The sequence below is a fragment of the Nocardioides sp. J9 genome (assembly GCF_007829375.1).
Classification (GTDB): Bacteria; Actinomycetota; Actinomycetes; order Propionibacteriales; family Nocardioidaceae; genus Nocardioides.
In genome coordinates this window covers 1-45,423 of the sequence record NZ_VLJQ01000074.1, presented here as the reverse complement: position 1 = coordinate 45,423, position 45,423 = coordinate 1, and the positions used below count along the sequence as shown (strand labels likewise).

44 protein-coding genes and 4 tRNA genes are annotated in these 45,423 nt (G+C 72.5%); 11 read left to right on the top strand and 37 right to left on the bottom strand.

Annotated features, from left to right (window positions below; all coding sequences use genetic code 11):
- Positions 1-170: 170 nt before the first annotated feature.
- The 25 genes from L615_RS11970 to L615_RS11850 all read right to left on the bottom strand — a co-directional run bounded on the left by L615_RS11970 (position 171) and on the right by L615_RS11850 (position 23,643).
- Complete coding sequence (locus L615_RS11970) at positions 171-914, bottom strand: hypothetical protein (RefSeq protein WP_145725204.1); 744 nt, start codon at positions 912-914, stop codon at positions 171-173.
- A 163-nt stretch (positions 915-1,077) separates the two neighbouring features.
- On the bottom strand, positions 1,078-3,309 hold the full coding sequence (locus tag L615_RS11965) for a bifunctional (p)ppGpp synthetase/guanosine-3',5'-bis(diphosphate) 3'-pyrophosphohydrolase (RefSeq protein WP_028655723.1): 2,232 nt from the start codon (positions 3,307-3,309) through the stop codon (positions 1,078-1,080).
- A gap of 161 nt (positions 3,310-3,470) precedes the next feature.
- Positions 3,471-4,028 carry an adenine phosphoribosyltransferase gene (locus L615_RS11960; RefSeq protein WP_028655722.1) on the bottom strand — a complete coding sequence of 186 codons (558 nt, stop codon included), beginning with the start codon at positions 4,026-4,028 and terminating at the stop codon, positions 3,471-3,473.
- A gap of 2 nt (positions 4,029-4,030) precedes the next feature.
- Positions 4,031-5,296 carry a protein translocase subunit SecF gene (secF, locus tag L615_RS11955; RefSeq protein WP_028655721.1) on the bottom strand — a complete coding sequence of 422 codons (1,266 nt, stop codon included), beginning with the start codon at positions 5,294-5,296 and terminating at the stop codon, positions 4,031-4,033.
- Complete coding sequence (gene secD / locus L615_RS11950) at positions 5,296-7,134, bottom strand: protein translocase subunit SecD (protein ID WP_145725203.1); 1,839 nt, start codon at positions 7,132-7,134, stop codon at positions 5,296-5,298. The genes secF and secD overlap by 1 nt, the downstream gene beginning before the upstream one ends.
- A gap of 1 nt (position 7,135) precedes the next feature.
- Complete coding sequence (gene yajC, locus L615_RS11945; RefSeq protein ID WP_051485791.1) at positions 7,136-7,486, bottom strand: preprotein translocase subunit YajC; 351 nt, start codon at positions 7,484-7,486, stop codon at positions 7,136-7,138.
- 119 nt (positions 7,487-7,605) lie between these two features.
- Positions 7,606-8,682, bottom strand: coding sequence for a Holliday junction branch migration DNA helicase RuvB (gene ruvB, locus L615_RS11940; protein ID WP_028655719.1), 1,077 nt, complete (start codon positions 8,680-8,682; stop codon positions 7,606-7,608).
- A 5-nt stretch (positions 8,683-8,687) separates the two neighbouring features.
- A complete protein-coding gene (gene ruvA, locus L615_RS11935) occupies positions 8,688-9,287 on the bottom strand; it encodes a Holliday junction branch migration protein RuvA (protein ID WP_028655718.1) in 600 nt (199 codons plus the stop codon).
- Complete coding sequence (gene ruvC, locus L615_RS11930) at positions 9,284-9,841, bottom strand: crossover junction endodeoxyribonuclease RuvC (RefSeq protein WP_028655717.1); 558 nt, start codon at positions 9,839-9,841, stop codon at positions 9,284-9,286. Before ruvC ends, ruvA begins: the two co-directional genes overlap by 4 nt.
- Before the next feature lie 92 nt (positions 9,842-9,933).
- On the bottom strand, positions 9,934-10,701 hold the full coding sequence (locus L615_RS11925) for a YebC/PmpR family DNA-binding transcriptional regulator (RefSeq protein ID WP_028655716.1): 768 nt from the start codon (positions 10,699-10,701) through the stop codon (positions 9,934-9,936).
- A gap of 54 nt (positions 10,702-10,755) precedes the next feature.
- Positions 10,756-11,340: a pyridoxal 5'-phosphate synthase glutaminase subunit PdxT gene (pdxT, locus tag L615_RS11920; protein WP_315897788.1), complete on the bottom strand. Its 585-nt coding sequence runs from the start codon at positions 11,338-11,340 to the stop codon at positions 10,756-10,758.
- A gap of 25 nt (positions 11,341-11,365) precedes the next feature.
- Complete coding sequence (locus tag L615_RS11915) at positions 11,366-12,364, bottom strand: signal peptidase I (protein WP_145725200.1); 999 nt, start codon at positions 12,362-12,364, stop codon at positions 11,366-11,368.
- Positions 12,361-12,963, bottom strand: a complete 603-nt coding sequence (locus L615_RS11910) for a hypothetical protein (RefSeq protein ID WP_145725199.1) — start codon at positions 12,961-12,963, stop codon at positions 12,361-12,363. Before L615_RS11910 ends, L615_RS11915 begins: the two co-directional genes overlap by 4 nt.
- Entirely contained in the window at positions 12,960-13,646 is a 687-nt protein-coding gene (locus L615_RS11905) for a hypothetical protein (RefSeq protein ID WP_145725198.1), read from the bottom strand. The genes L615_RS11910 and L615_RS11905 overlap by 4 nt, the downstream gene beginning before the upstream one ends.
- On the bottom strand, positions 13,643-14,371 hold the full coding sequence (locus tag L615_RS11900) for a signal peptidase I (RefSeq protein ID WP_145725197.1): 729 nt from the start codon (positions 14,369-14,371) through the stop codon (positions 13,643-13,645). Before L615_RS11900 ends, L615_RS11905 begins: the two co-directional genes overlap by 4 nt.
- A gap of 22 nt (positions 14,372-14,393) precedes the next feature.
- Entirely contained in the window at positions 14,394-14,945 is a 552-nt protein-coding gene (locus L615_RS11895) for an alternate-type signal peptide domain-containing protein (protein ID WP_186449842.1), read from the bottom strand.
- 226 nt (positions 14,946-15,171) lie between these two features.
- Positions 15,172-16,077, bottom strand: coding sequence for a pyridoxal 5'-phosphate synthase lyase subunit PdxS (pdxS, locus tag L615_RS11890; RefSeq protein WP_145725195.1), 906 nt, complete (start codon positions 16,075-16,077; stop codon positions 15,172-15,174).
- Positions 16,078-16,108: 31 nt separating this feature from the next.
- On the bottom strand, positions 16,109-16,768 hold the full coding sequence (gene pgsA, locus L615_RS11885; RefSeq protein WP_145725194.1) for a phosphatidylinositol phosphate synthase: 660 nt from the start codon (positions 16,766-16,768) through the stop codon (positions 16,109-16,111).
- Positions 16,769-16,782: 14 nt separating this feature from the next.
- Complete coding sequence (locus tag L615_RS11880) at positions 16,783-17,313, bottom strand: HIT domain-containing protein (protein WP_315897787.1); 531 nt, start codon at positions 17,311-17,313, stop codon at positions 16,783-16,785.
- An 8-nt stretch (positions 17,314-17,321) separates the two neighbouring features.
- Positions 17,322-18,047 carry a TetR/AcrR family transcriptional regulator gene (locus tag L615_RS11875; protein ID WP_051485787.1) on the bottom strand — a complete coding sequence of 242 codons (726 nt, stop codon included), beginning with the start codon at positions 18,045-18,047 and terminating at the stop codon, positions 17,322-17,324.
- A 12-nt stretch (positions 18,048-18,059) separates the two neighbouring features.
- Positions 18,060-19,043, bottom strand: a complete 984-nt coding sequence (locus tag L615_RS11870; RefSeq protein WP_036517713.1) for a hypothetical protein — start codon at positions 19,041-19,043, stop codon at positions 18,060-18,062.
- An 8-nt stretch (positions 19,044-19,051) separates the two neighbouring features.
- Complete coding sequence (thrS, locus tag L615_RS11865; RefSeq protein ID WP_028655709.1) at positions 19,052-21,034, bottom strand: threonine--tRNA ligase; 1,983 nt, start codon at positions 21,032-21,034, stop codon at positions 19,052-19,054.
- A gap of 105 nt (positions 21,035-21,139) precedes the next feature.
- The gene (gene yidD / locus L615_RS11860; protein ID WP_261376661.1) at positions 21,140-21,499 is read right to left on the bottom strand and encodes a membrane protein insertion efficiency factor YidD; all 360 of its coding nucleotides are present in this window, start codon (positions 21,497-21,499) and stop codon (positions 21,140-21,142) included.
- 113 nt (positions 21,500-21,612) lie between these two features.
- Positions 21,613-21,684, bottom strand: a tRNA-Val gene (locus L615_RS11855).
- Positions 21,685-21,756: 72 nt separating this feature from the next.
- Positions 21,757-23,643 carry an NAD(P)/FAD-dependent oxidoreductase gene (locus L615_RS11850; RefSeq protein WP_261376659.1) on the bottom strand — a complete coding sequence of 629 codons (1,887 nt, stop codon included), beginning with the start codon at positions 23,641-23,643 and terminating at the stop codon, positions 21,757-21,759.
- A gap of 93 nt (positions 23,644-23,736) precedes the next feature.
- Here L615_RS11850 and L615_RS11845 point away from each other — a divergent pair, with 93 nt between their 5' ends.
- Entirely contained in the window at positions 23,737-24,894 is a 1,158-nt protein-coding gene (locus L615_RS11845) for a GAF domain-containing protein (protein WP_145725192.1), read from the top strand.
- On the opposite strand, the gene L615_RS11840 is transcribed toward L615_RS11845, so the two are convergent.
- The gene (locus L615_RS11840) at positions 24,875-25,702 is read right to left on the bottom strand and encodes an aminotransferase class IV (RefSeq protein WP_145725191.1); all 828 of its coding nucleotides are present in this window, start codon (positions 25,700-25,702) and stop codon (positions 24,875-24,877) included. The genes L615_RS11845 and L615_RS11840 overlap by 20 nt on opposite strands.
- Before the next feature lie 156 nt (positions 25,703-25,858).
- On the opposite strand from L615_RS11840, the gene L615_RS11835 reads away from it, so the two are divergent.
- The 3 genes from L615_RS11835 (at position 25,859) to L615_RS11825 (ending at position 26,146) form a co-directional block, all read left to right on the top strand.
- Positions 25,859-25,931 (top strand) — tRNA-Gly (locus L615_RS11835).
- A 50-nt stretch (positions 25,932-25,981) separates the two neighbouring features.
- Positions 25,982-26,055: transfer RNA gene (locus L615_RS11830), tRNA-Cys, on the top strand.
- 16 nt (positions 26,056-26,071) lie between these two features.
- Positions 26,072-26,146, top strand: a tRNA-Val gene (locus L615_RS11825).
- Positions 26,147-26,302: 156 nt separating this feature from the next.
- Here the strand turns inward: L615_RS11825 and L615_RS11820 are convergent.
- Positions 26,303-27,625, bottom strand: a complete 1,323-nt coding sequence (locus L615_RS11820) for a Fic family protein (protein WP_186449841.1) — start codon at positions 27,623-27,625, stop codon at positions 26,303-26,305.
- An 82-nt stretch (positions 27,626-27,707) separates the two neighbouring features.
- On the opposite strand from L615_RS11820, the gene hrpB reads away from it, so the two are divergent.
- Together hrpB and L615_RS11810 are read left to right on the top strand one after the other, a co-directional pair.
- A complete protein-coding gene (gene hrpB / locus L615_RS11815) occupies positions 27,708-30,314 on the top strand; it encodes an ATP-dependent helicase HrpB (RefSeq protein WP_145725189.1) in 2,607 nt (868 codons plus the stop codon).
- Between the two features lie 57 nt (positions 30,315-30,371).
- Positions 30,372-31,187: a DNA/RNA non-specific endonuclease gene (locus L615_RS11810; RefSeq protein WP_145725188.1), complete on the top strand. Its 816-nt coding sequence runs from the start codon at positions 30,372-30,374 to the stop codon at positions 31,185-31,187.
- 50 nt (positions 31,188-31,237) lie between these two features.
- On the opposite strand, the gene L615_RS11805 is transcribed toward L615_RS11810, so the two are convergent.
- Both L615_RS11805 and L615_RS11800 read right to left on the bottom strand, forming a co-directional pair.
- A complete protein-coding gene (locus L615_RS11805) occupies positions 31,238-31,759 on the bottom strand; it encodes a hypothetical protein (RefSeq protein WP_145725187.1) in 522 nt (173 codons plus the stop codon).
- A 105-nt stretch (positions 31,760-31,864) separates the two neighbouring features.
- Positions 31,865-33,382, bottom strand: a complete 1,518-nt coding sequence (locus tag L615_RS11800) for a hypothetical protein (RefSeq protein ID WP_186449840.1) — start codon at positions 33,380-33,382, stop codon at positions 31,865-31,867.
- 130 nt (positions 33,383-33,512) lie between these two features.
- On the opposite strand from L615_RS11800, the gene L615_RS11795 reads away from it, so the two are divergent.
- Together L615_RS11795 and L615_RS11785 are read left to right on the top strand one after the other, a co-directional pair.
- A complete protein-coding gene (locus tag L615_RS11795) occupies positions 33,513-34,733 on the top strand; it encodes an AAA family ATPase (RefSeq protein WP_145725185.1) in 1,221 nt (406 codons plus the stop codon).
- Positions 34,717-36,336, top strand: a complete 1,620-nt coding sequence (locus tag L615_RS11785) for a LuxR family transcriptional regulator (RefSeq protein WP_186449839.1) — start codon at positions 34,717-34,719, stop codon at positions 36,334-36,336. The genes L615_RS11795 and L615_RS11785 overlap by 17 nt, the downstream gene beginning before the upstream one ends.
- A gap of 290 nt (positions 36,337-36,626) precedes the next feature.
- Here L615_RS11785 and L615_RS11780 read toward each other — a convergent pair whose 3' ends face one another.
- The 5 genes from L615_RS11780 to L615_RS11765 all read right to left on the bottom strand — a co-directional run bounded on the left by L615_RS11780 (position 36,627) and on the right by L615_RS11765 (position 39,876).
- Positions 36,627-36,836, bottom strand: a complete 210-nt coding sequence (locus L615_RS11780; protein WP_145725183.1) for a hypothetical protein — start codon at positions 36,834-36,836, stop codon at positions 36,627-36,629.
- A gap of 61 nt (positions 36,837-36,897) precedes the next feature.
- Positions 36,898-37,314, bottom strand: a complete 417-nt coding sequence (locus L615_RS11775) for a hypothetical protein (protein ID WP_145725182.1) — start codon at positions 37,312-37,314, stop codon at positions 36,898-36,900.
- Between the two features lie 128 nt (positions 37,315-37,442).
- Positions 37,443-37,613 (bottom strand): hypothetical protein, encoded by a 171-nt coding sequence (locus tag L615_RS23310; protein ID WP_186449838.1) that lies wholly within the window; start codon positions 37,611-37,613, stop codon positions 37,443-37,445.
- Between the two features lie 147 nt (positions 37,614-37,760).
- Positions 37,761-38,840: a TrkA family potassium uptake protein gene (locus L615_RS11770; RefSeq protein ID WP_261376657.1), complete on the bottom strand. Its 1,080-nt coding sequence runs from the start codon at positions 38,838-38,840 to the stop codon at positions 37,761-37,763.
- A 49-nt stretch (positions 38,841-38,889) separates the two neighbouring features.
- Entirely contained in the window at positions 38,890-39,876 is a 987-nt protein-coding gene (locus L615_RS11765) for a YihY/virulence factor BrkB family protein (RefSeq protein WP_145725181.1), read from the bottom strand.
- Positions 39,877-39,986: 110 nt separating this feature from the next.
- Here L615_RS11765 and L615_RS11760 point away from each other — a divergent pair, with 110 nt between their 5' ends.
- The gene (locus tag L615_RS11760; RefSeq protein ID WP_145725180.1) at positions 39,987-41,123 is read left to right on the top strand and encodes a phosphotransferase; all 1,137 of its coding nucleotides are present in this window, start codon (positions 39,987-39,989) and stop codon (positions 41,121-41,123) included.
- Here L615_RS11760 and L615_RS24220 read toward each other — a convergent pair.
- Together L615_RS24220 and L615_RS11755 are read right to left on the bottom strand one after the other, a co-directional pair.
- Positions 41,111-41,254, bottom strand: a complete 144-nt coding sequence (locus L615_RS24220) for a hypothetical protein (protein ID WP_261376656.1) — start codon at positions 41,252-41,254, stop codon at positions 41,111-41,113. The two genes, L615_RS11760 and L615_RS24220, sit on opposite strands and share 13 nt — an antisense overlap.
- A complete protein-coding gene (locus L615_RS11755; protein WP_261376655.1) occupies positions 41,232-42,509 on the bottom strand; it encodes a cation:dicarboxylate symporter family transporter in 1,278 nt (425 codons plus the stop codon). Before L615_RS11755 ends, L615_RS24220 begins: the two co-directional genes overlap by 23 nt.
- Before the next feature lie 145 nt (positions 42,510-42,654).
- Here L615_RS11755 and L615_RS11750 point away from each other — a divergent pair, with 145 nt between their 5' ends.
- Positions 42,655-44,262 (top strand): sensor histidine kinase, encoded by a 1,608-nt coding sequence (locus tag L615_RS11750; protein WP_145725179.1) that lies wholly within the window; start codon positions 42,655-42,657, stop codon positions 44,260-44,262.
- A complete protein-coding gene (locus L615_RS11745) occupies positions 44,259-44,951 on the top strand; it encodes a response regulator (protein ID WP_145725178.1) in 693 nt (230 codons plus the stop codon). The genes L615_RS11750 and L615_RS11745 overlap by 4 nt, the downstream gene beginning before the upstream one ends.
- Before the next feature lie 283 nt (positions 44,952-45,234).
- Here L615_RS11745 and L615_RS23805 read toward each other — a convergent pair.
- The coding region (locus tag L615_RS23805; RefSeq protein ID WP_222430531.1) for a hypothetical protein at positions 45,235-45,423 on the bottom strand (189 nt) is incomplete at its 5' end.

Sequence of the window (45,423 nt, the reverse complement as noted above, 5' to 3'; positions counted from 1 at the left end):
GAATCACGGATCAGATCGACGCCATCACCGGCACGGAATGCCTCGAGCAGCTCGGACAGGGCAGACTGGGGCAAGGCCATCGGTGGATCTCCTTCAGTGTGTCTCTTGGTCGTTTCACACCGAAGATCCCGCCGATGGCCGTCTACGTCAGGCAGCCTCGCCGTGGTTCCTCAAAGCCCACCACTCCTGGGGACTCTTACGGCGAAGTCGAGAAAGGCCACGAACCCGTCGTCCGCGACCTCGTACTGCGGCACAGGCTTGGGGAAGCCGTGCCGGTAGAGGAAGTACAGCGTCCGCGACTCCCCCACCGACTCGATCCGCGGGTCGGCGAGCCGGATCACGACGTCCGTCGAGACCGAGTCGGGCCAGTGGACCATCGACTGCTCGTACCGCTCGCGCAGCTCCGCAGCAGTGAAGTCGCCCCGGTGCAGGAAGTGGTTGGCGACGGCCAGCGCAGGCTCGGTCGTGCCCCACATCGACACCTCCAGCGTGGCGCGGATGGCCGACATGATCCGCACACCGTGTACCTCCGCCACGTCACCGTCGTCCACCTCACCACGGTGCCGTTGCACCCCAGCCTCCCGTCGGCCCGAGAGGCCGTCCACGCGGGTGAGGTGGACCTCGGAGAGGTCGAGGCCCCACAACGGCGCGTCGTGGAAGGGCAGCGCCGACGCGTGACTCAGGATCACACCGGCGCGGGCCTGCTGGTACGCCGCGCGGCACCGGACGGCGTACCGCTGATCTCCCGACATCGCCCGCCAGGCTGGCCCTTCGACGTACGCTCCGCGCCGCGGCCTGGCGCGCATGCCCGAACGGAGCGAGGCCGCCAGCGAACGGTCCGTCTCGCCGAGTGCGATCAGTTCGCGGCGCAGCGAGATCGGGGCGAGGCGCGGGTCGTCGGCCGGGATCGTCATGGAGCGACGCTGCCCTGTCCGTTCCCTGCCCGAACCACGACTTCAGTTCCTGTGGACAAACCTCAGCGGGCTGGACTTGATGACGTTCTCCTGCGGTTGTTGGCCGTTGCAACGGCCAACAACCGCAGGAATACCCGGCTGAGCGGGGATTCCTGCAGCGGCGTCAGCTGGTGACGCGGTAGGCGTCGAACACGCCCGGGACGGTCCGGACGGCCTTGAGCACGGTGTCGAGGTGCTTGGCCTCGGCCATCTCGAAGGTGAACCGCGACTTCGCGACGCGGTCGCGGGAGGTGGTGAGGTTCGCCGACAGGATGTTCACGTGGGCGTCGGAGAGCGCCATGGTGATGTCGGAGAGGAGGCGGGAGCGGTCGAGGGCCTCGACCTGGATGTTGACCAGGAAGGTCGACTGGCCGGTGGGGGCCCACTCGACGTCGACGAGCTTCTCCGGCTGGCCGAGCAGGTCCGCGGCGTTGGTGCAGTCCTTGCGGTGGACCGACACTCCCCCGCCCTTGGTGACGAACCCGAGGATCGAGTCCGGCGGGACCGGGGTGCAGCACTTGGCGAGCTTGACCCACACGTCGGGCGAGCCGGTGACGATGACGCCGGAGTCGCCTCCGGAAGGGCGACGCGGGCGGCGACTGCGGCCGGTGATGGTGACGGCCTCGGCGAGGTCCTCCTGGGCCCCCTCGTCGCCGCCGTGCAGCTCGATGACCTTGCGTACGACGGCCTGGGCGCCGATGTTGCCCTCGCCGACCGCGGCGTAGAGGGCGGACACGTCGGCGAGCCGGAAGGCGCTGGCGGCGAGGGTGAGCGAGTCGTGCGACAGCAGGCGCTTGAGGGGCAGGCCCTCCTTGCGCATCAGCCGCGCGATCTCGTCCTTGCCGCGCTCGATGGCCTCCTCACGGCGCTCCTTGGTGAACCACTGGCGGATCTTGGAGCGGGCGCGCTGGGACTTCACGAAGTTCAGCCAGTCGCGCGACGGGCCGGCACCCTCGGCCTTGGAGGTGAAGACCTCGACGACGTCGCCGTTCTCGAGGGTCGACTCGAGCGGGACGAGGCGGCCATTGACGCGGGCACCGATGGTGCGGTTGCCGACCTCGGTGTGGACGGCGTAGGCGAAGTCGACCGGCGTGGAGCCGGCCGGCAGCGCGATCACGTCGCCGCGCGGCGTGAAGACGTAGGTCTCGGTCTGGTTGATCTCGAAGCGCAGGGACTCCAGGAACTCGCCCGGGTCCTCGACCTCGCTCTGCCAGTCGAGGAGCTGGCGCACCCAGCTCATGTCGTCGAGGTCGCCGCGCTTGTCGGTGTCGTTGCCGGCGCGGCCGTCCTCCTTGTACTTCCAGTGCGCCGCGACGCCGTACTCCGCGCGCCGGTGCATCGCGAAGGTGCGGATCTGCATCTCGACGGGCTTGCCCTGCGGGCCGATGACCGTCGTGTGCAGCGACTGGTACATGTTGAACTTCGGCATCGCGACGTAGTCCTTGAACCGGCCCAGGACCGGGTTCCACCGCGAGTGCAGCACGCCGAGGACGCCGTAGCAGTCGCGGTCCTCCTCGACGAGGATGCGGATGCCGACCAGGTCGTAGATGTCGGAGAAGTCGCGGCCCCCGACGATCATCTTCTGGTAGATCGAGTAGTAGTGCTTCGGCCGGCCGGTGACCGTCGCCTTGATCTTGGCCTCGCGCAGGTCCTTCTCGACCTGGGAGATCACCTCGGCGAGGAACTGGTCGCGCGAGGGCGCCCGCTCGGCGACCATCCGCACGATCTCGTCGTAGATCTTCGGGTGCAGGGTCGCGAACGCGAGGTCCTCGAGCTCCCACTTGATGGTGTTCATGCCGAGCCGGTGGGCCAGCGGGGCGTAGATGTCGAGCGTCTCGCGGGCCTTGCGCTCCTGCGTCGACTGCTTCACGAAGCGCAGCGTGCGCATGTTGTGCAGGCGGTCGGCGAGCTTGATGACCAGCACCCGGATGTCGCGCGACATCGCGACGATCATCTTGCGGATGGTCTCGGCGTTGGCGGAGTCGCCGTAGACGACCTTGTCGAGCTTGGTGACGCCGTCGACGAGCCGGGCGACCTCGTCACCGAAGTCGCGGCGACACTCCTCGAGCGTGTACGGCGTGTCCTCGACCGTGTCGTGCAGGAGGGCCGCGACCAGGGTCGGCTCGGTCATGCCGATCCCGGCGAGGATCGTGGTGACCGCCAGGGGGTGGGTGATGTAGGGGTCGCCGCTCTTGCGCTTCTGGTCGGCGTGCAGGCGCTCGGCGGTGAGGTAGGCGCGCTCGAGCAGCTGCAGGTCGGCCTTCGGGTGGTTCGCGCGGACGGCGCGGAACAGCGGCTCGAGGACCGGGTTGGAGGGCTGCCCGCGGCTGCCCATCCGGGCGAGCCGGGCCCGCATGCTGCGTCCGGTGGGCACCTCCGGGGAGACCGGGGTGGGCGCAGGCGCGACCCGCGGGGTGGCCGCGGTGGGGGTGCGCTCCTCGGTCATTCTCCCAGTCTAGTGGCGCGCCCCCGTGCGCCGGCGGCGGAGTCGCGAGGCACCGCTCGACGGGTTTCCGCTCAGACGGTGAGCAGCGAGGTCGCCGGTACGTCGCCGAGCGCCGCGCGCCCGTCGAGGAAGCCGAGCTCCATGAGGAACGCGAAGCTCGCCGTCGTCGCGCCGCAGGCGGTGACCAGGTCGTTCGTGGCCCTGGCGGTGCCGCCGGTGGCGAGCACGTCGTCGACCACCAGGACCCGCTCCCCCGGCGCGACGGCGTCGCGGTGCAGCTCGAGCACCGCCTCGCCGTACTCGAGGGCGTAGGAAACGCTGTGGGTGTGGTGCGGGAGCTTGCCGGACTTGCGGACCGGCACGAACCCGACGCCGAGCGCCAGCGCCACGGGGGCGGCGAGGATGAAGCCCCGCGCCTCCATGCCGAGCACCTTGTCCACCGCCGGCGTCCCGTCCGCGTCACGACCGGCCGCTGCCAGACCGTCGACGACGGCCGCGAAGCCGTCGGCGTCGGCGAGCAGCGGGGTGATGTCCTTGAACATGATCCCCGGCTCGGGGAAGTCGGGCACGTCCCGCACCAGGCGGGTGAGCGCCTCGACCGCCCGGGAGGTCACGGACGACTCCCCCACGCCTACTTCTTCCCGCGCTTGGAGCGGGTCTGGCGCTGGGGCTGCTTGCGACCGGAGCTGCCGCTGTCCGCCACCGGACGGCTCGCGGTCGGGACGTTGCGGCCCTTCCCGACGGCGCCCTGGGCGGGACGGCGGTCGGCCGGCACGTCGGGCTCGAGGTCGTCCTCGTCCTCGTCGAGCTCGTCGACGATCTCGATGTCGTCGATCGCGGCGGCGCCGCGCGGGACGACCGGCTCCTCCTCCTTGAACACCGGGACGGCGGCGTAGCGGTCGGCGAGCGCGCGCTGCTTGGCCCGGGCCCGGCGGGCCTGGATCTGGACCTCGGTCTCCTGCATCTTCAGGTGCACGAGGATGCGCGGGGCGAGCATCACCGACGAGTAGACGCCGACGGCCATGCCGACGAACTGCGCGAGCGCGAGGTCCTGCAGCGAGCTGGCGCCGAGCTGGACGGCGCTGACGTAGAGGATCGCGCCGATCGGGATGAGCGCCACGATCGAGGTGTTGATCGAGCGGACCAGGGTCTGGTTGACGGCCAGGTTGGCGGCGTCGGCGTACGACTGCGTGTTCTTGCGCAGCTGGTTGGTGTTTTCCTTGACCTTGTCGAACACGACGACGGTGTCGTAAAGCGAGAAGCCGAGGATGGCGAGCAGGCCGGTCACCGCCGCAGGGGTGACCTGGAACCCGGACAGCGCGTACACACCGATGGTCAGCACGACGTCGTGGGCCAGCGCGAGGATCGCGGCCACCGACATGCGCCACTCGCGGAAGTAGCCCCAGATGAACAGGACCACGAGGACGAGGAAGATGCCGACGCCGGTGAGGGCGCGCTTGGCGACCTCGGCACCCCAGCTGGGGCCGATGTCCTGGATCGAGATCTCACCCTCGGCCACGTCCGGGAAGACCTCGTGGATGAGTGCGGTCATCTCGGCGCGCTGCTCGGGGTTGAGGTTCTCGACCTGGACGGTCAGGGACGAGCTGCCCTCGGTGGTGACGGTGGGGTTCTCCGCGTTCTCGATGCCGGCGTCGCCGACGGTCTCCCGCAGCTCGTCGGCGTTGTCCTGGGTCGCCTTGCCCTCACCGACGGGCACCGACAGCGTCGTACCACCGGTGAACTCGACGCCCATGTTGAGCGGCTTGACGAACAGGATGCCGATCGCCAGGCCGACGACGACGGCCGAGATGGCGTACCAGAGCCACGGCTTACCGACGAAGTCGACCGACTTCCGGCCCTGGTAGAGGTCGTTGCCGAGTCGGGACATCTTCCCCATCAGCGACCACCTCCCGTGCTCGCGGTGCGCGGCTGGGCCACGTCCATGCCGAGGGTCTCCTTGCTGAGGCCGGACATCTTGTGCCCGGAGTTGAAGAGGCGGAAGTGCGCCAGCCACGACACCATCGGCTTCGTGAACCAGAACAGGACCGCGAGGTCGATGAGCGTGGTGAGGCCCAGCGCGAAGCCGAAGCCCTTCACCGCGCCCGTGGCGAAGATGTAGAGGACCAGCGCGGAGAGGATCTGGACCGTGTTGGCCGCGACGCGGGTGACCCGGGCCCGGGCCCAGCCGGTCTCCACGGCGACCCGCATCGACTTGCCCTCACGCATCTCGTCACGGATGCGCTCGAAGAAGATGACGAACGAGTCCGCGGTGATGCCGACCGCGATGATCAGCCCTGCGATGCCCGGCAGGGTCAGCGTGAAGCCGGCGGTCTCGCTGAGCAGCAGCACCATCGCGTAGGTGATGGCGGCGGCCACGAACAGCGAGCTGACCACCACCAGGCCGAGGCCGCGGTAGTAGAAGAGGCAGTAGAGCATCACCAGGGCGAGGCCGATGCCGCCCGCGGTGAGGCCGGCGCTCAGCTGGTTGCCCGCGAGCGAGGGACCGATCTCCTCGACGGAGGTCTGGTCGTCGTCGAAGGCGATCGGAAGCGCACCGAACTTCAGGCTGTTGGCCAGGTCGAGCGCCTCCTGCTCGTTGAAGTCACCGGTGATGCTGGAGCGGCCGTCGGTGATGACCGCGGTCATCCGCGGCGCGGAGATCACGACGCCGTCGAGGACGATCGCGAACTGCTCCTCGGTCTGGGCGAACGCACGCGAGACGGTCTCGAAGTCGTCGGCCGCACCCGGCGTACCGGCGGGGCGGGACTTCTTCTTGCTGTTGCCCATCTCGATGCGGACCTCCCAGCCGACACCGTTCTGCGGCGTTCCGGCGGAGGCGTCATCGAGCTCCGTGCCCTCGATGACCGATCGGCTCAGCAGGTACTTCTGCGAGGGCTGGTCGTCCTCCGGCGCCGAGCACGCGACGAGCGGCTTGTCCGGATCGTCCGGGACGTCGGCCGGCTCACCCGTCTGGGCGTCCAGGATCTGGCCGTTGGGGTCGCAGGCGTACTTGGCGAACTCCGCGATGGCGGCCGGGTCGGGGCTGCGCGACCACGAGATGGCGTCCTCCGCGGAGAACTCCTCGTCGGCGGCCGGCTCCTCGTCGGGAGCGCCGGACTCACCCTCGGCGGGCGTGCTGCTCGGGTCGGTCGGGCTGGCGGTCTCGGACGCGCCGTCAGCAGCCGTCTTCCCCGACTTCTTCTTGTCAGCCTTCTTGTCGGCCTTGCCGCTGGGGCCGTCGGTCGGCTCCTCGTCGGCCGCGGCCAGGTCCAGGCCGGGACGGCCGAGGCCGCCGCCCATCGAGTCGTCGGCACCCGGCAGGCCGGCGGAGGCGCACGGTCCCGGGCTGTAGTCGGAGCACGCGACCAGGCGGAAGCGGAGCTGCGCCTGGCGCTTGACCGTCTCCTCGAGCTGGTCGCGGTCGGCGCCCTTCTTCTTGCCCGGCACCTCGACGACGATGTTGCGGCCGCCCTGCCTGGTCACGAACGCCTCGGCGACACCGGAGCCGTTGACGCGCTGGTCGATGATCCGGCGAGCCTCCTCGAGGTTCTCCCGCGAGGGCGAGCCGTCGGTGGTCAGCGTGATCCGGGTGCCGCCCTGCAGGTCGAGGCCGAGCGACGGGCGCCACGGCTCCTCCGCGCTGGCCTGTGAGAGGGCCGTGAGCCCGTAGACCACGGCGAGGCCGAGGAAGAAGATGATGAGCTTGCGCCCGGGGCGCGGGCCGTGCGAGGCCATCTCAGCGCTCCTCGTCTGGGTCGGTGGTGGTCTCGGGGCGCTCGGCGGCGGGCTCGACCGCGTCGGTGGCCTCGTCGGCCGGCGTCGCGGCGGCGTCGCGGCTCACCGAGGCGACCGCTCCGCGCACCACGCGGATCACGACGCCGGGCGCGAGCTCGACCTGGAGGTGGTCGTCAGCGGCGCCGACGATCGTGCCGAAGATGCCGGACGTCAGCATGATGTCGTCGCCGACGCCCAGCGCCGCCTGGAGCTCGGCGGCCTGCTTGCGCTGGCGGGAGGCCGGCCTGATGATCAGCAGCCAGAAGATGACTGCGATCGCGACGATCGGCAGCAGGGACAGAGCGTCTTCCACAGACAAACCTCTCCAGCGGGGCAGGGATGAGCGCCGCTCGCAGCAGGGTGCGGGCGGACCGACGGGCAAGTGTAGCCACGGAACCCAGCCACCGCGGGATCGGCGTGGAAGAGTCCGGGTCAGTCCTCGAACAGGGTGGGACTCGCCTCGTCGGGGTACGACGGCGCGGGCATCCCCAGGTGGGCCCACGCCGCGGGCGTGGCGATCCGCCCTCGCGGGGTGCGGGCGAGGAAGCCGTTGCGCACGAGGAAGGGCTCCGCGACCTCCTCGACGGTCTCCCGCTCCTCGCCGACGGCCACGGCGAGCGTGGAGACGCCGACCGGTCCGCCGCCGAAGCGGCGGCAGAGCACGTCGAGCACGGCGCGGTCGAGCCGGTCGAGGCCGAGCTCGTCGACCTCGTACAGGTCGAGTGCCGACTGGGCGACCTCGCGGGTGACGATGCCGTCGGCGCGGACCTGGGCGTAGTCGCGGACCCGGCGCAGCAGCCGGTTGGCGATGCGAGGGGTGCCGCGGGAGCGGCCGGCGATCTCGGCAGAACCCTCGGGCGTCAGCTCGACGCCGAGCAGCCCGGCGGAGCGGCGCACGATGAGGTCGAGCTCGTCGGGCTCGTAGAACTCGAGGTGGGCAGTGAACCCGAAGCGGTCGCGCAGCGGGCCGGGCAGCAGGCCGGCCCGGGTGGTGGCCCCGACGAGGGTGAAGGGCGGGATCTCCAGGGGGATCGCGGTCGCCCCCGGGCCCTTGCCGATGACGACGTCGACGCGGAAGTCCTCCATCGCGAGGTAGAGCATCTCCTCGGCCGGGCGCGACATCCGGTGGATCTCGTCGACGAAGAGGACCTCGCCCTCGTTGAGCCCGGACAGGATCGCGGCGAGGTCGCCGGCGTGGGTGATCGCCGGCCCGCTGGTGAGCCGCAGCGGGGCGTTCATCTCGTGGGAGATGATCATCGCGAGCGTGGTCTTGCCGAGGCCCGGCGGGCCGGAGAGCAGCACGTGGTCGGGGGCCCTCCCCCGCTGCCGGGCGGCCTCGAGGACCAGGCCGAGCTGGTCGCGGACCCGTGACTGCCCCACCACCTCGTCGAGGCTGCGCGGGCGCAGCGCGGCCTCGACCGCCCGCTCGTCGCCCTCCGCCTCGGCAGCGGTCAGCGAGCGGAGGTGGACCTCCTCGGCGGCGGCGAGCTCGTCCTCGTGGAAGGGCACGGCGCTCAGGCCTTGGAGAGGGTGCGGAGGGCGGCACGGAGCAGCGCGCCGACGTCGGGCGCGTTGCCGTCGGCCTGGTCGGCCACGGCGTCCACGGCCTTCTCGGCGTCCTTGGCGTTGTAGCCGAGGCCGACGAGGCCCTGGTGGACCTGGTCGCGCCACGCAGCAGCCGGGGCGGCGGTGCTGGCAGCGACCGATCCGGCCGGGGCGCCGATGCGGTCCTTGAGCTCGAGGATGATCCGCTGGGCGCCCTTCTGCCCGATGCCGGGCACCTTGGTGAGCGTCTTGACGTCGTCGGAGGCGATCGCGGTGCGCACGCCGTCGGGGCTGAGCACGGCGAGGATGGCCTGGGCGAGCTTCGGCCCGACGCCGGAGGCGGTCTGGACCAGCTCGAAGACGGTCTTCTCCTCCTCGTCGGCGAAGCCGTAGAGGGTCAGCGAGTCCTCGCGCACCACCATGCTGGTCGGCAGGGTCGCCTCGTGGCCGGTGCGGAGCTGGGCCAGCGTGCCCGGGGTGCACATCAGCTCGAGGCCGACGCCACCGACCTCGACGACGGCGCTGGAGAGCGACACGGCGGCGACCTGGCCGCGGACGAAGGCGATCATCGGGCTCCTCCAGGGGTGCGGGTGGGGATGCGCGAGCGGGGCGCGCGGGCCGCGGCGAGCGCCGCGTCGATGCGCGCCTGCGTGCCGCCGCGCCAGATGTGGGTGATGGCCAGCGCGAGCGCGTCGGCGGAGTCGGCCGGCTTCGGCACGGCGTCGAGGCGCAGGATGCGGGCGATCATCGCCCCGACCTGCGCCTTGTCGGCGCGCCCGTTGCCGGACACGGCCGCCTTCACCTCGCTGGGGGTGTGCAGCGCGACCGGCAGCCCGCGCCGGGCTGCGCACACCATCGCGATGCCGGCCGCCTGCGCGGTGCCCATGATCGTGCTGACGTCGGAGCGCGCGAAGATCCGCTCGATCGCGACGGCGTCGGGGGCGTGCTCGTCGAGGCGCGCCTCGATGCCCTTCTCGATGTAGACCAGGCGCTCCGGCACCGACCAGTCCGACGGTGTGCGCACGACGCCGACGTCGACGAGGCCGAGGGGTCGGCCGATCGAGCCCTCGACCACACCCAGGCCGCAGCGGGTCAGCCCCGGGTCGATCCCGAGCACGCGCACGTCGTCACCTTCCGTCCGAACATGTGTTCGGGCCCCACCGTAGACGATGGGCGACGACGACCGGCGCGGGACACGCCCGGCGGCGTACCCGCTCAGGCGTCGATCTGGTCGAGGACCTCGTCGGGGATGTCGGCGTTGACGAAGACGTTCTGCACGTCGTCGAGGTCGTCGACGGCGTCGACGAGGCGGAACACCTTGCCGGCCGCCTCCGGGTCGGCGACCGGGATGTCCAGCGAGGCCACGAACTGCACCTCGGCGGAGTCGTAGTCGATGCCGGCCTCCTGCAGCGCGGTGCGCACGGCGACCACGTCGGACGCCTCGGACTGCACCTCGAAGCTCTCGCCGAGGTCCTTGACCTCCTCGGCACCGGCGTCGAGCGTCGCCTCGAGGACGTCGTCCTCGGTGACCGTCTTCTCCTCCTGCGCCTTGGGCACCACGACGACGCCCTTGCGGTTGAAGAGCCGGGACACCGAGCCCGGGTCGGCCATGGTGCCGCCGTTGCGGGTGACCGCAGTGCGGACCTCCATCGCGGCGCGGTTGCGGTTGTCGGTGAGGCACTCCACCAGCAGGGCGACGCCCTGGGGGCCGTAGACCTCGTACATGATCGTCTCGTAGTCGACGCCGCCACCCTCGAGGCCACCGCCGCGCTTGACCGCGGAGTCGATGTTCTTGTTCGGGACGGACTGCTTCTTGGCCTTCTGGATGGCGTCGAAGAGCGTCGGGTTGCCAGCAGGGTCGGGACCACCCAGCTTCGCCGCGATCTCGATGTTCTTGATGAGCTTCGCGAAGAGCTTGCCGCGCTTCGCGTCGATCACGGCCTTCTTGTGCTTGGTGGTTGCCCACTTGGAGTGGCCAGACATCAGTCCCTCTTCTATCTGCCGTCGTCGTCGTGCTGCCGGAACAGCCGGTCGAGTCTATCCCTGCACCATGTCGAGGAAGACCCGGTGCACCCGGCCGTCCCCGTCGACCTCCGGGTGGAAGGAGGTCGCGAGCAGGTGTCCCTGCCGTACGGCGACCGGGTGGCCGTGCGCCTCGGCGAGCACCTCCACGTCCGGCCCGGCCTGCTCCACCCACGGCGCGCGGATGAACACTGCGTGCACCGGCTCCGCCAGCCCGGCGAAGTCGAGGTCGGCCTCGAAGGAGTCGACCTGCCGCCCGAACGCGTTGCGGCGCACGGTCACGTCGAGCCCGCCGATCGTCTCCTGGCCCTCGGCGCCGCCCTCGATCCGGTCGGCGAGCAGGATCATCCCCGCGCAGGTGCCGAACGCCGGCATCCCGCCCGCGACCCGCTCGCGCAGCGGGTCGAGCAGCTCGAAGGTCCGCGCCAGCTTGGCCATCGTCGTCGACTCCCCGCCCGGGAGCACCAGCCCGTCGCAGCGCTCCAGCTCCGCCGGGCGGCGGACCGCGAACGCCTCCGCCCCGAGGGCGGTCAGGGCCTGCAGGTGTTCACGGACGTCGCCCTGCAGGGCGAAGACTCCGATGTTCGGCACGGCGCACAGGCTACGGCTCGCCGTCGGTACGGCGTCAGGTGGCCGTGCAGCTCATCCTGTTGCCACCCGGCTGGATCCGCCATATCGGCCTGAGCACGGGCGAGCTGCGCGTCGCCGGCTGGCCCTCGAGCTGGGCGTAGACGGCGACCTGCCAGGCCCGGTTGCCATTGCCACCGGGGGTGATGGAGACCGACACCGTCCCACCCTGGGGCACCGCGGCACCCACGGTTCCCGACGCAGGCGACGGCTCTCCGACAGTGGGAAGGCCGTTGAGCTCCTGAACCTGCCAGAAGTACTCGTAGCCGGCGTCCACGTTGGTCCAGCTGATGGTGATGTTCGGGTTCGAGGCCGAGCAGCTCACCGCCCCGTTGAACACCACCGCGGGGGCAACGGTGCTCATTGTCGCCGTCGCAGTCGCGGAGTCGGTCCACACGGCAGAAGTCACTGCCCACGGTGCGAGGCCTGATGCGCCCGCAACCCCGCCGAGTGCGACCACCGAGAGGAGCCCGGCAGGGACGAGTGCCCGGCGGCGGGGCGACGGCTCGGGAGGCACGCCCTTGTCCCGACGGAAGCCGAGGAGCAGCGACCCGGTCACGAGCAGGCCCATCATCAGCAAGCCGATCGGGGTGGTCGCGGCGGCGAGGACCCGGCCGGCGTACGGCACGCCGAGCACGAGCCGGTCGGCCGACGTGACGTGGTACGTCTCGGCGTCGGGGACGTTGTTGGTGTCGCCCTGCAGGGTGAGCGCGACGGCGTTGCCTTCCTCCGTCGCCGACACGACCCGGTGGGTCACCCGCTGGCCGTCAGCGTTGACGACGCTCACCACGTCCCCGGCTGCGAGCTCGGTCGCAGGCACCTCCCGCGCGATGCCGAGGGCGCCTGCGTCGTAGGTCGGGCTCATCGAGCCGGTCACGAACACGAGGGGCGTGATGCTGAAGAGCCAGCCGGCGAGGAAGGAGGCCAGGCAGAGCGCGCCCAGCGCGCCGCCGGCCCAGAGCACGGCCTCGCGGGCGAGGCGAGCTGTCCTGTTCACGAGATCACCTGCGTCGCGTCGAAGGCGAAGGTCACGTCGGACGTCTGCCCGCCGCCCGCGCCGGAACCGGTCGGCAGGGTCACCTGCACACAGAGGTCGTGGTGTGCCGCGGCAGAAGTGGCGTCGAGGGTGCCGGGCGAGGCACTGAAGCCGTTGAGCGCTGCGCCGGACGGGCCCACGGCCGTCCCGCCGTTGCACGTCGAGCCGCTCACGCTGCCTCCCCGAAGAACCGTGATCTTCAACGCGCTCCCGAGGGCACCCGTCGCTGTCGCCGAGACCGTGTAGCTGAACGTCAGTCGGCCGGTGCTGTTGTTGCTGACCCGGATCACCCTGGCCGTCGAGCCGCCGGTCACCGGCAGGCTGCTCGAGAGGTCGCTCCAGGTGTACGTCTCGGGCTTCACCTTGTCGTTGGTCGCGAGGTCGATGTGGATCGCGCCGGACTCCACGGTGACACCGTCCACGGTGGACCCAGCGGTCCAGTAGGCCGAGGTGGCGACGGCGCCGACTCCGAGAAGCGCACCCAGCGACAGCAGGGCCCGGGTCCGGCCGCGACCGAACCGTGCCGGGCGCCGATGGTGACGAGGCATGTGCGTGGTCACGGGCGGTCTCCTCCTGCGGGCTGCAGGTGGCGCGAGCGGTCGCGTCCGCGGCGCACGAGCGCCAGGCCGGCACCGACGAGGCCGGCCGCCAGCCAGACGACACCGGCGCCGAGCGCGGACCCCGTGTCCGGGAGGTCGTCGAGGCCCCCGACGCTGCCGTTGTCGGCACCGTCGTCGGATCCCCCGTTGCTGTCGTCGACGCCGGCCACCTCCCCGTCCTCGGAGAGCGTGAGCCGGATGCTGAACGGCACGCTCTCCGCCTCGCGGGTCGACTCCCACGCGACAGTGGCCCGGACGTCGACCCGGGACCGCGCGCCGTCGGGAACCTCGAGCTCGGCGACCACCCGGTTGGAGCCGGGCGCCACCGCGACCCACGGGCCGCCACCGACACGGGCCTCGAGGGTCAGGTCACCGGAAGACAGGAACCCGGTGGGGTCCTCGCTCAGCACGTCCACCGTGAGCACGCCGTCCGACGGCCCGTCGTTGCGGACGCGGAACGAACGGACCTCGGCGTCACCCGGGACGAAGCGGAAGCCCGCGTCGAACAGCGGGTCGACGAGTGCGGTGGTCCACGTGACGCCGTCCCGGCTGAGGCCGAGCTCGTCGTCGGCGTGTGCCGGGGCAGCGCCGACCGCGACCGCCGCGGTGGCGGCGATCGTCGAGGCTCCGATGCGGCGGATCACGTCGTCTGGTCCCCTGTCTGGTGGGTGGGCCTGGTCCGGAGGAGGACCAGGGTGAGGATGAGGAGCACCGCTCCCCCGGACGCCAGCGCCAGGCGGCGCTGACCGTCGGGTGCCGGCTCGGCCGGTGGTGCGGACTGCTCGAGCCGATTCCGCTCGGCGTCGGCAGGCTCCGGCGCGCTCCGCGTGAGCCTCCGACGCGAGAACCGCTCTCGCACGGCCCCGGCGAACATGAACGCTGCGTAGCCGATGAGGAGGGCCGCCACCCCGACCACCGCCCACTGGCGCTGCTGGCCGGTGAGGGCACTGTTCAGGTGGCCGAGGTAGGGCACGGAGTACCAGACCTCTCCCCTGACCTGCTCGGGCTGGACGCGCCGCTCGTCGGGCGACTCGTTCGCGTCGCCCTGCGTGACCAGCACCCGCTGGCCGTCGAACCGCCTGGCTTCACCGACCACCCGGTGCGTCACCACCGCCGCCTTGCCGGAGTCGCGCTGGAACGTGATGACCTGGCCCAGTCCGATGCTGTCGAACTCAACAGGCTTGACCACCGCGAGTGAACCCGGCGGATAGGTCGGTTGCATCGACCCGCTGAGCACCGTGTACGGGGTCGCGCCGGCGAGTCGCGGTACGACGACCGCGACCGCCAGCACGACCACCACACACAGGATGACCAGCCAGGCGACGACCTGGCCGACCCACCCGAGCGCAGCCCGGGCCGAGAGGAACACCGTTGAGCTCTTCGATCAGCGATCAGTCGTGGACCTGCGTCAGACCGATCTCGAACGCGGACAGCGCTCCGGAGAGCGTCTGCGTGGTGTTGTCGGACGAGCCGTTGAAGGTCACCGAAATGGTGACGTCGACGACGTCGCCGTCGTTCGCCTCGGTGATGTCCGTCTCGTCCAGGTCGACACCGTCGACCTGGAACGAGTCGACGAGCGTCAGCGCCGATGCAAGATCCCCGGAGAGCGCCGGGTTGCTCAGCTCGACCTCGGCCCGCAGGTGCTCACCGGTGGCCTGGATCTCGAACGAGCACTCCTTGGTGAGGACGTCGCCGGGGACGATCAGGTCGCCCGCGGTGTAGACCTTGTCGGCCACGTCCTCGCCACCGTCGAAGTTCCAGACGTCGCCGCCGCAGTTGTCGTTGATGATCTTGAGCTCGCCGGCCGTGACCTGGACGCCGTCGACGTCCGCGTCGGCCGACCAGTAAGCGAGGGTGCCCGCGCCACCCATGAGCAGCACGGCCGCCGCGCCGGCGGCGAGTGCGCCCTTCGTCGTCTTCTTCATGATGTCTCCAGTCCCCATGCCCTGTGTTGTCCCCAGGTCTGGCTCTGTTGTTTGTGAGGGATTGACTTCCGGGGCGGGAGCGCCCGGTGGAAGCCAGAACGGAAGAGGACCATGCGCGGCGACGGGCGCGTGGGCGAATCGGGACATTGGCCTGCAAAAAGACGGAACCATGGTCCCGACTCGTCAAGACCATGGTTCCGATGGATCACGCGGGCGGGGGGCCCGCGTAGTCAGGTGTTGCGGGTCACCAGCCGCGGGTCTCCAGGCGGTGGTGCTGCGGGAGCTCGTCGACGTTGATGCCGACCATCGCCTCGCCGAGGCCGCGGGAGACCTTCGCGATGACGTCGGGGTCGTCGTAGAAGGTCGTGGCCTTCACGATCGCCTCGGCCCGCTGGGCGGGGTTGCCGGACTTGAAGATGCCCGAGCCGACGAAGACGCCCTCGGCGCCGAGCTGCATCATCATCGCTGCGTCCGCGGGGGTCGCGATGCCGCCGGCGGTGAACAGCACGACCGGCAGCTTGCCGGTCCGCGCGACCTCCGCGACCAGCTCGTACGGCGCCTGCAGCTCCTTGGCCGCGACGTACAGCTCGTCGTCGGAGAGCACCGTCAGCTTCCGCATTTCGGCGCGGATGGTCCGCATGTGGGTCACCGCGTTGGAGACGTCACCGGTGCCGGCCTCACCCTTGGAGCGGATCATCGCCGCACCCTCGGTGATCCGGCGCAGCGCCTCGCCCAGGTTGGTCGCACCGCACACGAACGGGACCGTGAAGGCCCACTTGTCGATGTGGTTGGCGTAGTCGGCCGGGGTCAGCACCTCCGACTCGTCGATGTAGTCGACGCCCAGGGACTGCAGCACCTGCGCCTCGGCGAAGTGCCCGATCCGTGCCTTGGCCATCACCGGGATCGAGACCGCGGAGATGATCCCGTCGATCATGTCGGGGTCGCTCATCCGCGACACCCCGCCCTGGGCACGGATGTCGGCAGGCACCCGCTCCAGGGCCATCACCGCCACCGCCCCGGCGTCCTCGGCGATCTTCGCCTGCTCGGGCGTGACCACGTCCATGATGACGCCACCCTTGAGCATCTCGGCCATGCCGCGCTTGACCCGGGTGGTGCCCTGCCCAGAAGTGGGCTCTACCTGCTCGCTCATGCCGTCGATCCTACGGCGAGCAGGACGTGACCTACGCCTCAGGCTGACCCGTGGACCCGGCGGCGCCCGCGTCGGCGGCCAGCGCCTGCCGACGGACCTTCAGGACCCGGAAGACGACCGTGTAGGTGCTGGCGACCGCGAGGGCCCAGAGGGTGACGTACATGAGGATCGGCAGGTCGAAGATCGCCGAGAGGCCGGTCATCACGAGGATCGACACGAGCCGGTCGGCGCGCTCGGCGATGCCGCCCTTGGCGTCCATGCCGAGGGACTCGGCCCGGGCACGCGCGTACGACGTGACGGATCCCATCACCAGGCACCACAGGGTGACGCACAGGTAGAGGTAGCTGTCGCCCTGGTCCTCGCCGGTGCCGGCGAAGTAGAGCGCCAGGCCGCCGAAGATGGCACCGTCGCCGATCCGGTCCAGCGTGGAGTCCCAGAAGGCGCCGAACTTCGACACCCGCCCGGTCTCGCGGGCCATCCGCCCGTCGATGAGGTCGCTGAAGACGAACGCCGTGATGAACAGCACGCCGATCAGCAGCTCGCCCTGCGGGAAGAAGACGAGGGCACCCGCGGCCACGCCGAGGGTCCCGACGAGGGTCACCGCGTCCGGGCTGATGCCCAGCCGGATGAACAGCCGCACGACGGGGTGCAGCACCGTGCCCGCCCAGAACTCCTTGAACCGATCCAACACGGGGCGAGAACCTACTACTGCCAGTGGGCCGCGAGCAGGTCGCGGGTGTCCCCGAGCAGCTGCGGGAGGGTCTTGGTGCCCGCGATGACGGTCATGAAGTTCGCGTCGCCGGACCACCGGGGCACGACGTGCTGGTGCAGGTGACCGGACAGCGAGCCGCCCGCCGCTCCCCCGAGGTTCAGCCCGACGTTGAAGGCGTGTGGCTGCGAGACGGCGCGGATCGTGCGCAGCGCGGACTTGGTCATCGCCGTGAGCTCGTCGGTCTCGGCGTCGTCGAGGTCGGTGTAGTCCGCGACGTGGCGGTAGGGCAGCACCATCAGGTGGCCGGGGTTGTAGGGGTAGAGGTTGAGCACGACGTACGTCGTCTCGCCCCGCACCACCACCAGGTCGTCGTCGGTCGAGGTCGCCGGGTCACGGGTGATCCGGCAGAAGGGGCAGGCCGGGCGCGGCTCTGCGTGGGCCGGCTGCTCGGTCTCCTCCTCCCCGCGCACGTACGACATGCGGTGCGGCGTCCAGAGCCGCTCGAGCCCGTCCGGGTCGGCCACGTGGTCCCTCACTGGTCGTCGGTCGCCGCAGGCTGGAGCATCTGCAGCAGGTCGGAGATGGGCAGGTCGGGCAGGTTGAGGCCGCGCGCGGTCGCCATGCCGTTGACCTGCATCCAGATCGAGTCCGCGAGGATGTCGATGCAGGCCTCCGTGCCGGGCTGGCGCGGCTCGCGCTCGAGCCAGCGGCGCACGGCGGAGAAGACGGCGCCGATCATCCCGAAGACCCACGGGTCGAGCGCCGCACGGTCGTCGTCCGAGAGCTCGACCCCGAGCGCCGCGACGACGGTCGTCATGATCTCCTCGATGGTCCCGGCGACCTGCTGCACCGCCAGGCCGAGCGGGCTGGGGCCCCAGCCGGCGAGGTCGCGCTCGGCGAACCAGTACAGCGACGGGTGCGCCTCGGCCCAGCGCACGAAGCTGGCGACGATGCCGCGGACGATCTGGTCCGGGGTGCCGTCGTACGACAGCGCGGGCAGGAGCTGGTTGCCGACGTCCTCGCAGACCTGGGCCTGCACGGCCCGGTCGAGGTCGGAGCGGTCGGCGAAGTGCCGGTAGATGACGGTGCGGCTCATCTTGGCCTCGTCGGCGACGGCCTGCACCTGGTACTCCTCGCCGGGCGCCTGGCGCTCCAGGACGGCGATGGCGGCGTCGATGATGACCTGGCGGCGGACCTGGTTGTGCTCCTGCCAGCGTCGACGGCGACCGTCGAGCAGCTCACCACTCTCCGAGCTCATTGCCAAACCTTCTCACGTGAACCGGTGGAACCACTGGCCGAGGTCGGCGGAGATGCCGGGGCAGGTGACGTTCTTGTCGCGCTGGTCCTCGACCCACTGGCCCATGACCGCGGGGCCGCCCTGGATCGACCAGTCGGGACCGCAGCGGTTGAGCGCCTCGGCACGCGAGGTCTGGCCCGCGGCCCGCCACTCGGGGATGCCGCCGAGCGAGAGGTCGCCGACCACCTGGCGGTAGAGCAGCGGGGTCGAGTAGACGCCGATGCGGTAGCCGGCGTCGGTGTAGCCGCGGGCGACGCCCTCGATGACGGCGGCGTTGGCGCGCAGGTCCGAGCTCCACTCGAAGGTCGGCACCGGCTCGACGTCGATCCACACGATCGGGCTCAGCAGGCCGGTCGTGCCCATGGTGCCGATGTTGAAGCGGGCCTGCTGGTAGCCGACGTTGCGCAGCCGGCCGAGGCGGTTGGAGGCGTCGTACGGGCCGTCGGAGCCGTAGTCGTCGAGCGTGGCCTTGTCGGGGAAGCTCGAGACGGCGTAGACGGACACGAGCACGTCGTTGTCCTTGGCCCACTGCACCTGGTCGGCGAGGCAGGGGTTGCGGGTGAAGCCGGGGCCGTTGGTCAGGCCGAGCACGACGAACTCCGCCTCGGGCAGCGGCATCGGCAGGCCCTTGCCCTGCTTCTCCGGGATGCCCATGCCCTTGGGGCACTGCGGCCAGCTCACGTCGCCGCCGAGCACCTCGCCGTCGCGCGGGGCGATGTCGCCGGTCGGCTGGTCCCCCTGCCGGGCCAGCTCCTCGGCGGCCTTGGCGAGGTCGTTGGCGTCGGCACCGGGGTCGCCGGCGTCCCCGCCCGGCTTGCCCTCCTGGGTCGGCGTCGCGCTGGCCGTGGTCGGGACCGGCGGGCGCGGCGGTGCCCCGCTCGGGCTGTCGGACCCGCTGCACGCCACGAGGGCAGGCAGCAGCAGGCCGAGCACGACGACCGCTGCCCCCCGCCTCATGGCGCGCCTCAGACCTGCTCGCGCGACTCGACCGCCGCGACGATGCGCTCGATCGCCTCGGCCACCGGCACGCCGTTCTCCTGGCGGCCGTCGCGGTAGCGGAAGCTGACTGCGCCCTTCTCCACGTCCTCGCCACCGGCGATGAGCATGAACGGGATCTTCTGCAGCTGGGCGTTGCGGATCTTCTTCTGGAAGCGGTCGTCGGACTCGTCGACCTCGACCCGGATGCCGCGCGCCCTGAGCTGGCCGGCCACCTCGTAGAGGTAGTCGGTGAAGGCGTCGGCCACGGGGATGCCCTGCACCTGGACCGGGGCCAGCCACGGAGGGAAGGCACCGGCGTAGTGCTCGACGAGCACGCCGAGGAAGCGCTCGATGGAGCCGAACTTCGCGGAGTGGATCATCACCGGCTGCTGCTTGGAGCCGTCGGGCGCGGTGTACTCCAGGCCGAAGCGTGCCGGCTGGTTGAAGTCGTACTGGACGGTGCCCATCTGCCAGGTGCGGCCGATCGCGTCCTTGGCCTGCACGGAGATCTTGGGGCCGTAGAACGCGGCGCCGCCGGGGTCGGGCACGAGGTCGAGGCCGGTCTCCGCCGCGACGTCCTCGAGCACCTTGGTGGCGGTCGCCCAGTCCTCGTCGGAGCCGACGAACTTGTCCGGCTTGGCGTCGTCGCGGGTCGACAGCTCGAGGTAGAAGTCGTCGAGGCCGAAGTCCTTGAGCACGCCGAGCATGAAGCCGAGCAGGTGCTTGACCTCGGCCGGGGCCTGCTCGGGGGTGCAGTAGGAGTGCGAGTCGTCCTGGGCGAAGCCGCGGACCCGGGTGAGGCCGTGGATGACGCCGGACTTCTCGTAGCGGTAGACGCTCCCGAACTCGAACAGCCGCAGCGGGAGCTCGCGGTACGAGCGGCCGCGGCTGCTGAAGATCAGGTTGTGCATCGGGCAGTTCATCGCCTTGAGCTGGTAGTTCGTGCCCTCGAACTCCATCGGCGGGAACATCGTGTCGGCGTAGTACGGCAGGTGGCCCGAGGTGTGGAACAGGCCATCCTTGGTGATGTGCGGGGTGCCGACGTAGGAGAAGCCCTCCTCGATGTGGCGGCGGCGGACGTAGTCCTCCATCTCCCGCTTGATCACACCACCCTTGGGGTGGAACACCGGCAGGCCGGAGCCGATCTCGTCCGGGAACGAGAACAGGTCGAGCTCGCGGCCGAGCTTGCGGTGGTCGCGCCGCTCGGCCTCCTCGATGCGGTGCAGGTGCGCGTCCAGCTCCTCCTTGCTCGGCCACGCGGTGCCGTAGATGCGCTGGAGCTGCTTGTTCTTCTCGTCGCCGCGCCAGTACGCCGCGGCGCTGCGCATCAGCTTGAAGGCGGGGATCCGCTTGGTGGTCGGCAGGTGGGGACCGCGGCAGAGGTCCTTCCAGGCGACCTCGCCCTTGCGGTTGATGTTGTCGTAGATCGTGAGCTCGCCGGCGCCGACCTCGGCCGAGGCACCCTCGGCGGCCTCACCCGCGTTGCCCTTGAGGCCGATCAGCTCGACCTTGTACGGCTCGTCGGCGAGCTCGACCAGCGCGTCCTCGTCGGTGGTGACCCGACGCTCGAAGCGCTGGTTCTCCTTGATGATCTTGCGCATCGCGGACTCGAGCCTGGCGAGGTCCTCGGGCACGAAGGGCACCGGGACGTCGAAGTCGTAGTAGAAGCCGTCCTGGATCGGCGGGCCGATGCCGAGCCTGGCCTCGGGGAAGAGCTGCTGCACGGCCTGGGCCAGCACGTGCGCGGTCGAGTGGCGCAGGATGTCGAGGCCGTCCGGGCTGCCGATGGCCACGCCCTCGACCTCGTCGCCGTCGGCCAGCGCGTAGGACAGGTCCTTGAGCTGGCCGCCGACGCGCGCGGCGATGACGTCGGCGTCGTCCCTGAACAGCTCCCAGGCCTTCGTGCCCTCCGTCACCGTCGACTCCTGACGTGCGTCAGGGGTGATGACGACGACCTTGATGTCGGACACGGAGGAGCTCCTTCGGCAGGGGTGACGCGCCCGGTGCGGACGCGACCTCGATCGTATCGGCCGCCGGCACGCCGCACGCAGCCGATTCCCGCCGCGGACCTCCGGTCAGCCGCGAGCGGCCTCGCCGCAGCGGCGCAGGCGCCGTCGTACGTCGGGCAGGGCGGCCACGCCGCGCGCACGGATCGCAGCCGCGGCGTAGTTCGAGCAGGTCGGCGTGAGGTTGCAGACCGCCGGGCGGTGGGCGGAGACGTTGAGCTGGTAGGAGCGGACCAGCCGGAGCAGGGACCGCGACAGCCGGGACCCGTCCGCGACGGGCGGGGTGGACCGGTAGCCCGCGACCGAGGCGACGACGAGGCTGACCAGGAAGGGGCTGCAGTCGCCGCACTCGGCGACGTCGCAGGCGCTGTCGCAGTGGTCGCGCTTCTTCCTGCCCTGCTTCGTGCGGCGTCGTCGCCACCGCGCCATGGCCACCTCCGGTGCTCGTCGGGTCGCCTGCGGAGCCTAGCGGCGGAGCGTGGGGCGACGGCGGGGGAAACGACGAGAGCCGCGCCCTGGGGCGCGGCTCTCGCATGTCTCGGTGGGCGATACTGGGTTCGAACCAGTGACCTCTTCGGTGTGAACGAAGCGCGCTACCACTGCGCCAATCGCCCGGACCCGGCCCCACGGGGGACCGCGATCGGAGACTCTAACGCATGTCGCGGCGGCGTTCACATCGGGAGGGGTCACCCGAGGTGGTGCACCTCCTGCAGGCGGTAGACCGGGGTGTCGATGCCGACGTGGCGGGCCTTCAGCTGCAGCGCCAGGTAGAGCGAGTAGTGGCGTGACTGGTGCAGGTTGCCGCCGTGGAACCAGAGGTTCTCCTGCTGGGTGGGCTTCCACATGTTGCGCTGCTCGCCCTCCCACGGGCCGGGGTCCTTGGTGGTGTCGGAGCCCAGCCCCCAGACCTTGCCGACCCGGTCGGCGACCTCCTGGCTGATCAGGTCCGCCGCCCAGCCGTTCATCGACCCGTAGCCGGTCGCGTAGACGACGAGGTCGGCCTCGAGCTCGGTGCCGTCGGCGAGCACGACGGAGGTCTCGGTCAGGTGGTCGACCTGGCCCTTGGCGAGCTTCACCTCGCCGTCGGCCACCAGCTCGGCGGCACCGACGTCGATGTAGTAGCCCGACCCGCGCCGGAGGTACTTCATGAACAGCCCGGACCCGTCGTCGCCCCAGTCGAGGTCGAAGCCGGCGGCCTCCATCCGGTCGTAGAACTCCCGGTCGCGCTCGCGCATCTGGTCGTAGAGCGGCTTCTGGAACTCGTGCATGATCCGGTACGGCAGCGAGGCGAAGATGAGGTCCGCCTTCTCGGTGGTCACCCCGGCCGCGAGGGCACGCTCGGAGTAGAGGTCGCCGAGCCCGATGTCCATCAGGGTGTCGCTCTTGACGATGTGCGTCGAGGACCGCTGGACCATGGTGACGTCGGCGTCGTGCTCCCACAGCGCCCCGCAGATGTCGAAGGCGGAGTTGTTGCTGCCGATGACGACGACCTTCTTGCCGGCGTAGGCGTCCGGGCCGGGGTGTTGCGAGGAGTGGTGCTGCTCGCCACGGAAGACGTCCATCCCGGGGATGTCGGGGATGTTGGGCTTGCCGGACATCCCGGTGGCCAGGACCAGGTGGGTCGGGCGCAGGACCAGCGGCATCCCCTCGCGCTCGACCTCGACGGTCCACTCCCCCGTCGCCTCGTCGTAGGACGCCTTCGTGGCGACCGTGCTCGACCAGTACGGCACCTCCATGACCCGGGTGTAGAACTCGAGCCAGTCGCCGACCTTGTCCTTGGGCGCGAACACCGGCCAGTTGTCGGGGAACTTCAGGTAGGGCAGGTGGTCGTACCAGACCGGGTCGTGCAGGCACAGCGACTTGTAGCGCTTGCGCCACTGGTCGCCGGGGCGGGGGTGCTTGTCGATGACGAGGGACGGGACGCCGAGCTGGCGCAGCCGGGCGCCGAGCGCGATGCCACCCTGTCCGCCGCCGACCACCAGGACGTAGGGCTGGGCCTCCGCCCCGAGCGCGGCGTCCTCGGCCTGCCGCTTCTCGAGCCAGGTCACCCGGCTCCTGTTCGCGCCGTGCTCGGCACCCATCGGGCGTCGTACGCCGCGGGGCTCCTCGTGGCCCTTGAGCTCATGCATGGTGGTGAGGAAGGTCCACGCCTTCGGCCCGTCCTCGTCGATGATGCGGGCCAGGCCGCGGCCGCGGCCCACGGCGGTCTCGAACTCGAACCATGCGGTCGTGACCCCGTCCTCGGTGGTGGCCGGCTCGCTGAGCCGGAAGCCGGACGGGTCCACGCGGTCGAGGTTGGCGCCGAGGAGGTCCGCGACGCCGTCGGGGTTCTCGACGGTCGTGATGTTCCAGGTGAAGGAGACCAGGTCGCGCCAGAAGCTGGTCGCGGCGAAGAGGCCGGCTGCCCGGGACACGTCGCGGGCGGTGAGGGCGTCCTCGAAGGCCGCGAGCCAGGCGCTGGCCGGGTCGGCGGTGTCGGTCGTGGCGGCCGCGGGGGCGGCCATGAAGTCGGTCGGCGCCGAGATGTCGGCGGCGTCGTCGCCCGCGGCGGGCCGTTCGTCGAGCTGGGTCATGCCCAGAATGAGACGCCGCGCTGCCGCCCGGTCGGAACCGTTGCACGATGTTGCATGTGGTCCTCGTCACATCCCGGACCTAGGGTGAGGGGCATGGCCACGCACGACCTCGCGATGCGGGCCCGCGCGCTGGTCCGGATCCACGACGCGGTGCTCTCCGGCTCCGCGCCGCCGGAGCGTCCACGCGCGGTCGTGGCGAGGTCGTGGACCCGGGTGCTGGACCTCGGGATCGACCCCGACGGCCGCAACGGGCGCGACCCGCTGCCTCCCGCGGACGTCGACGAGCGTCGGCGCCGGTCGCGGCTGGGGCTGGTGATCGACGAGATCCGCGAGCTGCTGCTGAGCGCGGCCGACGCGTCGAACTACCTCGTGGTGGTCGCCGACGCCGACGGCATCGTGCTGTGGCGCAGCGGGTCGCCGCGGGTGAAGCGGCAGGCCGACGGGCTGGGCTTCGCCGAGGGCGCCCACTGGGCCGAGGAGGCCGTCGGCACGAACGCGATCGGCACCGCGCTCGCGGAGGGCGCGCCGGTCCAGCTGTTCTCGGCCGAGCACTTCGAGAACGCCCAGGTGCCCTGGTACTGCACCGCCTCCCCCATCCACGACCCGATCGACGGCTCGCTGCTCGGCATCGTCGACGTCAGCGGACCGGCGCTCACCTTGCACCCGGCGATCGAGGCCCTGGTGACCGCGTCGGTCCGCCTCGCGGAGGCGCGCCTGTGGCGCCACCACGAGGAGCGCCTCGAGCAGCTGCGGCGGACCGCCAACGGCCCGCTGCTGGTCGTCGACGACCACGGCTGGGTCGCCGCCCACCAGGGCGTGGCCGTGCGGGACCGGGTCGAGGCGCCGCGCCCGGACCGGGCGCTCGCCGTCCCCGGCCTCGGGCTGTGCCTGCCCGAGCGACTCCGCGGTGGCTGGCTGATCCGGCCGTCAGCCGCGGAGACCGTGCTGCAGGCGACCCTCGACCTCACCGCGACCCCGGCGACCCTCGAGGTCCGCGGCGCGGAGGCGCCGTGGCGGGTCGCCCTGTCGCCGCGGCACGCCGAGGTGCTCGCCGCCCTGGCCGAGGCCGGCCGCGGCGGCCTGACTGCCGGCGCGCTCAGCCACCGCCTGTACGGCGACGGGGAGCACCAGGTGACGGTGCGCGCCGAGGTCTCCCGGATGCGCAAGGCGCTCGGCGCCCTGCTCGCGACCAACCCCTACCGGATCGGTGACGGGGTCGACCTGGTCGTCGTCAGCGATCGAACCCGATGAGGGACGCCTCGTTGTCCCGCCACGCCTGCGCGGCGGCGCGGGTGACCGGGCCCGGCGCCGCGAGCTCGCGGTGGTCCCACCGGTGCACGCCCTGCACGTCGCGGGTGGTCGAGACCAGGAAGACCTCGTCCGCGCCGGCCGCGACCTCGATCGGCTCGTCGACCTCGGTCGCACCGAACCACTCGATCAGCAGCGCCCGGGTCACCCCGGCCAGGCAGCCGCTCGCCAGCGTCGGGGTGCGCACCTGCCCGTCGACCACGTAGAAGACGTTGGTGCCGGTGCCCTCGCACAGGTGGCCGGCGAGGTTCGCGAACACCGCCTCGCTCGCACCCGCCGCCTGCGCCCGGGCCAGCGCCACCACGTTCTCCCCGTAGGACGTCGTCTTCAGCCCGGCCAGCGCGCCGCGCTCGTTGCGCGGCCACGGCACGGTGATCACCGCGGTGGTCTCGGGCGCCGGCTCCATCGGGCTGGCAACGACGATCACCGTCAGCGGGTCGTTGCCCCGCCCGCTGCCCAGCGGCGCGTTGCCGCCGGTGACGGTGATCCGGAGCCGACCCAGGGGCAGCGGGTCGCCCTCCAGGACGGCAGCGACCCCTCGTCGTACGTCGGCGAGGTCGAGGCCGACCAGGCCCAGGCCCTCCGCCGACCGCTCGAGCCGGTCGAGGTGGCGCTGCAGGGCGAACGGCTCTCCCCCGACGACCTTCACGGCCTCGAACACGGCGTCCCCGACGGTCAGCCCGTGGTCGGTCACCGGCACCGCCGGCGCCTTCGGGTCGGTCAGCAGCTGGCCGTTGATCCACGCGCGCATGCCCCCACCCTAGGGGTGGATCCACGCTCGCCGGAGGCCCTCCGGGACCCCACGACATGCCCAAGGGGACCCCCCGTTTTGGCGCCGTTCCCCGGATCCGCTAATGTTCTCAACCGCACCGCCAAGCGGGCCGAAAGGCCGGCGAGGAAGTGTGATGCGGACGTAGCTCAGTTGGTAGAGCGCAACCTTGCCAAGGTTGAGGTCGCGAGTTCGAGCCTCGTCGTCCGCTCGGAGAGGTCAGACCCACTGGCTGACCAGGTCAGTAGGTCGGGCCTTCGCGGTGGGTTGGCCGAGAGGCGAGGCAACGGACTGCAAATCCGTGTACACGGGTTCAAATCCCGTACCCACCTCCACGTAACAACTCCACAGGGGCGATTGGCGCAGCGGTAGCGCGCTTCCTTGACACGGAAGAGGTCACTGGTTCAAACCCAGTATCGCCCACCAGCAGGAAMCAGCCTCTGAGCAGCGGAGACGCGGCTCGGAGGCTGTTCTGGTCTTCGATGTCATGCGACGCACGTGCCATCCCGTGTGCCTCGACTCCTGATGGTCTCAGCGAGCGGTCGTGGCCTGCGGTCGCCGGACAGGCCGGGCGAGCGCTGCTCAGGTGCGGTGCCGCCAGCACCGCTCCCCCCGCTCCGTGACCCGGTTCTGGCAGGTTCCGTGGGCAGTCGGGCCACCGCAACGCTGCACGAGCGGCTCCGAGGCCTGCATCGCGAGGGCAGGGTGCGTCGTCGTCGGCGTGGCCTCGGCGCCGAGGTCGAGCAGGTCGAGGATCGCGTCGGACTGGTAGACCGCGGCCCGGCGGTACTTGCCGGTGCCGGGCCTGACGATGCCGGCCCGGACGAGCTGCTTGACGAGGTCCTCGCCCCGGCGCGGGGTCACGTCGAGCTGCTCCGCGAGGAGTCGGGTCGTCAGCACCGGATAGTCGACCACCACGTCGAGCGCCTTGTGGAGCACGCCGTCGGCCCGGGTCCCCGCGACCACGGTCCGCCACCGCCCGTGCAGCGCGAGGGCAGCGTCGACGAACCGGTCGGCTGCTGCGACCGCCGTGTCGAGGTAGTCCAGGAACCGGTCCACGAAGCCGTCCAGGGCCTGCTGCCGGACCTTCCGGCTGCGACCGTCGTAGCGGTAGCGCGTCAACGCCTCCACGTACCCGTCACGGTCCTCACGGAGGGCGGTCGACAGGGGCGCGACTCCCCCGTCGACGAGGCCGGCGCGCTTGAAGACGCCGTGCACCAGGGCGCGGCCTACACGACCGTTGCCGTCCTCGAACGGGTGGATCGTCTCGAACTGCGCGTGCACCAGCGCCGCCGCGACGACTGGCAGGTCGCCCGAGGTGTTGACGTAGCCGAGCAGGTCATCGACGTAGGCGTGGACCTCCTGGTGGGGCGGAGCCGCGTAGTCGGCGGTGAGAGCCGTCGTCCCGCCGACCCACACCTGGGTCTGCCGGTAGCCCCGTCGCTGCCAGGGCAGTAGAGCCTGGTGGATGTCCCAGATGTGCTCGTGCCTCCACGGGCCCGCCCCGAGGAGCTCGACGGCTCGCTCCATGGCCCGCGCGTTCTTCGTGACCTGCTGCCCCACGTGGGCCGAGGAGCCATCGGCGCGGAGGGACTCGTCACGGGCCCGGAGGTGGGCGAAGGCGACGTCTCGCGCGGTGGCGTGGATGCCTTCGATGAACGACGACGAGATCGACTCCGAGCGCAGCGCCGTCGTGTACAGCACCCGGAACGGGTTCGCCCGTAGCCGGTCCCCGAGTCGCTGCAGCGCCGTGGTGGTGTCCGCGGCGTGCTCGACGACGTGGCTGCTGAGCTCGTTGCGGGCAGGGGCGCCGCACGGGGCGAGCTCGTCCGGGTGGTAGCGCAGGTAGCTGCCGCCGCGACGTTCAGCCCTCGACGTCGCGGCGTAGTCGGGTTCGACCTGCACGCGTTCCCACCGAGCCACCACCGACACCTCCGACAACGAAGGATAGCACTATGATCCTTCGCCCACGAGGTGGAACCCCTGGATGCAGTCCGAGGCGGGTCACCATGGCGGGCGTCGCCCCAGGAGGCGGGTCCGGCACACTGCTGGGGTGTCCGACCCGCTGCGCAGCCTGCTCGCCGCGCCGCCGGACCTCCCCGTCACCGCAGGCCTGGCCGCCGTCACCGACGCGCTCCGCGGCCACGGGGTCGCGGTCGTCCACGCACCACCCGGCACCGGCAAGACGACGCTCGTCCCGCCCGCGGTCGCCGGCGTCGTGCCCGGCCGGGTCGTCGTCACCCAGCCCAGCCGCATCGCAGCCCGCGCGGCAGCCCGCCGACTGGCCCACCTCCTCGGTGAGCCCGTCGGCGAGACGGTCGGGTACGCCGTACGCGGGGACCGCCGCTCCGGCCGGGACACCCGGGTCGAGGTGGTGACAACGGGCCTGCTCCTGCGGCGCATCCAGCACGACCCCGAGCTGGCCGGCGTCGGCGCCGTCGTCCTCGACGAGGTGCACGAACGCCACCTCGACGCCGACCTGACGCTGGCGCTGATCCTCGACGTCCGCGCGAACCTGCGCGACGACCTCGCCCTCGTCGCGATGTCGGCCACCATCGAGGCCGAGAAGACAGCACGGCTCCTGGGTGGCGCCCCGGTGGTCAGCGTCCCGGGCGCCCTCCACCCGGTCCAGGAGGTGTGGTGTCCCCCGCCGGCAGGCGTGCGCCGCACCGACGACCGCGGGATCACCCCGGCCTTCCACGACCACGTCGCGGCGACGGTGCGGCGTGCGCTCGCCGAGCACGCGGGTGACGTCCTCGTGTTCGTGCCGGGCGTGGCCGAGGTCGACGCCACGGTACGACGGCTGGTGGGCCTCGACGCGGACGTGCACGCCCTGCACGGGCGGCTCCCCGGGGCCGACCAGGACCGCGCGCTCCGCGAGGGACCGCGCCGTCGCGTCGTCGTGTCGACCGCCGTCGCCGAGTCGTCGCTGACGGTGCCCGGCGTCCGCGTCGTGGTGGATGCCGGCTTCTCCCGCGAGCCCCGCACCGACCACCGGCGCGGCCTGGCGTCGCTGGTCACCGTCGCGGTGAGCCGGGCATCCGCCGACCAGCGGGCCGGACGTGCTGGGCGGCTGGGACCGGGCGCGGTGCTGCGGTGCTGGTCGGAGGCCGAGCACGCCCACCTGCCCGCCCGTCCCGAGCCCGAGATCGCGACCGCGGACCTGACCGCCTTCGCGCTCGAGGTGGCCTGCTGGGGCATCCACGACGTGCGGGACCTCGCACTCCTCGACCAACCCCCACCGCACGCGCTCGCGGCGGCCAGGCAGGTGCTCGTCGACATCGGCGCCATGACCGAGGACGGGAGGACGACGCCGCGCGGCCGGCTGATCGCGGGCGTGCCCACCGACCCCCGGCTGGCGCGCGCCCTCGTCGACGGCGCCGGGCTCGTCGGCGCGCGGCGGGCCGCGGAGGTCGTCGCGATGCTCAGCGAGGACGTGCGCGCCCCGGGCGCCGACCTGGTCGCTGCGCTCCGCTCGCTGCGCGCCGGCCACCGGGCTGGTGCGTGGCGCGCCCAGGTCACCCGGCTGCGGCAGGTCGTCGAGGGCCACGACACCCCGGCCCCGGACAGCGCCCCGGACAGGGCCCCGGACCGCGGCCGGGCGCTCACCGACGACGTGGCGGTCGGCCTCGTCGTGGCCCTCGCCCACCCGGACCGGATCGCCCGCAAGCGCCCCGGCACCTCTGCCTACCTGATGGCGTCCGGCACCGGCGCGGCGCTCGACCCCCGCGACCCCGGACCGCTGGCCGGGCTGGAGTGGCTCGCGGTCGGCGACGCAGACCGGCGCCCCGGGGAGCGCGAGGCCAGGATCCGCACTGCGGCACCACTGACGGAGGACCTGGCCCTGGAGGCTGCGGGGTCGCGGTGGCGGGAGGTGGACGAGGTCAGCTGGACCGACGGGCGGGTGCTCGCCCGGCGCCGCACCCTGCTGGGCGCGATCGAGCTCAGCTCGCTCCCCCTCGGCGATCCTCCGACGCAGGCCGTGACCGAGGCGATCCGCGGCGCCCTCAGCGAGGAGGGACTCTCGCTGCTGACCTGGTCCGACGCGGCCACCGCCCTGCGTGCCCGCCTCGACTTCCTGCACCGCGCGTTCGGCGCACCGTGGCCCGACGTGGGCGACGCGGCCCTGACCGAGGACCTCGATGCGTGGCTCGGCCCCCAGCTGGCGCGCGTCCGCTCGGCCGAGGACCTGCGCCGCATCGACGTCGCTGCCGCGTTGCGGGCGCTCCTGCCGTGGCCCGAGGCCGGCCGGCTCGACGAGCTCGCCCCCGCGCGGGTGCAGGTCCCGAGCGGGTCGACCGTACGGATCGACTACTCCGCCGACCAGCCGGTGCTCGCCGTACGCCTCCAGGAGGTCTTCGGCTGGACCGACGTGCCAGTCCTCGCCGACGGCAGGGTGCAGCTCCTGCTGCACCTGCTCTCCCCCGCCCGGCGCCCCGCCGCCGTGACTGCCGACCTGGACTCCTTCTGGGACACCGGCTACCCCTCCGTCCGCGCCGACCTGCGCGGTCGCTACCCCCGGCACCCGTGGCCGGAGGATCCCCGCACCGCGCCCGCGACGCGGCGCGCGAACCGGCCGCGCCCGCGGACCTGAGCCTGCGCCTGCGCCTGAGGCACCTCAACCGGTGCCCGGTCCCGGCTTTCCCCCAACCTGAGGTGTCCGCGACCGCGTCGGACGGCCCACCATGGGAGGAGGTCGGGCCGGGGACGGCCGGCGCGACGTCGAGAGCCGGGGAGTCCGGGATGCGCGAGGAGACAGCACCGGTCGGCGAAGCGCCGCTGCCGGCGGGGTACGACGCTGGACGGTCGACCCCCGCGCGCGGTCACTGCGGCGACCGGGCGCCCGCCGACGACGCGGAGTTCACGGGTCCCCCGCGGGCAGCAGGTCGGCAACGAGGCCTACCGCGAGAACGATCTCGACCGCGGGCACATCGCCCGGCGCGCCGACCTCGTCTGGGGCCCGGACGAGGAGGCGGTCCGGGCCAACAACCAGTCGTTCGCCTACACGAACATCGCGCCGCAGATGGACGACTTCAACCAGAGCCGCATGTGCGGCCTGTGGGGCGACCTCGAGGACGCGCTGCTGCACCAGGACACGCTGCGCGGCGGCCGGGGCAGCATCGTCGCCGGTCCGGTCCTCGCGGACGACGACCCGCCGTACCGGGACGGGACCGTCCGCCTCCTCCGCGCGTACTCCAAGGTCATCGCCTACGTCATGGGTGACGACGAGACCGCCGAGCTCCGCACCCGGGTCGTCCTGCTCGACCAGAACCTCGACGGGCTCCGCCCGGCCACCCCGCTGGACGAGTTCCGGGTCCGCCCGGTGCCGCTGGCTGACGTGGCCGCCCGGACCCGCCTCGCCTTCGCCCCGGTCCTGCACGCCGGGGACGACCACACCTCACGCAGCCGCGGCATCGTGGCGGCCGAGCCCCGGTTCATCGATGCCGCGGACCAGCTGCACTGGTAATCGCTCCTGCCGCGTCGGGCGCCGAACGCATGAGTCCGGGTCTCAGCCGGTCACGGTGAGTCCACGCCGGCAGGCAGCCACTCGACGTCGTCGATCACGACGTTGGCTCCCCTCTCGACGAACTCGACGGCGGCGCCGGTGAGCGCCCCGGAGGCGGACTCGTCGAGCGACGGCCCTACCCCGCCGTCGATCGGCGGGAGCTCGATTAGTCGCMCCCGCCAGGTCAGTCCGGTCCGCTCGTCGGTGTGGTCGCCCCCGTAGAGCAGCGCGGGCGTGTTCCACTCCACCCCGGCCGGGAGGCGGTAGGTGAGCGCCTCGCCCTCGACGAGCGGGCCGTCCGCCGGCGGCGTCGTCGGCGAGGAGGTCTCCGTCGAGCTCGCCCCGGCGTTCGGGCCGCCAGTCGCGGTCTCACCGGTCATCGGGTCGGCAGGTGACCTGCTGCCGATGCCTGAGGGCGGTGCCTCGTCCTCCGGCGCCTGGCAGCCTGCGGCGTTGAGCACGACGGCCACGAGGAACAGGCCGAGCCGGCGGGTACGTCGGCGGTGGACGACGGGTGTCGTCGGAGAGCACATGGACCGGACCCCGCCCACCACCGCCGCCGGCACACGTCGCCCGACGCGGCGGGCGGCAGGGCCGGAGCCGAGCGGCGGCGCGGTGGGGAGTGAGCGCCCCGGGGCTCAGTGCACGATCGCGTACCCGTTCAACCCGCCGGCCCCCACAGCGCTGGCGGAGGTGAGCCCCGGGAGCGCGACCGGGAGGCGGCCCGCGGTGGCGGACGGGCCCGTGGCCGGCGTGCCGTCACCGACCTGGCCACGGCCGTGGTCGCCCCAGGCGTAGACCTGCCCGCCCGAGAGCGCCACCCCGCCGTACCCCGCGGAGGCGAAGCCTGCGCCGATGGGCAGGGTCGGGATGTTGCCGATGCCGGACACGGTGCCGCCGGTGTCGCGGCCGGTGTCGTGGTGGCGGCCCGAGCCCCACGACTGCCACGCCCCGCCGACGTTGTGGAACCCGGCCGAGCGGCCCGCCCGGACGTGGCTGACAGCGCCGGCGAACAGGCGGGGCGAGGAGGTGGAGGCCGCCGCCAGCCCCGGGATCTCGCCCTGGTTGTTGCAGCCCCAGGCGTAGGCCTCGGCGCCGTGGTTGAGGACGTAGAGCGTGCACCAGCCCGCTGCGATCTCCTTCCCGGGCGCCAGGCCGGCGGCGGAGGCGACGACCGGCACGGGGGTGGTGACACCGTGCGTCCCGTTGCCGCGCTGCCCGGTCTCGCCGTTGCCCCACACCAGGACCGCACCGCTCTCGGTCAGGGCGTAGGCGGTGTAACCGCCGGCGACGACCTGCTTGACGGCCATCGGCCCGCTCTGGACGCGCACCGGCCGGGCGGAGAAGTAGCCGAACCCGGCGCGGTCGTTGCCGAGCTGTCCGTACCGCCCGCTCCCCCACGCCCAGACCGAGCCGTCGCGGCGCAGGGCGTAGACGGCGTCGGTCCCCGCCGCGAGCGCGGTGACGCCGGTCAGGCCGGGCACCCGGACCGGCCAGTGGCGTCGCTTGGTGTCGCCGACGCCGAGCTGGCCCTGGCCGTTGTGTCCCCACGACCACACGGTGCCGTCGGCGCACAGCGCGTGCGTCGACAGTCGCGTGCCGACCACGGCCTTCGCGCCGCGCAGCCACCTGTTGGCGACGGGGCGGGTGGAGTAACCGCCGGAGGCGGTGCCGAGCTGGCCCTGGGAGTTGTCGCCCCAGGCGTGGAGGCGACTCCCGGTGCGGGCACAGAAGCTCGGCGCGCGGTAGGTCACCGTCGCGGAGCGTCGCGCCCGGTTGCGCGGGACGACGACGGTCGTCCGGCTGACCCGGGGCACCACCCGCTGGTCGTGCAGGCGGATCGTCCGTGCGGTGACGCGGTAGCGCCCGGGCTTCACGTTCGCCCACGTGGTCGTGCGCCGCACGACCTTGCGGAAGGCCTTGCCGCCCTGGCGTGGACCGGTCACGGTCACCCGCACCTGGCTCGCCGCAGCCGCCGGGCGGGAGACGACGACGCGCAGCCCCCGTGCCGCCCGCGCTGGTACGACGCCGGGGCCGGTCCCGGAGCCGGCGCGGTCTCCGGTCGGGGCCGGGGCCACCGCGGTCGCCGGCACGGCGACGGCGAGCGTCGCGCCCAGCAGGGTCGCGACGAGCGCAGCGAACGTCCTGGTCAGCATCCGAGGTCCCTCCTCGCCACGGGCTCCCGCAGCGGCCGGGCCCACCCCATCGCCACCGCACAGCCGTCGACAACCCCCGACCACCCCGAACCTGACCCGAACGTTCTGCGTTCCTCCTAGCCTTGCCACCATGGAGGGCTCACCAACACGACCGCGGCTGGTCCCGCTGGAGCGCGAGGCAGAGATCGCCCGGATCGCGGCGGCCCAGGAGGCGGCCCGCGCCGGCGAGGGGACGGCGGTCCTCGTGCGCGGCCCGGCGGGCATCGGCAAGTCCACCCTCCTCGACCACGCGGCACTCCACCTGACGGGCTTCCGGGTGCTGCGGGCGCGGTGCAGCGAGCTGGAGCAGGGCTTCGGGCTCGGGGCGGTGCGCCAGCTGCTCGAGCGGCTGGTGCGGCAGGCCGGCGACGGCGAGCGTGAGCGTTGGTTCGCCGGCGCAGCACAGGTCGCCCGCGGCCCTGTCGTCGGCTCGGAGGCGGCCGACGACGCCGGCCTGTTCGGCGTCCTCAACGGCCTGTACTGGCTGGTCTTCAACCTCGCCGAGGACGGGCCGGTCGCGCTCGTCGTCGACGACCTGCAATGGGCGGACGAGCCGTCGCTGCGCTTCCTGGAGTTCCTCGCGGCCCGCCTCGACGGCCTACCGGTCCTGCTGCTCGGCGCGACCCGCCCCGGGGTGGTCGCGGACTGGCAGCGTGCGCCGTCGTACGTCGACGTGGTGCCGGCACCGCTGAGCGAGCGGGCCACCCACGACCTGCTCCACGACGCCCTGTCCGAGGATCCGACTCCCGCGTTCGTCGCCGCCTGCCAGCACGCCTCCGGCGGCGTCCCCTTCCACGTGCACGCCCTGGCCAGCACCCTGCGGCGCGACGGGGTCCACCCCGACGACGACGCGGCCGGTCGGGTCCGGGCGGTGGCGCCCGCGCAGATCGTGGCCCGGGTGCTGGCGCGCGGCGACGATCCCCGCCGCACGGCGGTGCTGCGCGCGCTGGCCGTCCTCGACGCCGAGCCGCCGTCGGAGGTGGTCGCGGAGGTCGCCGGCGTGCCGCACGACGAGGCGGCGAGCGCCTGCGAGGAGCTGCGGCAGGAGGGCCTGCTCGCCGACGACCGGCTCGCCCTGGCCCACCCGATCCTCGCGGCCGCCGTGCTGCACGGCCTGCCGGTCGGCGAGGTGGAGCGGTTGCACCGGCGCTGCGCCGAGGTGCTGGCGGCGGCCGGCGCCGACGTCGAGCGGGTCGCTGCCCACCTCCTCACCGCGCCGCTCGGCGTCGATGCGTGGGCGGTGGAGACGCTCACCGCTGCTGCTGCGGCNCCTGCGCCGGGCCCGGACCCAGGCCATGGACGGCCACCGTGACGGCGAGCTCCACCTCCGGCTGGGGGTCGCAGAGCTGCGCGCCGGCGAGCCGTCGGCGCTCGGGACGCTGCGCACGGCGGTCGACCTCGGCGGCGGCGAGCCCTGGTGGTCCGACGCCGTGCGGGCGCTGGCGCGGGCGCTCGCCTACACCGGCGCAGTGGGGGCAGGTGTTGTCGCAGTGGCAGAACGGCACGATGACGTGGTCGCCGGCCTTGAAGTCGCGGACGTGGCCGCCGACCTCCTCCACGACGCCGCCGGACGGGTCGAGGCTGCGGACGAGCGGCTCGACCTGCGGGTGGACGAGTACTCCTACCTCATCGTCACCCGCCGCACGGGCGAGGCCCACGACCTCGGCACCGCCGTGCTGGCCGAGCTCGACGAGCAGCGGCACCCCGCCCGCGGCCTCGTGCGTGGCGCGATGGCGCTGCACGCCGTCCACCGCAACGAGCCCGCCGCCCGGGCAGCCGAGGAGGCTCGCACCGGCTGGGTCCAGAGCGGCGGAGCCGGGCTCGGCGACGGGGACGTCGTCATCCACCGCCGCGCGGACATCGTGATGGTGCTGACCGAGTGCGGCGACCTGGTCGCGGCCGAGGCGGCGGCCACCGAGCTGTTGCACCAAGCCGAGCGGCTGGGCGAGCAGTCCGGGCTGGCGATCGCCCTGCTGCTGCGCGGCTCGGTGCTGCTCCACCGCGGCCACCTGCTCGAGGCGGAGGCCGAGCTGCGTGACGCGCTCCGCCACGCGGCCGCCGCGCTCCCGCTCGCGGTACCGGTCGCGTGGTCGCTGCTCGCCGAGGTGTTGCTGGGCCAGTGCGGCGCCGGCGCCGGGGACGAGCTGGTCCGGCTCCGACCGGCCCTGCACGACGACGTGGCGGCCGGCCCGGCCGACTACGTGCGCCTCGGGCTGGGACGCCTCGCGCTGGCCCGTGGCGACGCAGCCACCGCACTGCCGTGGTTCGAGGTCGTCGGCGAGCACCTCGACGAGCGAGGCGGTCCGGGTGTCGCGCAGCTCCCGTGGCGCCCCCTGGTGGCCCGCGCCCTGCACGGCCTGGGCCGGTCCGGCGACGCGCAGGCGGTCGCGGCCGAGGCGGTGCGGCTGGCCGGGGAGTTCGGCGCCGCCCGACCGCTGGCCGACGCACTCCTCGCCGCGGCGACCGTCACCGAGGAGCGCACCGTGCGACGCGACCTGCTCGAGCAGGCGTGGGCGACCGTCGAGCCGACGGACCACCGGTACGAGCGGGCGCAGGTCGCCGTCGCCCTGGGCCGCGAGCTCGCCGCGACCGGACGCCGTGCGCACGGTCGGGACCTGCTCGAGGTCGGCCTCGACCTCGCGGACCGCGCTGGCGCCGGTCCCCTGCGCGACGCCGCGGTGGACTCGCTCCGCGGGCTCGGCGCCCGCCCCCGCCGCCACCGCCGGGAGGGCACCGCGGCACTGACGGCGAGCGAGCTGCGCGTCGCGCGGCTGGCGGCGCAGGGCATGACGAACCGGGAGATCGCGGCGGCCCTGTACGTCACGGTGAAGACCGTCGAGGTGCACCTGACCCGGGCCTACCGCAAGCTCGGCGTGACCGACCGGACGCAGCTGCCGGCCGACCTGCGCGACTGACCGGCACGACTGAGGAGCGACTGACGGGCGACTCACGGGGACCGTCCGATCGACCGTCGGCGGCCGCGTCGTCGTGCAGCGTCGTGCACCGTCGGAACGCTCCCGAAAATGTCCGGACGCCCCGCCCTGCGGGGCATGCAGGACGGGGCGTCGACGTGCCCGGCGGTTGTGGGGTTCGCCGGGCACATGTGGTTGGGGAACCGCCGCCGACGCTAGTGGGTCGGGCACCCTTCGCGGGCGAAATCCAGCACATATCCGAAAAACGAAGGACGTGATCTACGCGACGCTGGTCACCCGTAGGCCGAGCCGGTGTTCGGCTGGCTCTTGATGGGGCGCAGGTTGCCGGCGGGCAGCCACTCCATGACCATGCGGCCCTCCCGGTCGGCGTACAGGACGTAGCCCTCCCAGCCCTTCTCCCCCGACCGCCACTCGAGCACCAGGCCGGGCAGCTCGGACGGCACGAAGGCCGGCCGCACCCACACGTGTCGCACCCCCGCCATGGACACCAGAATAGAACATATGTTCGAATTCCGGCAGGCGGATGGTGCGACCCGCAGGTCGTCAGTTCTGGCGGCCCGGGTCCGTGATCGGGTCGTCGAGCGCGTCGGTCGGCGAGGCCTGGTCGTCGAGGTCGCCGACCGGGCGCGGGTACGACTCCTCGGACTGCCCGCTCGAGGGCTGCCCGCTCGAGGACTGGCGGCGGCCGTAGGCGAAGATCGCGCCGCCGAGGGCCATCAGGGCACCGAGGAACAGCAGCTTGCGTCCGCGGTGGCTCTTCCGTGTCGTCGGCAGGTGCTCGGCCACCTTGCTCGGCAGCCGGTCCACCACGTTGTCCGGAACGCGGTCGCCTGCGGCGTGCACGGCCGACCCGACCTTCGGCACGACGACCGTCTCGACGATGCCCCGCAGGTCGTCCGCGACGTCGCGGAGGTCGTCGGCGAGGCCGTGGGCGAGGTCGTTGGTGGCGCTCTTGCTCATGAGTTTCCTCCCGCGTTGGTTCAGGTTCGCCAAGGCGGTACCCGAAGCCCGGAGGTCAACCCTGTGACCGCCGGTCCGGTCGGGGCCCGGGCGGACCGGCGCGGCAGGCGAGCGGAGCGACTGGAGGCTCAGCTGGCGACGAGGGTGGGGTCACCGGCGCACTCGTTGCACCGTGTGCGCCGTTCGTTGCGCTCCGGCGGCTCGCCGACGAGTCGGCGGTACCACAGCGTCTGCTCGGTGCGGCGGTCACAGCGCGGGCACCAGTCGTGCCTCACCCACGGTCCGAAGTCCTTCCCCATGACGCACAGCATGGCGGCTGCACGGCACGGTGTCGCCCTCCGGACGGAGGTTCGGGGCCGTGTCGGGCGAGGTCTGCACGATCGACGTCGGCCGACCTGGTCCAGATGAACCATCGAAGCCGGCCGAGGTCCCGGAGGGGTCCCGGGTCAGTCCTCCCGGTCGGCCGCGAGGTCCTCGTTGTGAGTGCCGGGACGGGGCGCCCAGGGCAGCTCCTTCGCCGGCCGTACGACGACGAGCCGGTCCCCTCGGGCCAGCAGTGTCACCACGGGGTCGAAGTAGCGGTAGACCTTCTCGTCGCGGACCACCGCGATCACCTGGTCGGGCAGCGACTGCGGCGGCATCCCGACCTCGTTGACCAGCAGCTCCCGCTCGGCGACCTCGAGGCCCTCGCCGTAGGTCAGCAGGTCCTCCATCACGGAGCCGAGGGTCGGCGACAGGGTGGAGAGGCCGAGCAGCCGGCCGACTGCGTCCGAGGAGGTGATGACCGAGTCGGCGCCGGACTGGCGCATCAACGGCGCATTCTCCTGCTCGCTGACCGCGGCGACGATCCACGCGTCCGGGTTGAGCTGGCGCACGGTGAGCGCGGCCAGCACGTTCGAGTCGTCGCGACCGGTGGTGATGATGACCTGGTCGGCCTTGGCGACCCCGGCCCGGTGCAGCACGCCGCGCCGGGTGGCGTCGCCGGTGACGACCGCGAGGTTGTCGGCGTGCGCGTCGGCCAGTGCGACCGGGCTCGGGTCGACGACCACGACGTGCTCGCGCTCGAGCCCGTTGTTGACCAGGGTCTCCACGGCGCTGCGGCCCTTGGTCCCGTAGCCGATCACCACGACGTGGTGTCCCATGTGCTTCCTCCATCGGGCGATGCGGAAAAGTTCGCGGCCGCGCTGTGCGAGCACCTCGAGCGTCGTGCCGATGAGGAGCACGAGGAAGCCGATGCGCGCCGGGGTGATGACGAACGCGTTGACCAGCCGCGCGGGATCGGTGACCGGCGCGATGTCGCCGTACCCAGTGGTGCTCAGCGTGACGGTCGTGTAGTAGATCGCGTCGATGAGCGACACGGTCCCCATCGGGTTCTCCGCGGTCGCGTCGCCGGAGTCGCGGTAGCCCTCGCGGTCGAGGTAGACGACCAGCACCGTGCCGACGAGGATCGCCAGCGCCGCGAGCAGGCGGCGGCCCAGCTCCCACCACGGCGAGCGGGTGCGCTCCGGCAGTGCGACTCGCCCCACGGAGGGGGTGTTCGCCGGCCGTCCTGACAGGTCACCCACGGCCCGGAACCTACTCCACCCGCTCGGCCGGGCGGCGGAGGAGCCGCGCCATGAGCTCCCGGCGCGCCCGCTGCGTCGTCTCCTGCGGGAAGACCTCGTCGAACGCCGCGTTGACGCCCGCGCCGATCAGCACCGCCAGGGCCGCGATGTAGAGCCAGATCAGGATCGCGATCGGCGCGGCGAGCGGGCCGTAGATGGAGTGGGAGTCCTGCGCGGTGACGGTCAGCACCCAGCGGAGCAGGTAGGACCCCCCGATCCAGCTGACCAGGGAGAAGGTCGCGCCCGGCAGGTTGAAGCTCCAGCGGGTCCGCACCGGCACCGAGACGTGGTAGAGCGTGGCAAGGAAGCAGATGCAGATCACGACCACCAGCGGCCAGTAGAACCCCATGAGGAACTCGGCGCGGTTCGGCAGCCAGGAGCGCACCAGCTTGGGCCCCGCGACGACCAGCGGCAGCGTGATCGCGCCCGTGATGACGGCCAGGATGTAGAGCACGAAGGACAGCGCCCGGGTCTTCACGATCCCCCGGTGCCCGCCGAGCCCGTGCATGATCGTGATGGTGTCGACGAAGACGTTCAGCGCCCGCGAGCCCGACCAGAGCGCGAGCACGAAGCCGAGCGAGATCACGTCGAACCGGCCGCCGCGCAGCACGTCGTCCATCGTCGGGACGATCACGCGGTTGACCGCGGTGTCGGTGAGGAAGGTCGAGAACAGGTCGATGACGGCACGTCGTACCTCCTCGACCTGGGCGGCCGTGAAGTGGTCGGTCACGTAGCCCACGCCGCCCGCGAGGGCGAAGATCAACGGCGGCACGGACACCACGGCGAAGAACGCGCCCTCCGCGGCGAGACCGGTCACGCGGTAGCGCAGGCACGAGCCGACGGTGGTGACGACGAGCCGCCACGCGAGGTGGGCGAAGTGCCGGACGGGTCGCGGGACCCGCTCCACGGCCGTCCGGAGGTACGACGGCCGGGCCTCGGTCCCGGGATCCTCCGCCATGGGTGGCACGCTATCCGCCGCGACGCCCTCGCCCGGGGACCCCGACGGGCCTAGAGTCGAGGAAGTCGGGTGATCTCGGTCGCCCGCCCTGCTCCACCCGGGAGGTCGCCGTGCACGATCGCACCGCCCTCGGCGCCGCCGACGTGTCCGACGCCGTCCTCGCCGCGATGGTCGCTGCCCTGCACGACGCCGGCGACGCCCCGGTGGCGCTGGTGCGCTCGCGGGCGGAGGTCGTCGACTACGACCTGGACGCGATCACGACGGGCGGCCGGTGGTGGGTGCGCGGGGAGGCATCGGTCGACGGGCACGAGCGCGAGTTCGCGTTCTTCGTGAAGCTCGTGCACGCCTGGGAGCGTTCCCCGCTGTTCCTCCACGTGCCCGCCGAGGTGCGGGAGTGGGCCGCCGGGATGGTGCCCTGGCGCACCGAGGCCCGGGTCTACCGCTCGGAGCTCGCCGACGCGCTCCCCGAGGGGCTGGCGCTCCCCCGCGCGCTGGGGGTCCACGACATCGACGAGGGCTCGTACGCGCTGTGGCTGGAGGCGGTCCCGGTCGCCGACGTGGCGTGGGACCTCGCCCGCTACCGCCGCGCCGCCCACCTGCTCGGCCGGTTCGCCGCAGCGCCCGGCGTCCGCGCCGTGGCGAGGGCCGGCGGGGCGGAGTGGACGATCGCGAAGTACCTCGAGGGCCGGCTGGCCCACCAGGTGCTGCCGGTCCTGGGCGACCCGGCGACCTGGGCGCACCCGCTCGTCGCCGACGCCTTCGCCGACCTGCGGCCGCGGATGCTGGCGGCACGGGACCGGCTCCCCGACCTGGGGGCCGAGCTGGCGGCGGCGCCGGTGCTGGCCGGGCACGGCGACGCGTGCCCGAACAACCTGCTGGTGCGCCCGGACCGGGACGGCTTCACCCTCATCGACTTCGGGTTCTTCATGGCGCTGCCGGTCGGCTTCGACCTCGGCCAGCTGCTCGTCGGCGACGTCCAGGTCGGCCGGCGCAGCGCCGACGACCTCGCGGAGCGGGACGAGGCCTGCCTCGCGGCGTACGTCGACGGGCTGGCCGCCGAGGGCGTCGAGGCCGACCTCGCCGCCGTACGACGGGTGCACGCCCTGCAGCTGCTGGCGTTCTCCGGCCTGTCGGCGATCCCGTTCGAGCACCTCGACGCCGAGGTCACGGACGCGCTGCGGGCGATGGCAGCCACCAGGGCCGCCATCGCCCGCCACTCGCTGGACCTGCTCGATCAGACCGGCTGAGACTCCTTCTCGAGCCGGTCCGGCTGGCCGGCGGCCTGGTCCGCGTCGTCGTCGTGGCCGTGGTCGTGGTCGTGGTCGTCGACCATCGTGGTCTCGTCGAACGGGTCGTCACCGGACAGGGCTCGCGCCATCTGGCCGCGGTCGATGCTGCCGGTCCAGTGGCCGACCAGCACGGTGCCCACCGCGTTGCCGGCGAAGTTGGTGAGCGCGCGGGCCTCGGACATGAAACCGGTCGATGCCGACGATCAGGCCGACGCCGTCGACGAGCTCGGGGCGGTGCGACTGCAGGCCGCCGGCCAGCACGGCGAGGCCGGAGCCGGTGACGCCTGCGGCGCCCTTGGCGGCGATCATCATGAACAGCAGCAGCGAGACCTGCTCACCGATCGCCAGCGGGCTGCCGACGGCCTCGGCGATGAAGATCGACGCCATCGTCAGGTAGATGGCCGTGCCGTCGAGGTTGAACGAGTAGCCGGTCGGGACGACCACGCCGACGGTGGTCTTGTCGACGCCGGCGTGCTCGAGCTTGGCGATCGCCCGCGGCAGCGCGGACTCCGAGGAGGAGGTGGCGAGGATCAGCAGGAACTCGCGGCCCAGGTAGCGCAGCAGCGCGAAGATGTTGATGCCGGTGGTGACCTTGAGCAGCAGGCCGAGGACCACGAAGACGAACAGCACGCAGGTGACGTAGAAGCCGATCATCAGCACTGCGAGGCTCTTCAGCGCGTCCATGCCGCCCTGGCCGGTGACCGCCGCCATCGCGCCGAACGCGCCGACGGGCGCGGCCCACATGATCATGCCGAGCAGGCGGAAGACGAGGCGCTGCAGGTGGCCGACCACGCTGAGCACCGGGGTGCCGGCCGCGCCCATCCGCTGCAGGGCGAAGCCGACGAGGAGTGCGACCAGGAGGGTCTGCAGGACGCTGCCGCTGGTGAGGGCGGAGAACAGCGAGTCCGGGATGATGCCGAGCAGGAAGGCCGTGGTGTCGGCGTGGCCCTCGGCCGCCTTCTCCTGCGCGATCGCGGCGCCGTCGGCGGTGACCTTGAGGCCGTCGCCCGGGTGCAGCACGTTGCCGACGACCATGCCGATCGTCAGCGCCACGGTCGACATCACGAGGAAGTAGCCGAGCGCGAGGCCGCCGACGCGACCGACCTTCGCCGCACTCGCCACGGAGCCGACGCCGAGCACGATGGTGCAGAAGATGATCGGCTGGATCATCATCTTGATCAGGTTGACGAAGCCCTCGCCGAGCGGCTTGAGCTCGAGCGCGAACGACGGGAAGGCCAGCCCGGTCGCGATGCCGAGCAGGACGGCCCCGATCACCGCGAGGTAGAGGTAGTGGGTGGCGCGCGAGCCGCTCCTCGGCTGCGTGCCTGCTGTGGTGGTGCTCATCGGTCCTCCTGGCCGGGATGTCTCCAGCCCCGTCGGGGCCTCTGTGCGCCACTCTCCGCGGGATCGGTCGCGAGGTCACCGTTGTGTTCGTTGTGTTCGTGGCACAGGTCACAGGGCGCGGGCAGCGCTGGGTGAGAATGGCCGGGTGCTCCGCAACCGGCTGTTCCGCGACCGCCCGGTCGCGCGCCAGGTGCTCCTGCTGCAGGTCGGCACGGTGCTGCTGCTGGTCGTGGTCGGCATCCTGCTGGCGTCGTACGACGCCCGGCGGGACGCACGCAGCCGGGCGACCCAGCGGGCGGTGGCGGTCGCGCAGACGATCGCCGACGCCCCGACCGTGCGCACGGCGCTGCGCTCCCCCGACCCGACGGCGACGCTGCAGCCGCTGACCGAGGAGGKCCSCCGCGACACCGACACCGACTTCATCGTGGTGATGCAGCTCGACGGCACCCGCTACACGCACCCGGACCCGGGGCAGATCGGCCGCACCTTCGTCGGCGACCTGGGCACCGCGCCGGCGGGCGAGGTCTTCACGCAGGAGTACACCGGCACGCTCGGTCCGTCGGTGCGCTCGGTCGTGCCCGTCGAGGACGGCGGCGAGGTGGTCGCGCTGGTCTCCGTCGGCATCACGGTCAGCGACATCAACCGCGGCCTGCGCCGCGACGTGGGCGTCGTGGTGCTGTGCGGCGGGCTCGTGCTGCTCGTCGGAATGACGGGCGCGTGGCTGCTCAGCCGGCGGCTGCACCGGCTCACCCACGGGATGGGCGAGCGGGAGCTCGCGCGGATGTACGAGTACTACTCCGCCGTCCTGCACTCGGTGCGCGAGGGCCTGCTGCTGCTCGACGGCGACGGGCGGGTGCAGCTGGTGAACGACGAGGCGCGGCGGCTGCTGGACCTCCCCGACGACGTCGTCGGCAGGCCGGTCGAGGAGCTCGGCCTGGCCCCTGGCCTGGTGGCCGCGGCCCGCGGCCGCACCGCCGAGTCCGACGACCTCTACCTCGCCGGCGAACGCATCCTCGTCGTCTCCTCCGCGCCGGCCCAGTGGGACGGTCGCGACGTGGGGGCGGTGGTGACCCTGCGCGACCACACCGAGCTGCGCTCGGTCACCGGTGAGCTCGAGGTGGTCCGCCGGTTGACCGAGTCGCTGCGCTCGCAGAACCACGAGTCCGCCAACCGCCTGCACACGGTGGTGTCGCTCATCGAGATGGGCCGCGCGCAGGACGCGGTCGACTTCGCGACGGAGGAGCTGCACGTCGCCCAGCTGCTCACCGACCGCGTCGTCGGCGCCGTCGACGACCCCGTCGTCGCCGCGCTGCTGCTCGGCAAGTCGTCCGAGGCCGCCGAGCAGGGCGCGGAGCTGCGGATCGAGGGCGAGCTGCCCGCGGACGCGTCCTTCCCGCCCCGCGACCTGGTCACCGTGCTGGGCAACCTCGTCGACAACGCCCTCGACGCCGTGGCCGACCACGAGCCGCGCGTCGTGCTGGTGCGGCTCTCCGGGGACGCGCACCGACTCCAGGTCGACGTCGAGGACAGCGGTCCCGGGCTGGACGACGACGCTGCGGCGCGCGTGCTCGACCGCGGCTGGACCACCAAGGCCGAGCCGGGCACCGGCCGGGGCCTGGGCCTGGCGCTAGTGGTCCAGGCTGCGCGGCGCAACAACGGCGACGTGGCGATCGGCCGCTCCGACCTGGGCGGTGCGCGGTTCAGCGTCGTGCTGCGCGACAAGGAGCCTGCCGGGCGAGGGACGGCGCCATGACCGTGCGGGTGCTGGTCGTCGAGGACGAAGAGCTCGCAGCGGAGGCGCACGCGTCGTACGTCGAGCGGGTGCCGGGCTTCGAGCTGGCCGGCGTCGCCCGGTCGGCCCGGGATGCCGTGCGCGAGCTCGACGCCGCGCGCGACGCCGGGCGGCCGGTCGACCTCCTGCTCCTCGACATGAACCTCCCCGACGGCCACGGCCTCGGGCTGCTGACCGGCCTGCGCGCCGCCGGCCACCTCTGCGACGTCATCGCCGTGACCGCCGCCCGCGACACCCGGGTGGTGCGGCAGGCCGTCGTGCAGGGTGTGGTGCTCTACCTGCTCAAGCCGTTCACGTTCGCGTCCTTCCGCGCCAAGCTCGAGCAGTACGCCGAGTACCACGCCCGCCTCGACGCCGCACCCGACGAGGTCGTGCAGGACGAGGTCGACCAGCTGCTCGGGTCCCTCCGTCCCGCCGGCAGCGCTCCGCTGCCCAAGGGGATGAGCCCCGAGACCCTGCGCGCCGTGACGACCGCGCTGCGCGAGGCCGACGGGGAGCTGTCGGCCAGCGAGGTCGCCGCCCTCGTCGGCGCCTCCCGCGTCACCGCCCGCCGCTACCTCGAGCACCTCGCCGACCAGGGCCTGGCCGACCGCGGGGTCCGCTACGGCACCGGCGGCGGCCGCCCGGAGGTCAGCTACAGCTGGCGTTGACGAGCCCGCCCGGTCGTTGAGGTGCGACGAGCGCCAGCGACGTCTGCCGCCCGGTGGTTGAGGTGCGACGAGCGCCAGCGACGTCTGCCGCCCGGTGGTTGAGGTGCGACGAGCGCCAGCGAGGAGCCTCGAAACCACCGGGCCCGCCGGGCGGACTGTGGCGGGCACAGCCCGGTGCACCATGGCCGGAGGTTTCGAGGCTCGGCGCCGGGGCGCCTCGCACCTCAACCACCGGCAGCTACCTGCCAGAAACCCGGGGCTTGCCGCGAGGCGGAGCCTGGACCTACGGAAGCCAACTGCGTGCGCGGCAGCGCGGCGCCCGCGCCGAAGGCGCGTCGAGGGCAAGTGCGGGCCGAGCTTGCGAGGCCTGCGCGCCGCCCTCGACAGGCGACGCGCTCGCGCAAATCAGCTCGAGCGCGGCGCCCCGCGCCGAAGGCGCGTCGACGAGGGCCCGCGGGCCGAGCGCAGCGAG

Bases quoted from the DNA above. Each gene is read 5' to 3' on its own strand.
- L615_RS11970 (WP_145725204.1), bottom strand. From the start codon at position 914: ATGACGATCCCGGCCGACGACCCGCGCCTCGCCCCGATCTCGCTGCGC.
- L615_RS11870 (WP_036517713.1), bottom strand. From the start codon at position 19,043: ATGAGGCGGGGGGCAGCGGTCGTCGTGCTCGGCCTGCTGCTGCCTGCC.
- L615_RS11785 (WP_186449839.1), top strand. From the start codon at position 34,717: ATGGACGGCCACCGTGACGGCGAGCTCCACCTCCGGCTGGGGGTCGCA.
- L615_RS11800 (WP_186449840.1), bottom strand. From the start codon at position 33,382: ATGCTGACCAGGACGTTCGCTGCGCTCGTCGCGACCCTGCTGGGCGCG.
- secF (WP_028655721.1), bottom strand. From the start codon at position 5,296: ATGGGGAAGATGTCCCGACTCGGCAACGACCTCTACCAGGGCCGGAAG.
- L615_RS11745 (WP_145725178.1), top strand. From the start codon at position 44,259: ATGACCGTGCGGGTGCTGGTCGTCGAGGACGAAGAGCTCGCAGCGGAG.
- L615_RS11845 (WP_145725192.1), top strand. From the start codon at position 23,737: ATGGCCACGCACGACCTCGCGATGCGGGCCCGCGCGCTGGTCCGGATC.
- yidD (WP_261376661.1), bottom strand. From the start codon at position 21,499: ATGGCGCGGTGGCGACGACGCCGCACGAAGCAGGGCAGGAAGAAGCGC.
- L615_RS11895 (WP_186449842.1), bottom strand. From the start codon at position 14,945: ATGGGGACTGGAGACATCATGAAGAAGACGACGAAGGGCGCACTCGCC.
- L615_RS11780 (WP_145725183.1), bottom strand. From the start codon at position 36,836: ATGGCGGGGGTGCGACACGTGTGGGTGCGGCCGGCCTTCGTGCCGTCC.
- ruvA (WP_028655718.1), bottom strand. From the start codon at position 9,287: ATGATCGCCTTCGTCCGCGGCCAGGTCGCCGCCGTGTCGCTCTCCAGC.
- secD (WP_145725203.1), bottom strand. From the start codon at position 7,134: ATGGCCTCGCACGGCCCGCGCCCCGGGCGCAAGCTCATCATCTTCTTC.
- hrpB (WP_145725189.1), top strand. From the start codon at position 27,708: ATGCAGTCCGAGGCGGGTCACCATGGCGGGCGTCGCCCCAGGAGGCGG.
- pdxS (WP_145725195.1), bottom strand. From the start codon at position 16,077: ATGAGCGAGCAGGTAGAGCCCACTTCTGGGCAGGGCACCACCCGGGTC.
- L615_RS11775 (WP_145725182.1), bottom strand. From the start codon at position 37,314: ATGAGCAAGAGCGCCACCAACGACCTCGCCCACGGCCTCGCCGACGAC.
- L615_RS11875 (WP_051485787.1), bottom strand. From the start codon at position 18,047: ATGAGCTCGGAGAGTGGTGAGCTGCTCGACGGTCGCCGTCGACGCTGG.
- L615_RS11965 (WP_028655723.1), bottom strand. From the start codon at position 3,309: ATGCGGGCCCGGCTCGCCCGGATGGGCAGCCGCGGGCAGCCCTCCAAC.
- L615_RS11765 (WP_145725181.1), bottom strand. From the start codon at position 39,876: ATGGCGGAGGATCCCGGGACCGAGGCCCGGCCGTCGTACCTCCGGACG.
- L615_RS24220 (WP_261376656.1), bottom strand. From the start codon at position 41,254: ATGGCGCGAGCCCTGTCCGGTGACGACCCGTTCGACGAGACCACGATG.
- L615_RS11755 (WP_261376655.1), bottom strand. From the start codon at position 42,509: ATGAGCACCACCACAGCAGGCACGCAGCCGAGGAGCGGCTCGCGCGCC.
- L615_RS11925 (WP_028655716.1), bottom strand. From the start codon at position 10,701: ATGTCTGGCCACTCCAAGTGGGCAACCACCAAGCACAAGAAGGCCGTG.
- L615_RS23310 (WP_186449838.1), bottom strand. From the start codon at position 37,613: ATGGGGAAGGACTTCGGACCGTGGGTGAGGCACGACTGGTGCCCGCGC.
- L615_RS11850 (WP_261376659.1), bottom strand. From the start codon at position 23,643: ATGACCCAGCTCGACGAACGGCCCGCCGCGGGCGACGACGCCGCCGAC.
- L615_RS11840 (WP_145725191.1), bottom strand. From the start codon at position 25,702: ATGCGCGCGTGGATCAACGGCCAGCTGCTGACCGACCCGAAGGCGCCG.